General features: G+C 70.2%; 59 protein-coding genes. 4 read left to right on the top strand and 55 right to left on the bottom strand.

Annotated features, from left to right (window positions below; all coding sequences use genetic code 11):
• The first annotated feature begins 616 nt into the window (after nt 1–616).
• Complete coding sequence (locus ACWD0Y_RS25865) at nt 617–856, top strand: helix-turn-helix domain-containing protein (protein WP_450262718.1); 240 nt, start codon at nt 617–619, stop codon at nt 854–856.
• Nucleotides 857–912: 56 nt separating this feature from the next.
• Here the strand turns inward: ACWD0Y_RS25865 and ACWD0Y_RS25860 are convergent, their stop codons facing one another.
• From ACWD0Y_RS25860 to ACWD0Y_RS25755, 22 genes are all read right to left on the bottom strand, one after another.
• Entirely contained in the window at nt 913–1,074 is a 162-nt protein-coding gene (locus ACWD0Y_RS25860) for a hypothetical protein (protein ID WP_450262717.1), read from the bottom strand.
• A 68-nt stretch (nt 1,075–1,142) separates the two neighbouring features.
• Complete coding sequence (locus ACWD0Y_RS25855) at nt 1,143–1,616, bottom strand: hypothetical protein (protein ID WP_450262716.1); 474 nt, start codon at nt 1,614–1,616, stop codon at nt 1,143–1,145.
• Nucleotides 1,617–1,836: 220 nt separating this feature from the next.
• Nucleotides 1,837–2,040 carry a hypothetical protein gene (locus ACWD0Y_RS25850; RefSeq protein WP_450262715.1) on the bottom strand — a complete coding sequence of 68 codons (204 nt, stop codon included), beginning with the start codon at nt 2,038–2,040 and terminating at the stop codon, nt 1,837–1,839.
• Between the two features lie 171 nt (nt 2,041–2,211).
• Nucleotides 2,212–3,417 carry a helix-turn-helix domain-containing protein gene (locus tag ACWD0Y_RS25845; RefSeq protein WP_450262714.1) on the bottom strand — a complete coding sequence of 402 codons (1,206 nt, stop codon included), beginning with the start codon at nt 3,415–3,417 and terminating at the stop codon, nt 2,212–2,214.
• A gap of 154 nt (nt 3,418–3,571) precedes the next feature.
• Entirely contained in the window at nt 3,572–4,813 is a 1,242-nt protein-coding gene (locus ACWD0Y_RS25840) for a hypothetical protein (protein WP_450262713.1), read from the bottom strand.
• A gap of 767 nt (nt 4,814–5,580) precedes the next feature.
• Entirely contained in the window at nt 5,581–5,892 is a 312-nt protein-coding gene (locus ACWD0Y_RS25835) for a hypothetical protein (RefSeq protein ID WP_450262712.1), read from the bottom strand.
• 27 nt (nt 5,893–5,919) lie between these two features.
• Nucleotides 5,920–6,174 carry a holin gene (locus ACWD0Y_RS25830; RefSeq protein ID WP_450262711.1) on the bottom strand — a complete coding sequence of 85 codons (255 nt, stop codon included), beginning with the start codon at nt 6,172–6,174 and terminating at the stop codon, nt 5,920–5,922.
• 21 nt (nt 6,175–6,195) lie between these two features.
• Nucleotides 6,196–7,029, bottom strand: coding sequence for an N-acetylmuramoyl-L-alanine amidase (locus ACWD0Y_RS25825; RefSeq protein ID WP_450262710.1), 834 nt, complete (start codon nt 7,027–7,029; stop codon nt 6,196–6,198).
• Nucleotides 7,030–7,093: 64 nt separating this feature from the next.
• The gene (locus ACWD0Y_RS25820) at nt 7,094–7,489 is read right to left on the bottom strand and encodes a hypothetical protein (protein ID WP_450262709.1); all 396 of its coding nucleotides are present in this window, start codon (nt 7,487–7,489) and stop codon (nt 7,094–7,096) included.
• 9 nt (nt 7,490–7,498) lie between these two features.
• The gene (locus ACWD0Y_RS25815; protein WP_450262708.1) at nt 7,499–8,725 is read right to left on the bottom strand and encodes a poly-gamma-glutamate hydrolase family protein; all 1,227 of its coding nucleotides are present in this window, start codon (nt 8,723–8,725) and stop codon (nt 7,499–7,501) included.
• A 1-nt stretch (nt 8,726) separates the two neighbouring features.
• Entirely contained in the window at nt 8,727–11,504 is a 2,778-nt protein-coding gene (locus ACWD0Y_RS25810; protein WP_450262707.1) for a hypothetical protein, read from the bottom strand.
• Between the two features lie 15 nt (nt 11,505–11,519).
• Complete coding sequence (locus ACWD0Y_RS25805; protein WP_450262706.1) at nt 11,520–14,417, bottom strand: phage tail protein; 2,898 nt, start codon at nt 14,415–14,417, stop codon at nt 11,520–11,522.
• Nucleotides 14,418–14,615: 198 nt separating this feature from the next.
• Nucleotides 14,616–15,128, bottom strand: a complete 513-nt coding sequence (locus ACWD0Y_RS25800; RefSeq protein WP_450262705.1) for a DUF7426 family protein — start codon at nt 15,126–15,128, stop codon at nt 14,616–14,618.
• A complete protein-coding gene (locus tag ACWD0Y_RS25795; protein WP_450262704.1) occupies nt 15,128–15,598 on the bottom strand; it encodes a phage tail tube protein in 471 nt (156 codons plus the stop codon). Before ACWD0Y_RS25795 ends, ACWD0Y_RS25800 begins: the two co-directional genes overlap by 1 nt.
• A 12-nt stretch (nt 15,599–15,610) precedes the next feature.
• Nucleotides 15,611–16,042 (bottom strand): minor capsid protein, encoded by a 432-nt coding sequence (locus ACWD0Y_RS25790; protein WP_450262703.1) that lies wholly within the window; start codon nt 16,040–16,042, stop codon nt 15,611–15,613.
• Nucleotides 16,043–16,104: 62 nt separating this feature from the next.
• Entirely contained in the window at nt 16,105–16,455 is a 351-nt protein-coding gene (locus ACWD0Y_RS25785; RefSeq protein WP_450262702.1) for a hypothetical protein, read from the bottom strand.
• Nucleotides 16,452–16,613 carry a hypothetical protein gene (locus ACWD0Y_RS25780; protein WP_450262701.1) on the bottom strand — a complete coding sequence of 54 codons (162 nt, stop codon included), beginning with the start codon at nt 16,611–16,613 and terminating at the stop codon, nt 16,452–16,454. Before ACWD0Y_RS25780 ends, ACWD0Y_RS25785 begins: the two co-directional genes overlap by 4 nt.
• A gap of 149 nt (nt 16,614–16,762) precedes the next feature.
• Nucleotides 16,763–17,170 (bottom strand): hypothetical protein, encoded by a 408-nt coding sequence (locus ACWD0Y_RS25775; RefSeq protein WP_450262700.1) that lies wholly within the window; start codon nt 17,168–17,170, stop codon nt 16,763–16,765.
• A gap of 12 nt (nt 17,171–17,182) precedes the next feature.
• On the bottom strand, nt 17,183–17,692 hold the full coding sequence (locus tag ACWD0Y_RS25770; protein ID WP_450262699.1) for a hypothetical protein: 510 nt from the start codon (nt 17,690–17,692) through the stop codon (nt 17,183–17,185).
• Nucleotides 17,692–18,126 (bottom strand): hypothetical protein, encoded by a 435-nt coding sequence (locus tag ACWD0Y_RS25765; protein ID WP_450262698.1) that lies wholly within the window; start codon nt 18,124–18,126, stop codon nt 17,692–17,694. The genes ACWD0Y_RS25770 and ACWD0Y_RS25765 overlap by 1 nt, the downstream gene beginning before the upstream one ends.
• Before the next feature lie 68 nt (nt 18,127–18,194).
• Nucleotides 18,195–19,109, bottom strand: coding sequence for a P22 phage major capsid protein family protein (locus tag ACWD0Y_RS25760; protein WP_450262697.1), 915 nt, complete (start codon nt 19,107–19,109; stop codon nt 18,195–18,197).
• 13 nt (nt 19,110–19,122) lie between these two features.
• Nucleotides 19,123–19,929: a hypothetical protein gene (locus tag ACWD0Y_RS25755; protein WP_450262696.1), complete on the bottom strand. Its 807-nt coding sequence runs from the start codon at nt 19,927–19,929 to the stop codon at nt 19,123–19,125.
• 128 nt (nt 19,930–20,057) lie between these two features.
• Here ACWD0Y_RS25755 and ACWD0Y_RS25750 point away from each other — a divergent pair, with 128 nt between their 5' ends.
• Nucleotides 20,058–20,306, top strand: a complete 249-nt coding sequence (locus tag ACWD0Y_RS25750; RefSeq protein WP_450262694.1) for a hypothetical protein — start codon at nt 20,058–20,060, stop codon at nt 20,304–20,306.
• Here ACWD0Y_RS25750 and ACWD0Y_RS25745 read toward each other — a convergent pair.
• The 18 genes from ACWD0Y_RS25745 to ACWD0Y_RS25660 all read right to left on the bottom strand — a co-directional run bounded on the left by ACWD0Y_RS25745 (nt 20,303) and on the right by ACWD0Y_RS25660 (nt 31,359).
• Nucleotides 20,303–21,442, bottom strand: a complete 1,140-nt coding sequence (locus ACWD0Y_RS25745) for a phage minor capsid protein (protein ID WP_450262693.1) — start codon at nt 21,440–21,442, stop codon at nt 20,303–20,305. The genes ACWD0Y_RS25750 and ACWD0Y_RS25745 overlap by 4 nt on opposite strands.
• On the bottom strand, nt 21,442–22,953 hold the full coding sequence (locus ACWD0Y_RS25740; protein ID WP_450262692.1) for a phage portal protein: 1,512 nt from the start codon (nt 22,951–22,953) through the stop codon (nt 21,442–21,444). Before ACWD0Y_RS25740 ends, ACWD0Y_RS25745 begins: the two co-directional genes overlap by 1 nt.
• Nucleotides 22,940–23,143, bottom strand: a complete 204-nt coding sequence (locus ACWD0Y_RS25735; protein WP_450262690.1) for a hypothetical protein — start codon at nt 23,141–23,143, stop codon at nt 22,940–22,942. The genes ACWD0Y_RS25740 and ACWD0Y_RS25735 overlap by 14 nt, the downstream gene beginning before the upstream one ends.
• Nucleotides 23,143–23,373 (bottom strand): hypothetical protein, encoded by a 231-nt coding sequence (locus ACWD0Y_RS25730; RefSeq protein WP_450262689.1) that lies wholly within the window; start codon nt 23,371–23,373, stop codon nt 23,143–23,145. The genes ACWD0Y_RS25735 and ACWD0Y_RS25730 overlap by 1 nt, the downstream gene beginning before the upstream one ends.
• Complete coding sequence (locus tag ACWD0Y_RS25725) at nt 23,370–24,641, bottom strand: PBSX family phage terminase large subunit (RefSeq protein WP_450262688.1); 1,272 nt, start codon at nt 24,639–24,641, stop codon at nt 23,370–23,372. Before ACWD0Y_RS25725 ends, ACWD0Y_RS25730 begins: the two co-directional genes overlap by 4 nt.
• Entirely contained in the window at nt 24,641–25,162 is a 522-nt protein-coding gene (locus ACWD0Y_RS25720) for a helix-turn-helix domain-containing protein (RefSeq protein ID WP_450262687.1), read from the bottom strand. Before ACWD0Y_RS25720 ends, ACWD0Y_RS25725 begins: the two co-directional genes overlap by 1 nt.
• A gap of 66 nt (nt 25,163–25,228) precedes the next feature.
• On the bottom strand, nt 25,229–25,702 hold the full coding sequence (locus ACWD0Y_RS25715; protein ID WP_450262686.1) for a DUF4429 domain-containing protein: 474 nt from the start codon (nt 25,700–25,702) through the stop codon (nt 25,229–25,231).
• Between the two features lie 337 nt (nt 25,703–26,039).
• Nucleotides 26,040–26,585 (bottom strand): hypothetical protein, encoded by a 546-nt coding sequence (locus tag ACWD0Y_RS25710; RefSeq protein ID WP_450262685.1) that lies wholly within the window; start codon nt 26,583–26,585, stop codon nt 26,040–26,042.
• A gap of 121 nt (nt 26,586–26,706) precedes the next feature.
• Nucleotides 26,707–26,877, bottom strand: coding sequence for a hypothetical protein (locus tag ACWD0Y_RS25705; RefSeq protein WP_450262684.1), 171 nt, complete (start codon nt 26,875–26,877; stop codon nt 26,707–26,709).
• Between the two features lie 151 nt (nt 26,878–27,028).
• Nucleotides 27,029–27,616, bottom strand: coding sequence for a hypothetical protein (locus ACWD0Y_RS25700; RefSeq protein ID WP_450262683.1), 588 nt, complete (start codon nt 27,614–27,616; stop codon nt 27,029–27,031).
• A complete protein-coding gene (locus ACWD0Y_RS25695) occupies nt 27,613–28,128 on the bottom strand; it encodes a hypothetical protein (protein WP_450262682.1) in 516 nt (171 codons plus the stop codon). The genes ACWD0Y_RS25700 and ACWD0Y_RS25695 overlap by 4 nt, the downstream gene beginning before the upstream one ends.
• Nucleotides 28,125–28,688: a hypothetical protein gene (locus ACWD0Y_RS25690; RefSeq protein WP_450262681.1), complete on the bottom strand. Its 564-nt coding sequence runs from the start codon at nt 28,686–28,688 to the stop codon at nt 28,125–28,127. The genes ACWD0Y_RS25695 and ACWD0Y_RS25690 overlap by 4 nt, the downstream gene beginning before the upstream one ends.
• 8 nt (nt 28,689–28,696) lie before the next feature.
• Nucleotides 28,697–28,867: a hypothetical protein gene (locus tag ACWD0Y_RS25685; protein ID WP_450262680.1), complete on the bottom strand. Its 171-nt coding sequence runs from the start codon at nt 28,865–28,867 to the stop codon at nt 28,697–28,699.
• On the bottom strand, nt 28,867–29,889 hold the full coding sequence (locus ACWD0Y_RS25680) for a protein transporter Sec31 (protein WP_450262679.1): 1,023 nt from the start codon (nt 29,887–29,889) through the stop codon (nt 28,867–28,869). The genes ACWD0Y_RS25685 and ACWD0Y_RS25680 overlap by 1 nt, the downstream gene beginning before the upstream one ends.
• Nucleotides 29,890–30,033: 144 nt before the next feature.
• A complete protein-coding gene (locus ACWD0Y_RS25675; protein WP_450262677.1) occupies nt 30,034–30,192 on the bottom strand; it encodes a hypothetical protein in 159 nt (52 codons plus the stop codon).
• Nucleotides 30,189–30,512 (bottom strand): hypothetical protein, encoded by a 324-nt coding sequence (locus tag ACWD0Y_RS25670; RefSeq protein ID WP_450262676.1) that lies wholly within the window; start codon nt 30,510–30,512, stop codon nt 30,189–30,191. The genes ACWD0Y_RS25675 and ACWD0Y_RS25670 overlap by 4 nt, the downstream gene beginning before the upstream one ends.
• Entirely contained in the window at nt 30,512–30,820 is a 309-nt protein-coding gene (locus ACWD0Y_RS25665; protein WP_450262675.1) for a hypothetical protein, read from the bottom strand. Before ACWD0Y_RS25665 ends, ACWD0Y_RS25670 begins: the two co-directional genes overlap by 1 nt.
• Nucleotides 30,821–30,909: 89 nt before the next feature.
• Nucleotides 30,910–31,359, bottom strand: coding sequence for a hypothetical protein (locus ACWD0Y_RS25660; RefSeq protein WP_450262674.1), 450 nt, complete (start codon nt 31,357–31,359; stop codon nt 30,910–30,912).
• A gap of 152 nt (nt 31,360–31,511) precedes the next feature.
• Here ACWD0Y_RS25660 and ACWD0Y_RS25655 point away from each other — a divergent pair, with 152 nt between their 5' ends.
• Nucleotides 31,512–31,808 carry a hypothetical protein gene (locus tag ACWD0Y_RS25655; protein WP_450262673.1) on the top strand — a complete coding sequence of 99 codons (297 nt, stop codon included), beginning with the start codon at nt 31,512–31,514 and terminating at the stop codon, nt 31,806–31,808.
• Between the two features lie 57 nt (nt 31,809–31,865).
• Here ACWD0Y_RS25655 and ACWD0Y_RS25650 read toward each other — a convergent pair whose 3' ends face one another.
• Nucleotides 31,866–32,636, bottom strand: a complete 771-nt coding sequence (locus ACWD0Y_RS25650; protein WP_450262672.1) for a hypothetical protein — start codon at nt 32,634–32,636, stop codon at nt 31,866–31,868.
• Nucleotides 32,637–32,733: 97 nt separating this feature from the next.
• Between ACWD0Y_RS25650 and ACWD0Y_RS25645 the strand changes: the two genes are divergently transcribed.
• Nucleotides 32,734–33,072, top strand: a complete 339-nt coding sequence (locus tag ACWD0Y_RS25645) for a hypothetical protein (RefSeq protein ID WP_450262671.1) — start codon at nt 32,734–32,736, stop codon at nt 33,070–33,072.
• Here the strand turns inward: ACWD0Y_RS25645 and ACWD0Y_RS25640 are convergent, their stop codons facing one another.
• From ACWD0Y_RS25640 to ACWD0Y_RS25575, 14 genes are all read right to left on the bottom strand, one after another.
• On the bottom strand, nt 33,073–33,675 hold the full coding sequence (locus ACWD0Y_RS25640) for a hypothetical protein (RefSeq protein WP_450262670.1): 603 nt from the start codon (nt 33,673–33,675) through the stop codon (nt 33,073–33,075).
• Nucleotides 33,676–33,689: 14 nt separating this feature from the next.
• A complete protein-coding gene (locus ACWD0Y_RS25635; protein WP_450262669.1) occupies nt 33,690–34,124 on the bottom strand; it encodes a hypothetical protein in 435 nt (144 codons plus the stop codon).
• On the bottom strand, nt 34,121–35,233 hold the full coding sequence (locus tag ACWD0Y_RS25630) for a hypothetical protein (protein WP_450262668.1): 1,113 nt from the start codon (nt 35,231–35,233) through the stop codon (nt 34,121–34,123). Before ACWD0Y_RS25630 ends, ACWD0Y_RS25635 begins: the two co-directional genes overlap by 4 nt.
• The gene (locus ACWD0Y_RS25625) at nt 35,230–35,658 is read right to left on the bottom strand and encodes a hypothetical protein (protein ID WP_450262667.1); all 429 of its coding nucleotides are present in this window, start codon (nt 35,656–35,658) and stop codon (nt 35,230–35,232) included. The genes ACWD0Y_RS25630 and ACWD0Y_RS25625 overlap by 4 nt, the downstream gene beginning before the upstream one ends.
• Nucleotides 35,655–35,978 (bottom strand): hypothetical protein, encoded by a 324-nt coding sequence (locus ACWD0Y_RS25620; protein WP_450262666.1) that lies wholly within the window; start codon nt 35,976–35,978, stop codon nt 35,655–35,657. Before ACWD0Y_RS25620 ends, ACWD0Y_RS25625 begins: the two co-directional genes overlap by 4 nt.
• Nucleotides 35,975–36,148, bottom strand: coding sequence for a hypothetical protein (locus ACWD0Y_RS25615; protein ID WP_450262665.1), 174 nt, complete (start codon nt 36,146–36,148; stop codon nt 35,975–35,977). Before ACWD0Y_RS25615 ends, ACWD0Y_RS25620 begins: the two co-directional genes overlap by 4 nt.
• A 112-nt stretch (nt 36,149–36,260) precedes the next feature.
• Entirely contained in the window at nt 36,261–36,404 is a 144-nt protein-coding gene (locus ACWD0Y_RS25610) for a hypothetical protein (protein ID WP_450262664.1), read from the bottom strand.
• The gene (locus ACWD0Y_RS25605) at nt 36,404–36,955 is read right to left on the bottom strand and encodes a hypothetical protein (protein ID WP_450262663.1); all 552 of its coding nucleotides are present in this window, start codon (nt 36,953–36,955) and stop codon (nt 36,404–36,406) included. The genes ACWD0Y_RS25610 and ACWD0Y_RS25605 overlap by 1 nt, the downstream gene beginning before the upstream one ends.
• Nucleotides 36,956–37,329: 374 nt before the next feature.
• A complete protein-coding gene (locus ACWD0Y_RS25600; protein WP_450262662.1) occupies nt 37,330–38,856 on the bottom strand; it encodes a DnaB-like helicase N-terminal domain-containing protein in 1,527 nt (508 codons plus the stop codon).
• 13 nt (nt 38,857–38,869) lie between these two features.
• Nucleotides 38,870–39,172 (bottom strand): hypothetical protein, encoded by a 303-nt coding sequence (locus ACWD0Y_RS25595; protein ID WP_450262661.1) that lies wholly within the window; start codon nt 39,170–39,172, stop codon nt 38,870–38,872.
• A complete protein-coding gene (locus ACWD0Y_RS25590; protein WP_450262660.1) occupies nt 39,172–39,465 on the bottom strand; it encodes a hypothetical protein in 294 nt (97 codons plus the stop codon). The genes ACWD0Y_RS25595 and ACWD0Y_RS25590 overlap by 1 nt, the downstream gene beginning before the upstream one ends.
• Nucleotides 39,462–39,686, bottom strand: coding sequence for a hypothetical protein (locus ACWD0Y_RS25585; protein WP_450262659.1), 225 nt, complete (start codon nt 39,684–39,686; stop codon nt 39,462–39,464). The genes ACWD0Y_RS25590 and ACWD0Y_RS25585 overlap by 4 nt, the downstream gene beginning before the upstream one ends.
• Entirely contained in the window at nt 39,683–40,681 is a 999-nt protein-coding gene (locus ACWD0Y_RS25580; RefSeq protein WP_450262658.1) for a DNA cytosine methyltransferase, read from the bottom strand. Before ACWD0Y_RS25580 ends, ACWD0Y_RS25585 begins: the two co-directional genes overlap by 4 nt.
• A partial coding sequence (locus tag ACWD0Y_RS25575) for a hypothetical protein (RefSeq protein WP_450262657.1) occupies nt 40,678–41,126 on the bottom strand: 449 nt, incomplete at its 5' end. The genes ACWD0Y_RS25580 and ACWD0Y_RS25575, both read right to left, overlap by 4 nt.

Genomic DNA, 41,126 nt, shown 5'->3' with positions numbered 1-41,126 from the left:
CTCGGAAGGTCTCGGAAACTCTCGGAAGTTCTCGGGGGGTGGTCTACGGGATCTTACAAAGCAGATGTCGGCGGTTCGAAACCGTCCGCGCCCACAGTGAATAGCCGCAGGTAAGCGGCAGGATTGGCCCCCCGGTCATGATCGACCGGGGGGCCTTTCTCGTCTGCGACGCCACATCGACGCCACATCGCCTCAGCTTCGGTCCCGGTCCATCACTCGAAAGAGGGCTTGCCCAGCAGCATGAGAGCCGTAGAGTGCTGTCCATGGGAGGGGCAGGCCGTCTCCCCACGCGCGCCTGAGACGCGCCTCCCGCATCCTGTGGCTCTCTGGCGGGGAGGCCGAGGCCACGGGCAAGGCCCCCACCGGTTATGTCGGTGGGGGCCTTCTGGTGTCCAACGTAAACCGCCCCGCACGCTTTCGCGTGCGGGGCGGGGCGCCTTGACTGAGTCTTGGCGCCTAACGGCCACCTATGGCGGAGACGCGTACGCCACTTGGCCGCTTCGATGCCATTCCGGTGGGGGCGGGCTGGCAGCTTGGGGTACCCGCTTACTGCTTGATCATGCACTGTAGGTTTTGCCCTACATACATTCGATCATGAACCGGCGAACGTGAGCGAGTGCCGCGCTCCGTCCCACCGCCCGACTGGGTCCTCGCCCGTCGCCGCGCCATCGGGGACCAGATCCGAGCGGCGCGCCTCTACGCGAACCTGACCCAAGAGACCGTGGCAGCCAGGGCCGGGATGGACCGGGCGGCGTACAACCGGATCGAGCAGGGCCACTCAGCCGCGCTGGTCGACTCCCTGATCCTCATCGCCGACGCGATCGGTGTACCGCTCGCCGACCTCGTACGGCAGTGAAGAGACCCGGCCACCCACTTCGGGGGAAGCAGGCGGCCGGGCCGGTCTCGCGGGTCCTACTGGGCGGGCGCGCCCGATCCGGAGCACATCTCTGTGCCCGTGCCGTTCACCTGGTGGGCCGTGGTCGGCGTGCCGGGCTCCGAGCCGACGCCTGCGCCGCAGACGGGGCAGTTGCCGGCGACCTGGCCGGGGTCGAATCGGTTAGACGTGGTGCACATATCAGACCTCCTGGTGGGAGTGGTGCTGACAGAGGTGGTGCCACCCGCCCCACGTGAGGGCGGGAGTTTCAGACGGCGGCCTGCAAGTTGAACGCGCGGCCGCCGAGGGCCTGGCCGGGGCGGGCGGTGTGGTGGAACAGGCAGAAAGCCCTCGCCCCGCTGTGGAAAATCACGCCGAAACCGGGGTTCTGGCTGGCGGAGTCGTAGCCGTAGACCTGCGCGATTTCGCGGCTGCCTGCGTTGGTGATCGCGGCGGCGAGGTACTCCTGAGCGCGGGCGGGGGTGACCTTGCCGCCCTCGTACAGGTCGGGGTAGTGGACCTCGGCCGGCGCGTCCCCTTCGACCGGGATCTCGTCGCCTTCCCACTTGTCGCCGGGGGCGGCGGCCGCGGTGATGCCGAGCCACAGCTGCGCGCCCGTGGCGAAGGTGACGTGCACCCCGCGCAGGTGCTCGGCCTCGCCCTGCCATGCGTCAGCGGACTGCACGTCGGGGGCCTTGGCGAGGGCTTCGAGGGCGAACTGGTGGAATGTATCCAGGCGCATTTGTGATCATTTCCTTCCGTGGCGGCCGGCCCAGTCTAGGTGGGGCGTGAGTCGCCGCGAGGTGCGGGCGAGAAGCGGGCAGTGGGGGCTTAGCGGGACCGGCGCCCCGGAGGGCAGACCAGGTGCCGGTGCACGGTGGCGCCGGCGCCGGACGCGGCGTGGACCTCGTGTGAGGTGGACGGCTCGCCCGGCTTGATCGGCTGGTCGCAGCGTCCGCAGATCACTGGGTCGCCTTGTCGCCGTGGGTGGTGCAGGCGCGGGGGTACCACTGGGTGACGCAGTCGAGGCGCTTGATCTTGCGCGGGCCGAGGTCCACGGCCGTGGCCGGCGTGAGCGTGATGCCGCACCATACGCAGTCCATGCCGCGCTGCTGGTGCTGAGACAAAGTCTCGATGGGGGGTAGGTCCCTGACAACGGTGCTCACGATCCGCTCCCTCGGCTGCGATGGGAGCGGCACCGGCCTGTCTCTGGCGGAGTGGGGCCGGTGCCGCCTCATGCCCATCACGCTACGAAAGCGCGCGATCACAGCCCAGTGACGTAGTGCACCAGTCGGCCCGTCAATTCTGCCCCGGGTAGGACGAGTTGTCCTACCCGCCTACAAGGTCGGGTCGACCCCGAGGCGCGACGCGAGCCCCCGCAGCGGCGCGTTCCGGCGGCGCTCCGCCTCCAGCATCTCCCGCACCGTGGCCGCAGCCAGGGTCTGGAAACGGATCCACTCCGGCTGCTGCTCCTCCACCTCCAGCAGATCGGCCAGGGCCCCGTCGAGGTCGCCGGTCTGGTAGCGGGCCTGCGCGACGTCGACGCGGTGAGACGCGGCGTGCACGGGCCGGGTGATCGCGCCCAAGTCCACCCGCTTCGCCAGCTCCAGGGCCTTGCCCGGCTTGCTCTCCTGCCCGGCCAGAGCCACGTTCACCTGCTGGGTCCGCACGTCCGTCACAGAGAACGCACTGCCGTATATCCGCTGCGGACCACTGCGCACGGCGGCAGACTCGGCGAACGTGAGGAGCTGCTCGGCTTCGTCGCGCTGGTCCCGCCGCGCCGCCGGCGTCGCAGCAGCGATCAACAGATTGCCGTACACCGCCCACTGCGACGGCGACGACCGGCGGAAGCTGGGCTCCAGAGCGTCCGCCTTCTTCTCCGCGACGGCCTGCGCCTGCTCCCACCGGCCCTGCCGCAGCAGCACCCACGACAGGGTGGAGACGCCCATGCCAGACATGAGCGGATCGGACGCCTTCTCCGCCGCGGCGAGCTGCTTCTCCACCGCAGCGAAAGCCCAGTCACTGTGACCGGCCTGCGTCGCCAGCGACGCCGCGAGCTGGTAGGCGAGGGCGAGCTGCTGCCACACCGGCTCTTCGTCGTGCTGGCGGGTGACGGCCTGCCCGTCGCGGAGGAGGAGCGGCAGCACGCTGGACAGCTCGGAGTAGCCGCCCCGCCAGTACATGCTCGTGGCCGCTTTCACGTCCGCTGCCCATGCCTCCGGGTCCGGCGGGTCCTCCACGTCATCGTCGGCGAGGACGCCGGGGAGGGCGCCGACGTCCTGGATCGCGTCGCGCAGGGCGAGGAGGCCGCCGTCGTCCGATAGCTCTTGGGTCACGGTGGGCTGTCCTACCAGGCGCTCCAGCTGCACGTCGAGGGCGCGCGCGAGCGCCCTCAGCGTGTTGATGCGCGCGGACTGCCGGATGCCCTGCTCCAGCTTGCGGACGGTGTCCACGCTGACGCCGGCGCGCTGGGCAAGCTGCTCCTGGGTGACGTCGCGGAACTCCCGCAAACTGCGGATGCGGTCGCCGATGGTCGTGTTCATGTGTACCCCCGCCAGAGGATTGGGTGTCCACGCTACGCCCGGTGCGAGGCGGGCGGCAGGGGGTCTGCTGGGCCTACTGCGTCTGAGTGATCCCACCCCAGACGCACGGAAGCGCCCCCTGCCCTCCCCGGAGGGAGAACAGGGGGCGTGGTGGTCAGGCTGTTGTGCTGTCCGCGATCAGTCCGAGGGTGGCCAACGCGGTAATCAGCGACGCGAGCGCGGCATTCCCGCCCTTGGCGCCGCTCACGGTCGGCTTGGTCGTAGCCGCGGCTCCATAGAACCCGAGAGTGCTGCCGAGGTGCCGCAGCATGAGGGACACGATCACCGAGTCGTCCGTCGTCCACTCGTTAGGGGCCGACCGCCGCCAGTTCGTGTCCCGCGCGGCGTTGCCGGGGCCCGTCTCCACGGTGCCGTTCGCCAGGATGCGCCAGCGATCGAAGGTGTCGCTGGCGACCCCGCCCCCGAACGCTGTGCTGGTCGCCCCAGCGGCGTTGCTGGTGACCGTCCCGGTCAAGGTCCCGCCCGACAGCGGCAGAAGGGCCGTGAGCGGGCTGGCCCAGGTGCCGGGCGTGCCGGCCGCCGTGCACAGCCACCACGCGCCCGCCGCGTCCTGGACGGTGTCTCCTGCCGCCCACGTGCCCGTGGCAGGCGGGCCGGACGCCGTGCGCCGGCCGACGAAGCGCAGCGCGGCGAGCCCGCCACTCGCGATGTCCACCGGGGCGGTGAAGTGCGCGCCGGCCAGGAAGGCGCTGCCCTGCTCGATGGCCGCGACCCTGGTGAGGCAGTCGTTGAGGTACCCGTCGATCGTATTGACGGTGCCGTTGAGTGTGGTGAGGTCCAGGGCGGTGGCGAACTTGTTGTCGGCCCACGCCCGGTCGCCGTGCGGGTCGGTCGCCGTGGTGTGCGTGGATACCGCCGCCGTGGTGTACGCCTGCGCATCCGTCTGGAGCGAAGCCAGCCACTCCGTCTCGGTGCCCAAGAAGCCATTGCTCACTGCGACCTGATACGCGCTCGGTCCCGCGGGGCCGAGCGGCCCCGGCACGAGCACGTACTGGCCCCCATCAGCGCCCGCGTCGATCAGATCGGATAGGTCGACCGTCCCGAGCGCGGCCGGCAGCGAAATGTGCCAGGAGTCGTGGCCCGAGCCGACGTGATACGTCCACCCCGTCGGGTCGAAACCGACCGCGTCCGTCGCCACCAGGGCCACCGACCACTCACCATCAGCATCCGGGGTGACTACCACGGGCTCGTCGCCCTTCACGACTACATCGTGAGTAGTGGAGACGATCCGCATGGGGACCGGGCGGATGCGCAGCGGCAGCGGAACGCCGTTGCCGTCGGCGCGGGTCTGATGGCCGGTGAGGGTGACCGTCTGAACACCAGGTGGGAACGGCATGCGGGTCTCCTACGAGCGTCGTCGGTCGGTCGGCAGACCGAGCACGGTCGGTGTGGGGTTCGGCTCTTCCGGCGGCGGAGGGGCCCCGTCGCGGCGGCAGACCCGCGCGTCCGGGTCGTACGAGGGTGTCTGCCAGGAGTAGCCGTCCTCGCAGGCCTGACCAGTCGGACCGGCGGGGCCGCGCTCGCCCTGTTCGCCGCGGTCGCCCTGCTCGCCCTTTTCTCCCTGCTCGCCTTGTGGGCCCTTCGGTCCCTCCGGTCCCTCTGGTCCCTGCGGGCCGACCGGACCAGTGGGACCGACCGGACCCTCGGCACCGGTCTGGCCGTCGGAGCCGGGCTGGCCGGGTGTGCCGTCCGAACCGCTCGCCCCATCGTCGCCCGCAGAGCCGTCCGCCCCATCACGTCCCGGCTTGCCTGGTGGACCGGTGTCGCCCTTCGGCCCGGGGATGGGCACCGGCACCTCGGCACGGTCCGGCAAATCCTCCACGGCGGCCGCTGGATCCGGAACCGCCGGCGTCCCACCACGCGCCTGAATCTGCGCGCGCAGAATCCTTACGTCACCCGCCAAGGTCGACACCGCGTCGCCTCTGCGGTCCGCCTCGGCGGCAACTCGCTGCGTACGCCGAGCCTCCGCGTCGACACGGCGAGACTCGGTATCGAGCCTCAGCCAGACAAGGACGATCGCTCCAGCCAGGACGGCGAGTACACCGGTCACGGCGAGCGAACGCCAACGACGGGCCAGGATGCCCTCGGTGCGGTGCCTACGGGTCACAGCGAGGGCCCTCCTAGGTTGGCGATCTGTCGGTCACGGGTGGCGATCTCTGCCTGCAACGTGGCGATCTGTGCCTGCAAGGCGGCCTTGTCGGCACGCTCGCCCGCCAGTTCGGCGTAGGCCGCGGTGAGTTTCTCGCGCAGGTCCGCGCGTTCCTCTTGCAGCTCGTTCACGAGCCCGCCGTAGCCGGTGAGGACCACACCTTGATGGGCGGCTCGATTCTCGCCACGCTTCCCGATCCAGGCGCCCCCGGCCGCTGCGAGCCCGACGACGATCACGCCGATCGCGCTGAGCGTCGCAGCGTCCACGCGAGTGTCCTCCTGTGCTGTGGTCGATCAGATGGAGGTCGGGCCGCGCGGGGTCGTCGGGGTGGCGACGGTCTCGGTGATGCCGGGGCCGACGGTGCCGCCGCTGGTGACGATCGCGGTGAGCAGCGCGAGGACGGCGGCGAGCCCGCCGACGGACAGCGCCGCGCCCCACTCGACGTCGAGCAGCCCGAGCCCGTCGGCGCTGATGACGCCGAGCACGGCCTGCGCGAAGGTCCGGATCATGCGCTCGAACGTGGCCTTCCAGAATGCTGCTGTGGTCATATTCGGTTCCGTTTCTGTGAGTCAGGCGGTGACGGTGAAGCCGCGGCGGGCGCCGAGCTTCTTCAGGGACTCGGTGCCGGGTACGCCGTCGGCGTCCTTGCCCGAGTAGCCGAGGCGGCGCTGCCACGCGGCGTACGCGGTGATCGTGGCCGTGCCGTAGTGCCCATCCGCGACCTCGCGGGACAGCAGGCCCTCGGCGACGAGCGCGGTCTCCACGGTCTTCACGCCGTAGTAGCTGATGGGCGTCCCGCGCTTCGGCGGGTCCGACTTCGCCGCGGCCACGAGCCGGGACAGGTCCACGCTCGGCTTCTTGACACCGGGCGGCGGCGGGGGAGTCGGCTCGTCGCTGTCGGCCGGGCGGGGCGCACCGCGCTTGACCCAGTCGTACAGGGCGTCGCCCGGGCACGTCGTCGGGTGCCCGTCACGGTGCCCGCCGATCCATGCGCCGGCGCCGCGCTCGCGCAGGTACTCGCGGGCATCGACCAGGCCGTGGAGCATCGCCTCCGGCGGCTCGTCGAGGCCGCCGCCCTTCTTCGCGAGGAGCGCGCAGATCGCGTAGTCCTGGCTGTTCAGCGGCCCGGTGCCGTTGGCGCCGGAGCGCTTGCGGGCCCCGCGGCCCTCGTACACGGCCCCGTGTTCGCAGACGAGGAGGTTGTACGCAATGTCGACGTACCCCTCAGCCTTGTTGGCGAGGTGGGCGGCACGGATGCTGCGCACGTAGTCGTCGCACTTGTCGTGCGGGCGGCTCGTGTACTCGGTGCCGAGGTAGTGGTACTTGACGCCCCGGGCGCTGGTGAGAGCGGACGCGGGGGATGCGGCGGGCGCGCCCCACTGGGAGCGCGGAACGAACTTCATGGACCCCTCCAGGGCATGAGAAAAGCCCCGGCCGGAAGGCTCGGGGCTCGGGGGAATGGGCGAGTTACTCGACGATGAATGAAATGTGCAGGCGCAGGTTGCGGCTGGTGGCAATGTCACCCGTCGCGGTACGCAGCGTGCATTTGCCGTCCGTCCCGATCACAAAGCCGCCCGACACGATCCCGTCGTCCCAGAACCCATTGATCGTCCCCTGAGTGGGCCGCCAGCCGTCCGGGGCGGTGCAGATCTCGGTGTCCACGAGATTGCCGGAGGTGAGGGTAAGGGCGGCCCCGGTCCGCTGGATGTACATGTCCAGCACAATCACGTTGCCTGACCGGGAGCCCCGAAAATCCGTGAGGGCAAAACCCGAAGCCACGGTGAGGCCCGTGGCGGTGACGGTCGGGGTGTCGGTGCGTAGCCGTCCGGCGGTGATCCGCATTCCGGCAAGCCATTGCGTCATGCGGGCCTCCTACAGGGCGACGATGGTGGGCTGAGCAAGCCGGACGTCCGTGCCGGCCAGGTGCGACTTCGCGATCCCGTTCACGGACCGGATGACACGCATGGTCTGCGGGCTGCCCCGCAGCGTGAACTCCCCCCAGGACGCGACCACCGGCAGCGCGCCCGTGTACGCGCTGGACAGGATCATCCGCGTACCGATCTGCCCAGCTGCGCTCAACGACGTATCGGTGGTCGTCAGCTGCCAGTCCAACGGCTCGGCGCTGCCTGCGGCCCAGGCCTTCGCGCGCAGGGTCGTCCCGGCCGCTTGGAGCCGGACGGCGATCCGACCACCCACGGTGTGGGTCAGGGAAGTGGTGTGCTGGACCAGGAGCGACTCGGTACCCGCGACCCGTTTGCGGAGGGTCAGGATGACCGTCTGCGTGGGACTGAACTCCAGCCGCGCGAGGTAGCAGTTGCTGGTGTCGGCCGCCCGGGCGACGAGGGCGAGGAACTGCCCGCCGCCCGCCGCGAGAGAGCCGGTGGCGACAGTCGCCGACACGTCCACGTCCGCCGACGGGGCCGGCAGAAACGTCCACCGGCTGCTGTTGACGCTGCCCATGGACACGAGGCCCCGGCCGAGGTAGGCGGCCCGGATCGCGGACGCGTACCGGTAGAACTCCTCGGTGCGCGCCCCCGACTCCCGGACCGTCCGCGTGTTCTGCCCGTCGGGGAAGAAGGCGTCGCGCTGCGCGCGGGACAGCTCCAGCTGCACACCGGCGCCGGTGGACGTCTCGTTGCAGATGTTCGCAGGGTCCGTGCCCGCGATCTCACTGGGCGCCGTCACGACCGTGAAGCCGACCGCGCGCAGGGCAGTGGTCACGCTGGCGACGAGAGCGCTGTCCAGGCCGCCGATTGCGGTCTCAGGCACACCCACCGTGCCGACGTATCCGTGGAAGGACAGGCAGCGCCGGACCCCGGCGACGAGTGCGACGCCCTGCGGCTCGTCGAAATTGGTCGACGTGATGTGCAGGTCCACATTGCCGCTGCTCTTCAGACCAGCGAACTCGTAGAACGCCATGCGCGTGCCGCCCGCCGACACCTCGCGGGCCATCTCTCCGGAGCCGCCTTCAATCCCGCCGCCGTGGATCGCTATGGCCGCCCACGTGGCACCGGTCGGGGTGATCGCGGTGCGGGAGTAGTCGACGCCCTCGTCCTCGGCGGCCGCGAGTTCGGCGTAGGTGGCGTACAGGTCGGCCACGTCACCCTCCCTGTACTGAGTAGTCGGCAGCGGATCCGCCGCTTGTGGTCCATGCCTGGCCGGAGGTGGCGGTGCCCCATCCGCTGGTGACGGACCGCTCGAAGCGGTCGCCGAGCTGGCCGGTGATGTCCGTGACCGTCATGGTCTCCCCACCCACACGGACCGTGAGCGGCAGGTCGGTCAGGTCAGCAGTCCACTCGGGCTCGGCCGTGGAGGCCACGACGAGGGTGGTGGCCGAAGAGGAGATCGCGGTGGCCAGTTCGGAGCCGTCGGTGTCCGCCCGGCCGAGCACCGGATCACCGACCACGCCGATCGTCCACGGCCCACCCGGCGAGCAGTTGAATGTGATCTCCCACGTGCGTACGCCGATCTCCTCGGCGTAACCCTCGACGATCAGGTCGAGGACGTCCGCGCCCACCCAGAGCGGGGGGTTGAGGATGCGCAGGAGGTCACCCTCGCGCAGCCGCAGCACATCCGCGACGAGGTGCGGGACCTTGTGCAGCAGGATCCGCACCGACGGGACCCGCACCCCATCGACGGTGCCCAGGTACAGACGCCACCCGGCGATCTGCTCCGGCTGGTCATCGGAGTACAGATTCAGGGTGACGCTCTCGTCGTAGCGTCCGGCACCGTCCGGCGGATCCTGTACGGACAGCGGCCCGTCATCGAGGACCACCCGGCCGGATGAGCCGCCTGTGCGGGTGACCGTGACGTCGTTGCGCAGGTCCGTGTCGTCCTCGACGGGCTCCAGCGGCGGCGCCACCTCGCCCGCTGTGTAGTCCAGTACGAGGGCCGGAGTCTGGTTGTAGAGGCTGGCCCGGTCCTGGTAGCGCAGGCCGAGCCGCTCGCGGTCCTCGTAGAGGATCCCGCCGTCCGCCTCAGCGCTCTCCTCCAGCAGGCTCAGAATGGTCGCCGACCGCTGCGGGCCCATCCGCTCGGCACCGACGGTCGTGTCCCCGTCGTGGATGACGAGCGGGAGGCTCTCCTCGAGGGCCAGCCGCCGCAGCCGGTTGATCGTGGTCTCCCCAGCGAAACCGGAGTCGGCGGTCTCGTACGTGGTGACGCCGGCGGCGGGCGGGGTGACCGTGCCCGTGACGCCGTTCCAGGCGGCAATGTGCCCGATCGACATGCCGTCCAGGGCAGCACCCCAGGTTGCTGAGACTGCTGTGGCCCGGCCCGGGGCGCCGGTGTAGGACCTCCGCGCGTACCAGTAGCTGTTGGCGACCACGTCGCGCCAGGCGGCGGCCACGTACGTCTGATCGCCAGAGACCGCAGTGAAGATCTGAAGGCGATTCCAGACGCCTCCTGCAAAATCCGCGATCGCTTCGGCATCCGTGAAATCCCCGAACGCGATCATCGCGTCGTCGATATCACGGATTTCCACCCGGACCGCCGACACACTGACCGAGACCACGACCGAGCCCATGCCGGCGGCCCCGGTCCCGGCCACCTTCACCCGCAGGACCTGCTCCAGCGTGGGCGGCAGAGTCGGCAGGTTGTAGACGGCCTCGACATGCCACCCGGCCGTAGCGAGCGTCCTGGGAATCTGGCCCGCGATGGTCGCGCCGGCCTTCACGGCAGGCAGGGCCTTCGAGCCATACAGCGTGTCGTTCGCCGCGAATTCGACACCGCTCACCTTGAGAGGCGTCACGCCAGCGATGGGTGAGTAGGACTGTGTGGCGTCGCGGTCTTCCTCCATCGGCCAGTACGCCGCCGGGCCCCCGGCCGGGACACGTCGCCGGAGCGTCGACTCCAGAGCCTTGGTGCCCTGCCCGTAGCGGCGGAGGATCCCCGCGGCTTCGACGGGCACCCACGCGGCCTGCCCCGAGACCGCCCACTTCGGCGGCCAGGACGAGATCTCCCCCATGAAGCGGGCCTCGCGGGTCGTGATCTCGGCGGCGCCGGACAGCGTCCAGGTTTTGCCGGTGCTGTCTGCGAAGCTCGTGGTGCCCGGGGCCAAGGCGCGGAAATCTGGGTTCGCTACGACGGTCCCGCCGATGCCCGACCGGACCTCGGCGCGGTGCACCCGCCCGGCCGGGGGCAGCCACGGCGGAGTGACCGTGAACGTGGACGGGGCCAGCTCCAGCGGCGCCGACGAGTTGAAAACGCTCGTCACGACGACACCGGTCACATCCGCGCCGACCTGCGTCCACGGCCCAGCGAGAGACGCGGCCCAGTACAGGCGGACCGTGTGGCCGCCGCTGCCGTTGTCGACGTCCAGAGTGGCGCGTAGCGCAGCCCGGCGCGGCAGTGCGGGCAGAGCGCGGCCGCCAGCCACCGACACTGCGCCGTCGGCAGACCAGCGGAGCCACAGGTTCCCGGATTCGACGTACAGCATCCACGACCGCTGAGCGCCGTCCGTCCGCCACTTCCCCGCGAGGATCTGTGTTTTGACCTCGCCCAGGTCGGCGGAGACCTCGACGCGCACGTCCAGGTCCCCGGTGATGTCGAGGGCCGCTGCGTCCGGGGTGGACGCGATGTCGGCGGCCTGGCCGGTGAGCGCGAGATACGACTCCGTGCCGGGCACCGAGACCCGCACCGGGCTGTTGCGGCCGATCAGCCCGTAGTACGGCGACAAGGGGTTCCGCGGGCTGTACTTGCCGTCCAGGTTGTTGAGCGTCAGCGAGCAGGACGCTGGGTCCGTGCGCACCCCCTGGTCCGGCCGGCCCCGGCTGTGCGTGATGACGTCGGACAGCCGGACGTCCCCGGTGACGTCAGTCCACACCCCGCCCACCTGGAGCTCTATCTTCGTGCCGAGCGGGGTCTCGGGGAACGCCACGGCTACCTCCTTTCCTCAGCGGCCGAATGCGGTCTGAACAGAACCGCGGCCGTCCGTCTTGACGATGGTGCGGATGAGCCGCTTGACCTCCTCGGGCCCGGACAGCTCGATGCGGACAGTGGTCACGCCCTGTCCGGACCGGTGTCCGGACAGGCCCCCACCAGCAGAAATACCGCTCTGCCCGGGGCGGGGCGCGGACACGAGTCCGGACATCGTCTTGTCCACGGCGGACTGTCCGGACCGGATTCCCGCCACGATCCCGGCGGGGATGTGACGCCCTACCTGATTGGCCATCACCCGCGACGGGCTCTTGATCCCGAGGGCCTTGCGGATCGCCTTGGACATGCCTTGGGCGATCGAGAGCATCTGCTTTTCGATCGCCGACTGTTGCGACTTGAGACCACTGATCAGACCCTTCGCGGCCTGAATGCCAGTCCCGTACATGGAATTGCCCGCGACCGACCCGGCCTGCTCGGCTGCGGTCTTCAGCAGCTGCTGCTGGGCGTTGATCTGCCGGATCGTGCCCTTGTCCGCCGTGGCGAGTGCCTGCGCCGCCGCGGACCCGCCCGCGACGCCGGCCTGCGCGATTTGCGCGATCAGGTCGGCCGAGACGCCCTTCTTCTTCAGGGCCGCCAGGTTCTTCGCGAACGTCTGCGCCTGGCCGACGTCGCCGATGAGCCCGGAGAGGATGCTCTGCCCAGTGACTGGCCCCCCGGAGTCGTTCTGCGTGATGTTGGCCCCGGACAGCACCCCCTCGCGGACGTCCTTGGCCAGCTTGTCCCGCGCCTTGATCAGATCCGCGTACGCCTTGCTGGCCGTCTTCATCCGCGCGGCGAGCGTGGTCTCCTTCCCAGCGAGCCGGAGCAGGGCACGGGTGTCCGTGTTGATCCGGCTGAGCGCGGTGGAGCGGCGCTTGCCGGGAGCGAGCCGGTCGCGCACGATGTCCGCGAGCTTCTGCGACGCGGACCGCACCTGCTTGGAGGAGCCGGTCATGCCCGCGATGAGGCCGCGGGCGATCCACCGGCCCTGCTCCGTGGTCACCTTCGAGGGCGACGCGATCCCGAGGGCCTTGGCGATCGGCCCCGGGATCATGGAGCGGGCCCACGACATCAGCTGGCCCCGGATCCATCCGCCCATGGACTGGATGCCGCGCCAGAGGCCGGTCACGACGTCCATGCCCTTGTTGTAGAGCAGCGATCCGAGGCTGCCGATACCGGCCGCGATACGGCCGGGCATGCCCCGCACCCACGTGATGAAGCTGGCGACCTTGGTGGCCGCAGCGTCACGGAAGCGCTGGAAACCGAGGTTCGCGGCCGTGCGGAGCTGGGCGCCCAGATTGCTGACCGCGTTGTACGCGCGTTTCGGGAGGCCGACCAGCCACGCGACGAGCTGGAGCATTTTCTTGACGGCCCAGTCCTTTGCCTGGCCGAACCAGGTTGCGATCTTCCCGGGGAGTGACTTGAGCCATGCGACGGCGATCAGGATGCCCTTGACGGCAGCCGTGACGATCACCTTGGTCTGTGCCCAGGCCTTGTCCCACAGCTGCTGGAACCACGTGGTCTTGGTCGCGATCAGGACGACGATCGCTATCAGGGCGACGATCGCCAGGATGATCCAGGTGATCGGGTTCGCCAGGAGCGCCGTGTTCATCAGCCACGTCGCGGCGGCCCAGATCTTCGTCGCCGTGGCCACCAGGCCGCCCCAGAGCGCCCACAGCTTCATGGCGATGACGATGGCGGCGATGCCCATCGCCAATCCGTTCATCACCTCGGGGGGCAGGGCGTTGACGATCTCCGCCAGCTTGAGGGCGAGCATCGTCGTGATGCCGATCAGCGGGCCGAACGCGATCAAAACGCTGAGAGCGGCCCGGGCCAGGGTGCCGAGGAGCGTTCCACCCTCACGGGCCAGAGCCAGGAACTGATCGAACCCAGCACTGCCCTTGAGGGAGGATGCCCAGGTGGCGAACGCCCCGGTCATGGACACCAGACCGCCGGTCACCCCGGCGCTCGCCGGGAGGAACGCCTGAAGCAGGGACCCGAAGCCTCGGGCCAGATTCCCGATGATGGTGAGGAAGTCGGTCAGCGCCGGGCCCGAAGCCGCCGCCATATCGTCGGCCCATTCCTTGAACCCCGCCGACTTCACGCCGGCCGCGACCTTGTCGAGGAGGTTCCCGAACGAGGTTGCCGCAGCATCGACGAACGGCGTCAGCATCGGAAGCAGCCCGCGCAGAGTCTCCATGCCCTTGGTGAAAACGGGCATCGTGCTGCCCGCGAGGCTCGCGGACCACTCCTCATGCGCGGTCTTCAGCCGCGCTTGCGCCAGCGCAGCCTCCGCCGTGGCGGCCGGCATACCCTTGGTCTGCTGCTGGTACGCCGCCTCCGCGTCCTTCGTCTTCAGTCGAGACGCCTGGTACGCCTTCTCGGCCTTCGTGGCGAGGTCGGAGCCCTCCTTCTTCAGCTTCGCGGCCAGGGCGGCCTTGCGTGCCTCTTCCTCCTGCGCCTTGGCCAGGGAGTCCGCCGCCGTGGCCGACTCCTTCATCAGTTCCAGCTGGGGGCCAGCAGCGAGGCTGAATGCTTTGACCGCCAGGCCCGCAGCGGCGGCACCCGCAGCGAGGCCCCCCAGCGCCGCCGTCGCCGCAGCAACAGCAGGTATCCCCGCAGCGACGCCGGCTGCTGCCGGGCCGACCTTGCGGAGTTCCGTCACTGCTGTGCGGGCACCGCGCCCGATGCGCGCACCGAGGGTCTGCCCCATCGCGTCCGACTGCTCCACGACGTTGTTGTGCATGTCGCGGAGCGAGCCGTCGGCCATGCGCGTGAACCCGGCCAGCCTGATCTGTGCTTCCTGGAGGCCGTGCCGCCAACCGGAGTCATCGGCCCGGATGCCAGCCACGAGCTCGCCGAGGTTAAGCGCCACGTCGCACCCCCTTCGGTTTCGGTTCGGGAGGTGCGAAGTGCCGTTGCAGGCGGCATTCGGCCGAGAGGAGGCCGAGGATGCGAACTTTTAGCCAGCGCCAGGTGCGCTCATGGAGGAGGCCACCGCCGACGTCCAGGCCGTAGACCTGGTGGAGGTCGGTCTCGATCAGGGGCCACTGCTCCAGGAGCGCGGGCCACGTCAGCCCTTCGCGGCCTTGCTCTTGCGGGGCTTGGCCGGGCGGGTACTCGTACCACTCGTAGAGGCCCGTCGCGGGGTCTTGCTCTCCACAGCCGATGAGGCCCCGGCTCGGCGCTGCTGCCGGTTCTGCGCCGGGGCCACCTTTTCCGGGTCACCACCCGCCGCCCAGTAGCGTTCGGCGGTCTCGGCGTCGGCCACGACCCAGAACACGGCCGTGAGCGCGGTGTGCTTGAGCCAGGCCCAGTCGACCTCGGCGCACAGCGCGTCGTACGCGGAGCCGAGAGCAGCCCGGTACAGGTCCAGCTCCTGTGCGTCGTCGAGGGCCTCGGTGTCGATCTCCTCGCCCGTCTCGACCATGCGCGTCGCGCTGGTCATCAGGCGCTGGATGCGCAGGCCCTGGTCGGCGGTCGGGGCTTCGATCCGGTACGTACGAGTAACGCCGTCCTTGCCCGGGACGGGCAGTTCCAGAGCGTCGTCGAGCAGCTGGTCTACAGCTGCGAACTGGCGGGCCATCAGGCGGCCATCGGGTTCGGGATCTCGGTGAGCGGGCCCGTGCCGGTCCAGGTCACCTGCACCTGGTCCAGGTCACTGGACTCGCCGCCCTGCGGCTCCCAGTTCGGCAGTCCGAAGCCCTCGTACGCCTCCGGCAGGCCGTTGCGGTCCATCCACCGCATGTGGACCTGGTGGGCCTCGCCGTACGCAAGCCACGCCGCGCGGATCTTCTCGTGCACCGGGCTGTACGCCGTGGAGTCCGGGGTGGCCTTGCGGTTGAAGGTGGCCTCGACCTCCCAGGACTGGGCGGTCTTCGTGCTCTCCGTCCAGCCGTCGGTGTCGTACGTGGTGGATTCCTCGTGATTCGGCTCGGCCGTCCACGAAAATTCGGTGATGGCCGGGCAGAGCTGCCAGTCCGGCACGGCAACGGTGCCCATGTTGATCTCCAGCCGCCAGCGGCGGGCAAGGACGGTTTCGGTCGGCGTCGACATGACGCGGTCCTCCTACTCGTACAGGTGGGATGAGGGGCGCGTCGTGCGCGCGTAGTAGTTGGCGGCCAGCTCCAGGCGCCCGTGCTCGTCCTGGCCCATGAGTGCCTGCGACCGGCGCCAGATCAGGCCCACATGGACACCGCCGAGGACCAGGCCCCGGTGGTTGTGGAGCAGATCGAAGACGCCGTCCGCGAGGCCGGTGACATCGGTCGGATCGGGGCCGGCGCGCATGCGGATCTGGATGCCGGTGATGGCGTCGGGCAGGTCGGTGTCCTCGACCGGGTACGTCGTCAGGCACAGGACCCGGTCCGGGGCGTCGGGCATGACCGTGAGGAAGATCCCGGTCTCCTCCGCCGTGTAGATGCCGCCCGGCCGGTAGACACCGAGACCGGAGTCGGCGATGAGCGCGGCGAGGCCGTCGAGGAGGTTGCTGGTGTAGCCCACGGGCACCTCCGGACATGCGAAAGCCCCGCACAGTGGCGGGGCTTGGGGTGGGGTGGGGTGGGTTAGCCGCGGAGCCAGCGGCGCAGGCCGACGGCCATCAGCTCCAGCATCACCGTGCGCTCCGTGTTCATCGGCTGCTCCAGGTACTTGGCCTGGCGCCCGGGGAGGTGCTTCCAGTCCATCTCTTCGTGCTGGCGGACCGCGTACACCGTGTCGAAGGTGATGTTGCCGTTCAGCCCGTCCACGTTGACCTGGCCGGAGCGCTCCAGCGTGCCTTCCTCCAGCGGGACAAGCTTCTTGGCCTCACCGAGGGTGTGCTCCAGCGCCCGCTGAAGCCCCTCGGAGGCAAGGCGGCGGCCGCGGCTTCCCCACAGCCTGCCGCCCTGCCAGGACATGCGCGCGTACTGCGTCACTGCAATGCCACCTCCAGATGATCGGGTGTGGGCAGTCCGCCGCCGTCCAGCGACTCCGCCGTGATGACCACCGTCTTGCGGCCATCCGGCAGCGTGACGCGGGACTTGGCGGGCGCCACGGTGGTGGACGGGGCGTAGAGGGTGGACCCGGACGTCACCTCGTCACCTCCCGGGCTCCGCACGAGACGGGTTTTCCGTCGCAGTAGACCGCGCACCGCGACAGGCGGCCCGTACACCGCCCCAGTGGGGCCGACGCCGAGGTACGGCTCCACCGTGACCGTGTGACGCCACAGGAACGCGGGCGCCCTCACCAGCTCCACACCGCCCGGCAGAGGCCGAGAGCGTCGAGGATCTCGGCGGCCTCGGCACACAGCTCGGTGTCCTCGTCGGACGCCGCTGGTGCGGAATCCCGGGAGAAGCTGAGGTCACCCGCCTTGACGGACGTCCACGGGCTGGCCGCCAGGTCCCCGCCCGTGCCGTCCGCCGCCGCGTCCCGCTTCGCCCACACACTGACCTGCGTCGACGCCGCATCCCGGAACGCGACCCGCACATCCGTGTCGGATGGGTAGCCGGCCGCGTCCGTGTCGTACAGCGCGGCCCGCATCGCCCGGTCAACGAACCGCGACGCCCGCGCCAGCAGCCGGGCCGCGTTCGCCGGGGCGGGCTGCCCGGTGAACGCCTCGTACTCCACCGGTGTTGCGTAGACCCTGGCCACCGGGCACCCCCCTTACGCGCTGGAGCCGATGATGACGATGTCGTACGTGACGCTGGTGCCCGCACCCGAGTTGGCGACCTTCAGCAGGTCGCCGGTGCCGGCCGTCACCGCGTATGCCGTAGCGTCCGCAGCCCCGGCCATCGCGCCGACGGAGGCCCCGGGGCGGAGGGTCAGGGTGCCGGTGGCGCCCAGGAGCGCCGCCCACGGGGTGGTCGCCGCTGCGCCGATGACCACGTTGTTCGTGTTCGTGTCCGCGGCGGCGATGTACATGCCCTTGATCCTCACGAACGTGATCGCGGCCCCGAAGGCGTCCAGCAGGACGCCCGCAAGGTCGAGATCCTCGGACGCGGACGCGGCGAGGGTGCGCCGGTCGTGGAACGCGCGGTCGGCCTTGCCCGCGCCGGTCCCGTTGCCGAGGCTGACGGCCCGCCGGAAGTTCAGCGGGTCACTGGCCGTTGTCAGGTCCAGGGCCTTGGTCTGCTGCACGCTCGCTGCGAGCGACAGCATGCTCGACATAGGCATCAGGCGTCCCCGTACTTGTCGATCAGCTGCTCCTTGGTGAGCCCCTCAATGTCCGACTGGGCCTCGGGGTCCGTCTCGATGAGCCGCGCGTAGTCCTGCCACTCGGCCTTGGACGCGGCCTTGGCCGGGGGTCGGCCACCACCCGGGCCGGACACGACACCGTCCTCCGTGGTCGTCAGCGTCGCCGCGTCCGGCTCACTGGCGGCTGGCGCTTCCTTCCTGATCTCCTCGTTGGTGACCAGCTCGACGTCGGACAGGTCGTGCACGCCGGGCGCGGCCAGGGTCGGGCGGGACAGGACACCGTCGTTGACGACTGGCGGGAGATCCTGGCCGTCCTGGACGCGGTGCCAGTTCGGCAGTGCCTCCAGTCGGGGCTGCGGGTCGTCGAAGTGGGCGAGGTCGCCTGTGTTCTCGTTGCGGTAGCTGACGCTCATGGGCGTATCTCTCCTTACTGAGGTTCACCGGGCGCCCGCCCGCTGGTGTGACGGGCGGGCGCGGAGGGTCAGACGACGTCGGCGCCCTTGATGAGCACGGCGCGGTTGGCGTCGAGGGTCTTCGTGCCGTACAGGCAGTCGACGGAGACGACCATCTGCTTCTTGTCCATGTCGTAGTCGTAGACGACGCGGAGACCGAAGCCCTTGTAGTTCGCGATCGCTGCGTCCCGGGCGCCCATCGGGAGCTCCAGCGGCCGGAATGCGAGTGCGAACGCGGACTTGTGGAAGGCCAGGCCCTCCTCCGTGGTGGAGTTGCCGGACGTCTGGGCGGGCTTGGCGATGTTCTGCGTCATGTACGGGTCGAACCCGAACACGCGCCGGCCCAGGGATGCCTCGGTGAGGCCCTCCGTCGAGCCGCGCTTGTCCGCCTCGTGGAACAGCGGGTCGCCCAGCCAGTTGGCGGCGATCGTCGGTCCCACCGCGGCCCGGCGCTCGGACGGGGGGACCTTCCGCGTGTCCAGCACTCGGCCGGCGTCGATGAGGACCCGCGGGTCACTCCACGCGAACTGGTTGTCTCCAGCGACGACGCCGACCTCCTGCACGATGTCCGTGCGCAGGGCGAGGAGGTCACGGTCGATCTTCTGGGAGATCGCCTCCATCGCCGGGGTGAGGAGCTGCTCGTCGAAGTCCTGGACCTTGAGCGTCATGTCCTCGGACGTGACCGCGAAGGACACGTCAGCGAAGTGGTTGAGGCTCATGTTGACCGAGTTCTCCGTGGCGTCCTGCACCGTGATGCCGGTCGCGCGGTTGTACTCGGTCGCCACGAACGTCGTGGGCTTGCGGATGGTGATTGCGTCGCCCTGCTTGCGGGCGAACTCGGCCTCGTAGTCGCGGTGCACGAGGGACGCCATGACGGTCGTCTCGTACAGGTTCGCCAGGGCCTGCTGCGCAATGACCTGCGCGGTCAGGAAGGTGTTTGCCATGCGTGTTCACTCCTTACCCGGTGCGGCGCTTGCGGCGCGCTGCCCGGATGTCGTCGATGCTCTGGGGACCGGATGTGTCCGGCTCACCGGTCCCGCCGGTGAACTCGCCGGATGCAGAAGCCGTGGACGCCTGGCCCGCGGCCTTGAGCTTGGGGTTGTCGGCGACGGCCTGCTTGATGGCGTCGCCGACCTTCTTCGTGAAGTCGGCCGAGGCGGGGTCGAGCTTGGCGAGCTTCGCCATGAACGACCGGGAGTCGGTGAGACTGCCGGGGTCGGCACCGTGCGTGGACGCGCCCTTGAACACGGCCAGCTCGGTCGCGGTCTCGCGGTGCGCCGCAGTGGCACGCTCGATCTCCGCGGTGAGCTTCGCGGGGTCCGGCGGGGCGGCGTCCTTGTCGTCGTCCTTGACCAGGCCGAGCGCCTTGCCCAGCTCCTGGACCAAGGCGGACTTGGCCTCCTCGGCCGCCTGCTGCTTCGCTGTGGTGCGGGCCTTGCCCGCGTCCTTGCGCGCGTCTTCCAGTTCCTTGGTGAGCCGGGCGACCTGCGCGGCCGGATCCTCGCCTTTGCCGCCCTTCGGCGGGGCAGGCTTGCGCGCCCCCTCGGTGGCATCGCCGCTGGCGGATGCGTCGTCGGTGGTGCTGCTGCCCGCGTCGTCTTCGCCGCTGGCCTCGCCGTCCTCGGTGCTGTTACCTGCGTCGCCGCTGGAATCGGAGCCGTCGCCGTCCCCTCCGTCGGCGTACAGGTACGGGGCGAAAGGGCCGGTGGAGTAGGGGTGAGCCCATCCGGCGCGGTGGCCGCGGGCGAGGGTGCGCTGGTGCATGTCGTGCCCTCCTGGGGCGCGTCGGGGCCGACTCCTGGCCGGCCTGGGGTGTGGCTGGCCCCGCACCTGGCGGGACGTCTTTCCGTAACCAGCCCGCTCCTGGCGGGAGGTCGGCTTAAGGTGCCGCCATGTCGATTCAGATCCGCTTCATCAGCGACCAACACGACGACTACACGTACGAAGACGGAGAGGGCCGCGAGTACCGCTACGTAGTCGCAGACAACGGCTCACTGGTCATCTTCGAGAAGGAGGTGGGTGGGCACATCACGAGGGACGCCGACCCGATCGCGGTTTATGGGCCTGCTGCTTGGTTCAGCGTGTCTGGTGATCTTCGGAAGAAGACAGACACCGCTCCGTCCCGCGGTTTCGCCTTCTAGCGCGCGGCGCCGGTCTGCTCACGGGCAGGCTTGCGACGCAGGTCGTCATGCGCGGCAACGTGCTCGCGCATGGCGGCCTGCCACTTGCGGACGTATACCCCAGCGCGGTGGCGCGCCTGCTCATCCATCGCGACCGCCTGCGCACGTTTCCAGCGGCGGATGTGCCGCTCGATCTCCCGCTGGCGCTGCGTGTCCGCGTACGTCGTGCCCGGTGTCGCGTGGTGCGGCGGCCGCGTCGTCACCCCAGGCAGGTACGCGCTGAGGCTGTGACGGCAGTTCGGGTGAAAGAGGCCGGCCGCGCGCGCTTCCAGCAGCGACCCGGCGATGTGCACCGCGACCGTGTGGGTCGGGGCAAGGAGCCGAGTCGGCTGGATCGCGTGTTCTGCCCGGATCGTCTGCGGCCCCGGCTGCGGGCCAAGGGTGAGGACCTCGCCCTCCCACGGGGCGCACAGCTCGCACTCCAGCGGCGCATCGGACACGATCACCAGGCCCACACGGATCTCGGCCAGGGCGTCGATGTGGCCCTCGATGGCCGCGCGCGCGGTCACGGAGCGCACGGCCATCTCTGCGTACGTTGCCATGTCCCAGTTCCGGTCGGCCTTGTCGACGAAGCCGGTGATGCCCTGGCTCGCGAACTTATCCAGAGCCCGCTGCGACGCCTGCCTGCGGGTCATGGACCCGAGGAGGACCCCGCCGGACACCCGGCCGACGATCGACCGGTAGGTGTCGACGACCGCCCGCGTGATGCGCTGGTACAGCGGCCGCGTGTCCTCGGCCAGGCTCGCCGCGAGCCGGTCAACGGCCGGAGCATTCGGCAGGACACTGCGGGCCACCAGCTCGCGCCCGATGTCCAGGCCGCCCACCTCGGCGACGGCCGCCTGCCGGCCGCGGTTGTACGCGGTGATGAGCGCCTCGGCCACGGCCCCGTCGGTGTCCGTCTGGAGCGCATCAGTGATCCGCTCGACGGCCTGGCGCAGGTCACCGACGGAAGCGAGCTTCAACCGCGCCCAGTGCGGTGAGTCGATGCCCGCCTCCAGGGCCTTCGCGAGTTTCTCCAGCAGTGCGGTCTCGGCGTCTTCGTACAGGCGCCGTACCTCACGGGTGAGGTCCTCGGCCATCGCTGGAGAGACAGGCATCAGGCCAGCGCCCCCATCTGCATCGGGTCCGGCATCCGCTTGCCGGTCTCGGTCAGGATGCGTTCGGTCTCCGCAGCCTGCGCGGCAGCGTCCCATTCGGGGTGGAGCGCTGCCACCATCGTCTGTACGGATATTGCGCCCGCGCGGGAGAGGGTCTCCAGGGTGTTCGCCAGCGTCAGCGGGTCCTCGACAACGGAGTCTCCAAACTCGACGGTGGGCCGCTGCACGGTGACCTGCGTACCGAACACCCGCTGATCACAGGCGAGGAGAGCTGCGAGGGCGTCGCTGAGTGCCGGCCGCCAGCGCAGGACTTTTTTGCCGCGGGTCGTCATCGACTGGCGCTCCTTGGCCGTGACCTCGGTGGCCGTGATCGCGACGTCGCCGCCGCGCCCGAAGGTCTGCGGCGAGTAGCCCGCGGACCGCAGGATCGTGTCGATCCAGTGGTCACAGGTGTCCTGGTGCTCCTTCACGCGGATCGCGAACTGCACGATCGTCAGCGGATTGGAGTCACCGGGACGCGTCAGCATGTCGAGCCCGGAGTAGATCTCCTGGTCCGGGCTCCACGATGCTCCGCGGCCGGGCCCGGTGGTCTGAAGCATGGAGTTCGGGAGCATGAGCCTGCCTTTGGCGAGGCGTACGTCCCGCATCCACGAGGAGTACGTCTCGTCGAGGCTGTCCATGAACGACTCGGTGGCCTCGAGGTCGGAGCGGCCGAGGTCGGCCAAGGCGGGGATGCCCCTCCACTTGCGGGCGTTGGCGTTCGGCACGTACGAGACGTCGAGGCGCTTGTAGTCGGTGGGGATGGCGCTCCGGTCGTTGACGAGCGGCGCGAATCCCGCGGTGGCCGGGTGGTCCTCAAGGGGCACCATCATGCCGAGCTTGTTCGGTGTGCCCTGGTAGAGGCCGTGGAGGATGACGCCGGGCTCGTGCCGCTCCAGCCAGCGCAGCACGATGCCGTTGTCCTCGGCGAGCTTGCGCCAGAACGTGACGGCCGAGAGCTGCCCCCACCGGAACTCAGGGACAGCCCGGTCGGCGTGGACCGCATCGAGCCACGGGCGGTCCCGTAGCGTCGGGTCGTACACCGGCCGCAGGTACACCCCGCCGAGCGCAGCGCCGACCTCGGCCGCAGTCTGGAGCGAGGCGAGCATCCCGTCATCGGACAGCTCATCGAGCCGATTCTGGGTGGCGGTGTCCGCGGCCTTGAAGGTCGGCGCCTCGGAGAACAGGAGCGCCGCCGAGCCGCCGCAGATGTCGCCTGCCAGGGGGACGTGCAGCTTGGTGCGCTGCTCGCCGGGGGCGGTCGGGGAGCCCCACCACCAACGGGCGATGCGGCTGACGACGCCGGTGCCGTACTGGACGGGCTTGGGGTCGGGGCCAGCGCTGCCGCCGCCGTAGAGGGCGGTGAGCCGGTCGGGGTCGCCGCCGTACCAGGCGTCCCAGGTGTTCATGGCGTCGAGCGCGGGCTTGAGGTGCGGGGGCGGCCAGACGATGTTGCGGTCAGGCAGGGGCATCGGGCTCCTCCTGATCGTCCTCGCTGGGGTTCTCTAGGTGATCGGCGGCTGCCCTAAGGAATCCGGCCATTTCTCGGCGGAACGCGGTCTCATCCATCCGTCCGTCTCTCAGCGGAACCCGGATGCTGCCCCAGCACGCCTCCGTATCGCCTGCGCGGACGAGCACGGGCAGCTTGATCGTGGCAGGCATCAGCCCTCGTCTCCTTCCCTCTGCTGCATGCGTGCACGGATGTCGTCAGCGGCGCAGGTGAGCATCCCCAGGGCCTCCCAGGCGTTGAGGCCCGGCGTCCGGTAGTTGTAGATCGCCACGTCGCCGTCTTCGTCGAGGGCCTTCACGGACACCACGTAGTCGACGAGGACACAGCCCTCAGGAAGGATGTCGGACAGACGGGCATCGCCGGTGTCCTGCCGACCGGTCACGCGGCTACCTCCAGCATCGTCGGGATGTGCGGCCGCCACAGAGCCTCCGTCGTCCGCACCCCGTACCGCAGGGCGTCACAGGAGTGGTCGTCCCGCTTGACCGGGGCGTCCTCGCCTTTCGCCGCTTTCTTGTCGTCCCAGCTGTAGCCGGGCAATTCGTCGATCAAGCCGACACAGGAACGGTGGATCCTCAGCCGGTCGGCAGAGAGCAGGCTCGCCACGCCGCGAATGCCGTCGAGGACTGTGTTGTCCGCCGGCATGACGCCGCTGACGCCGTCGCGGTGCAGCTGCTCGATGAAGCTAGCGGCGGACGGGTCGACGATCGTCCACTCCGGAGTGATGCCGAGGACGTTCGATCCGGGGTGCGGCACGCTGGTCAGCCACCGGCGACGCGCCTGGGAGTACTCCGAGTCGGTCATCTGCCGGCGGGTGGCCCGGGAGTCGTGCCGGTACTCGCTGACGACGTACAGCCGTTGGTCGGAGCCAAGGCCGATGAGCAGGTCAGCGAAGGGGTTGACGGTGCCGTAGTCGATCGCGTCGCACAACCAGCGGGTGATGGTGGGCAGCTCGGTGACGACGTGGCGTTCGGTGTCGAACATCTCGTAGATGGCGCCCTCGGACTGGACCCAGTGGCCGAGGATGAACCGCCGGTACCAGAGCCCGACGTACTCGGCCTTCAGCGAGGAGACGTACGCCGGGTCGAGGGCGGGGTTGTCGTCGAGGGTGAACTGCCAGCTGTTCAGGTTCAGGTCGGCGCTCCGGCTGATGAACTCCTTGCGGAGCCAGTGGCCGGGGTTGTCCGGGTTGGTTGTCGCCATGAGCCGTGCGCCGGGCACGGACAGGCGACCGAGGAGCTGGTTCCAGAAGCCGCGCGGGATCAGCGTCGCCTCATCCACGTACGCCAGGCACGCGGTCATGCCGCGCAGGCGGCCTTCTGCGCGGGAGTCGGCGGCGCCGATCAGGTGCACGGTCCGGCCGAGGATCACTGCGGTGGTCGCGCCGCGGGTGTGGTGTACGAGGGCTGCGACCGGGCCGAACAAGGTTTCGTCCTGGAGCGGGTCAAGGACGTTGCGCTCGATGGTCTGGAGCGACCGGCCCACGATCACGACGAGCCCAGATGAGGGGGCCGCGGCGATCGCGATGAGGAAGGCCACCAGGGACGCGATGGTCTTCCCGGACCGGATCGCCCCGTGCCAGATGTTGATGCGCGCTGTGGCGTTGGCGATCGAGCGGATCTGCTTGCGCGACAGAGGCAGGGAGTCGAGCATCAGCCCTCCCCGGCGTCGTCCTCCTGCGCGTCGGCCAGGCGACGGATCCCGTCCGCGAGACTGGTGAGCATGGAGCGGGCGGCGTCGGTACCCGGGTCCCCGTCGAGCGCTTCGAGCCGGGCAGCGGAGGACGTCGCCGTGCTGATGCCGGTGATCAGCGCCTTGCGGTCCTGCGCGGGCAGCCGGCCGACGGTGTACTCAACGGGCGCGCCCACGGACACCTCGACGAGCCGGTATCCGCCGACTTTCTTGAGGTAGGCAATCTCGTCCTCGGCGATGTCGTAGAGGCCTGCGACGATCGCGGCGCGGCGGGCCTTGGAGTCGGTAACGCGGGCCTGGGTGGCGACGGCGGTTGCGGTGCGGTCGAAGTCGAGGCCGAGTTTCTCAGCGATGACGCTGATCGTGCGGGGGCTGCGGTCAAGCTCGCGGGCGATCTCGTTGCGGCCGAGCCCTTCGCTGTGGAGGCGGCGGACGTCGGCGCGGGTCTGGTCGGTGACCGGGCGGGGCTTCTTGACGGTCATGGTCACCTCCGGGCATGCGAAAGCCCGGCCGCAATGGGGGCACGGCCGGGCTACGTGGGTGGTGGGTTACTGGCCGAGCAGCCGGGCTTTCTGCTGCTCGAACTCCTGCTGCGTGAGGAGTCCTTGCTGGACCAGGCTGCCGAGCTTGGCCAGCTCGTCGGCGACCGATCCGGCCGGCGCCGCCGCGGGGGCCGCCTGCTGCGGTGCGTGCCGCTGCGCGATCGCCGCGTCGATGGCGGCCCGGAGTTCCTCGAAGGCGGGCATCTGCTTTACGTGGAACGTGACGCTGTTCTCGTCGCGCATGGCGTCACCGGACTGCCGGCCGAACTGGGAGCGCCGTTCGCTGCCGCCGCTGATCGTGAACTGGATGAACCCGGCGGAGAACCCGGCTTTCTTCCACTGGACGGCGTTGATCGAGTGGAGCGGGATGCGCTTCTCGCCGACACCGACGAGGGCGCGGGCGGCGAGGCCCTTGCGTTCGATGAGGACGGTGTGGCCGTCGAAGGTGATGGTGCCGTTGTTGCCCTTGGCGCTGAGCATGTGCCCCCCTGTGTGCTGGAGAGGGCATCGTGGCACGGGCGGGACGGGTGGGGCAGGGGGTTGGGGAAATGCGTCAGCCCCGCGCGGTGGCGGGGCTGTTGTTTCCGGGCATGCCAGATCTGCGGCTCATTCTGCGCGCGGGGAGCTGATTTTGCAACTAGGCGCAGAACCCGGTGACGGGTTCCGGCTTGCAGTCAGGGGTGGGCAACGGAGACGTTGCGGGTGCAGGTGGAGGGGGAGCCGAGGTTGATGCTGCGGGTGTTGAGGAGAGCGGAGGCAGCGCGCGAAAGCCCCGCCGAACCCAACCGGCGGGGCCTCACAGGGGTTGGGCGTGACCTCATCCCGCCTGCACGTCGGTGATCTCCACGGAGATCTTCTTGCTCGCCGAAGCCGTACTGATCAGAGACGGCGTGAAGTTCAGACTCGTCCCGTCCGAGAGCTCGGCCGTCGCGATGACCGGCCCCGACTGGTCACCGCGGATCTCATAGGTGATGTCGTATACCGCGTCCGGGTCGATGTCATCGATGCCCACGTAGGTCAGGTCCGGCTCGACTGTCACGTTGCAGCCGGCCGACCCGAAGCACTGCCGCTTGGTGGTGCGCAGCTTGATCGCGAAACTGTCGGCGTCCACTTCGGCGTAAGTCGGCTCCAGGTCCGGTTCTTCTGCGGCGTCGGCTACGGCGTCCGTGTCCGGGGTGCTCGACTCGGCGGCGGAGGTGGTCGGCTTGCTGCTGTCGTCTGTGGACTGCACGACGACGACCCCAGTGGCGACGACCGCAGCGATGACGGCAGCAGCTGCGCCGATGATGATCGCGTTGGTGCGGTTCTTCTTCGGTGTCGGCGGCGGGGACTCGGGCATCGGTGGTGGAGTGGTGTGGCTCATGGTTCCCCCCTGAGGTTCTGTGACGCGGAATGCTACCGGTGACCGCTGGGTGGTGGTGGGGAGAACGCGGAGGCCCCGCCACGACGGGGGATTCGTGGCGGGGCCTGGCATCAGTGTGCCCTTACTCGGGGCTCTGGCCGTTCTGTTCGCGGCAGGCGGCGTCAGAGATTTCGTTGTGCTGCTGGCGCTGCTCCGGGGTCCAGTCGGCGACCCGGTCCGGGAGGCTGCGCACGGTCTCGCGCAGTGCCTCGGTCGCCGGGCCTGCTGATGATGAGCGTCGTCCGAATGCCATGATGCGGTTCCTGTCTCTGTGATGGGGATGGGACCGGGGCGGCCGATGTCTTGGCGGATGGCGGCCGCCCCGGGTAGAACGGCGGTAGATGGGCCGGTAGATCGAGGTAGCTGCGGTGGTAGATCCGCAGGTAGACCGGGGTGGTAGACGCTTACGCGGCCCTCTCCTCGGCGGCGGCCGGGGAGGGCTTCGGGAGGTCGTCACGGTGCACCCCGTACGCCACCCGGCCGGCTACCTTCACGGACTTCCTGACGGGCACTCCGAGGAGCGGCAGGCGGGTGCGCAGGGTGGCGATGCTCCAGTCCTCCCCCTGGCCGTGCTTCTGGAGGTGCTCCAGGAGGACGGCGAGGTGCACGCCGGGGCGGTCGCCGATGAGGTCGCGGATGAGGGCGTGCAGCTGCTCGCGCTGCGCCACGGTGGACTCGGCCGGGCCCGGGGCCTCCGGAGGGATGGCGCGGATCGCGGCCCAGCACCAGACGGGGACGAGGGCGCACAGGAGGGCGGGCCAGTGCCGGATCACGCGCCAGGTGGCGTAGGCCCCGGCGACGAGCAGAACGATGCGCAGGACACAGCCGAGGACGGCGGCGATCCCTTCGAGGTCCTCGCGGCGGCCGGCGCGTACCCAGGCGGTGGCGCGGTCGGTGAGGCCGCGGATGAGGAGCTGCTGCCCGGCTGCGAGGGTGCGCGTACGGCGCTGCACCGCGGTGCCCTCGTTCGCGGGCCGGTGGCTGCTGGTCACAGCGAGGCGTTCCCTTCGAGGAGGTTTCGGCCGGACAAACCGAGGCTGTTGACCAGGTCGGGGAGCCCGGTGAGCATCCCGGCGACGCCCGCGGTGGCGCAGAGGATCATCCCGGCGGCGAGGAAGCCCAGCAGGCGCCCCTTGTCGTCCTTGCTCGCGGCCTTGTAGGAGACGACGAGGAGGACGGTGATCAGGAAGACGACGACGCCGCCCTCGGGGGTGAGTTGCCCCATGGACCCGGTGGCCAGGGGGGCACCGGAGTCTGTGCCGGTCGTCCCGGTGATGACCTTTCCGCCGCCTCCGTTCGCGGTCTGGCGGGTGCATCCGGAGAGCCAGCCCATGAGGCCGCCGACACACACGGTGCCGAGCGCTCCGGTAACGAAGCCCTGGACCATGGGGAAGAGGTCTTTCAGCGTGCGGCCGCCGGTCCACCATTTCCGCAGGTAGATGGCCATGATGGCGACGGCGACGGTGCATCCGGCGAGGGTGGCGCCGGTCTGTGCGGTGGTCATGACGGGTGCACTCCGGTGATCCAGGTGACGGGGTCGTACAGGTCGATGGCGCCGGCCACGCCGACGAGGGAGATGGCCAGCAGGAGCAGGCGGCGGAGGGTGCCGCCGCCGCGGGTGATGCGCAGCACTGCCACGGTGAGCGGGGTGAGAGCGAGGGCGTATCCGGAGCCCTGTCCCCAGGCGTCGCGGGCTTCGCTGACGGTGTAGGCCCAGGTGGTCGCGGCGCTGTACCCGGTGAAGGGGATGGGCAGCAGGGCCAGGGCGAGTGCCCCGGCGATCTGCCAGGGCCGGCCGAGGCCGAGCAGCCACGCGGTGAGGCGTTCCCGCCGGGTCGGCTCCGGGTCGGGTTCGTAGTAGGCGGGCTGCACGGTGACGTAGACGTGCACCGGCTGGGGCGGGGGATCCGGGGCGGCCACGGGTACGGCCGGGGGCGCCGGTGGCGGGGCGGGCGGCGGTGGGGCGGTGCGCCAGGGCGGGATGTCGTCGGGGCCGGGCGGCCCGATGGGCAGCGGGGCGCCCGCCGGAATGATCTGGCTGGGGGTGATGGGCTTGTTCGGCATCGCAGTCCCTACGGCAGGAGAGTGACGGCCGTGACGGCGTACGCCGCGGCGGTGATGGTCAGGGCGGCGATCCGGACCGCGCGGAGCATCCATGGGCGGTCGAGGGCCGGCCAGAGGGTGACGAGCGCGAGTACGGCGAGCATCGCGAGCAGGAGGAAGGCGAGCAGGGCGAGACGCATCAGGCGCTCCTGCGCGCGAGCTCGCGGCTACGGATGCGGCGGACGTTGTCCGGATCGACGTTCGGTCCGTGGATCTTCTGGACGTAGGACAGGACGGCCGTCTTGTCCTCAATACCGGAGGACAGTGCTGTCCGGATGGTGTCCGTGACGGTTTGCCCGGGCGGAGCGATCGGGCGCAGCGTGGCGTCTGACCTGCTGTCCGGCGTGTCCGGACCGCCGCCCTTCGCGCTGTCCACGAGGGTGCGGACTGCGTCCTCGTCGGCCTCGATGCCGAGTTCGTCGAGCCGGTCGAGGACGTCGTCGACGGACGCGTCCGGGGTGGTGGACAGGACAGCGCGGACAGCGGACCGGACAGTCCCGGCCGCACGCCCAGACGGCGCGGGCGCGGGTACAGCAGGCTCCTCGGCGGCCGCGGGCGGGGTGAGGGCCGCGGCGTGCTGCTCGGTCCGGTCCAGCTGTCGCTGGCGGGCGGCCAGGGCGATACGGGCGGTCATCTGCTCCTCGCGCTTGAGGAACCACTTCTGCGTGAGCGGCGACATGGGGCGCGCCTGGTGGGCCAGAGTGACCGTCCACATGCCCTTGGCGACGGCGGAGATGACCGCGCCGGCCACGCCGACGGGGAGGGAGTCCTCGACGCGGCCGTGCGCGCAGACGGCGCCCATCTCGATGAGGAGGGCGATGTTCCCGGCGATGCGCGGGCGTCGGGCGCGGGCGGGGTCGTAGCGGGCGTGCCACTCCAGGGCCATGCAGGAGATCCAGGCGAGGCCGAACGCAACGGCGCCGAGGTAGGCGATGGGGGCGACCACGGCGCGGGCAAGGAAGTCTCCGATGGACGCGGTGGACCAGATGACGCTGATCGCGACCATGGCGCCTGCCGCGGTGAGGACGCCGCTCAGGACGATGTGGTCCCAGTCGCGGGGCGGGACGGGGACGACGACTTGGTACTCGTCGTCGACCAGCTCGGGGATGCCGTCGACGGTGTGGAGGACCTGCCTCGTGCGGGTCTCTACGCGGGTCTTCACGGTGCGCTCCAGGGCGAAGGGGGGCCGGGCCGCAGGAGGGGGCGGCCCGGCCGGTCGGGGTGAGTCAGCCGACGATGTGGCGGGTGATGATCACGGCGAGGATCACGACGTGCGCGAGCGTCGCCAGGAGGTAGAAGGCGCGCATCAGCGGCCACCCCCTGCGAAGCCGGTGCCGTGGCAGTCCTGGCAGGTCTGCCAGTGCTGGCGGGTGACGCCGTCGCTGCTGGTGTCGACGGTCTTGCCGCCGGCGCCGGTGCAGGTGCCGCACGCACGCGGGGGCGGGGTGGGCTGGCCGGTGCTCACAGGCGCACCGCCCCGAGGGCGACGTGCAGGCGGGCGGCGTACTCCGCGCGGGTGCCGGTCATCGGGATGCCCCGGACGGCGGTGAGGACTGCGACGATGTCCCGCCCGACAACCGGGCTGGTGTTGTAGTCGCCGTGGTGGTCCCAGACGGCGATCTGGATCTCCACGTGCCGGGTGCGCGGGTTCATGGCGGCGCGGCGGTTCATGGCGTCCAGCCGGTCAGTGACGGCGCGCAGGATGGTTTTGATCCTGTCGGCGTCGGCGTCCTTGATACCGGTCAGGGCGAGCTGGGGCGCGGCGTCGCGCTGGGCGGTGGTCATCACAGGCCCTTCGCGGCGGCACGGAGACGGAGGGCGTACTCGCCAGCCGTCTCGCGCGGGCGGGCCTGGGGCATGACCGTGTACATGCGGGTAAGGGCCTCGGCGGCGACGATCCCGGGGAGCCCGGCGAGGACCTGCGCGATCGCGGTGTTGATCGCGGAGGTGAGCAGCCAGCCGTCCATGACGATGAACGGGGTGTCTTCGAGCGCGGATGCGGTGGCGGTGCTGAGCTGCTGTGCCCATGTGGGCTCGGACAGGATGCGGGCCAGCGCTTCGTCAAGGGGGGTGGGGTGGGTACTCTCGGTCACGGTCATCTCCTGGTCACGTCAGGTTGGTGACTGGCCCCGGCCGTATGGCGTTGCGAGCGCCGGCCGGGGCCGCTCTGTGGTTGGGGTGGTTACTGCGCCGCGCGGGCGGCCTGCCGGCGCTGCTCGTAGGTCATGCATGTGGCGCAGGTGAGGGGGGCGTTCACGACGCGGTACCGGGTACCGCGGTTCGTGCTGCCGCCGGTCCGGCACAGCGGGAACGCGTCGCCTTCGGGCTCGCCCGGCGCAAGGGTGTGGACCTTGCCGCCAGCAACCGGCATGCAGTGCTCGAAGGCCACTTCTTCGGCGGCCGGTTCCGGGGTGTTCTCGACCGCCTTCTCCTCCGGGGCGTCCACCTTGAGCAGCAAGACCCTGCGGCCGTCGTGGTAGGTGATCCGCGCTCCGGTGCTGCCCGCGAACATCTCCCGGACGTGGCGCTTGCCGTCCGTCTGGGCGTGGGTCATCTCCGCCGATCCCTCTTTCAGGGAGATGAGTGTGGTGACGCCGTTCTCGGTGCGCTTGTAGAGCTTGGTGGCGGCCATCTCGTCCTCCTGTGACGTGGATACGCTCGGGGCTTCGGAGATCGCGGTGGGCGGCCTCACAAGGAACAAGCTAGACCCTAGGGTCTAGGAATGCAAGACCCTAGGGTCTATTCTGTTGTGCAGAGCCGCTCCCGAGCGGAAAGGGAGTGCGAGTGACGGATCAACCCGAGGAGGTGCGGAGGCTGGTGGAAGCCATCGAGGCGCTAGAGGCCATCGAGGACGACGCGGAAGCCGCGCGCGCGGCAACAGTGGTCCTGGACGAGTGGCCGAACTATCACGCGCAGCTCCGGGAGCTCCGTCAGCGGCGCGTCCTGGCGCTCAAGCAGCAGGGCAAGACGTGGAAGCAGATCGCGGACGAGGCGCTCGGCGGCGTGCACCCGACCCGCGCGCAGCAGATCGCCACCGGTAAGCGCGGCACCAAGCGGCCGAAGGCTGACGAGGCCGAGTAGGCGTACGCATGCGTGAGCCCCCGACCTCGACGAGGCGGGGGCCCACTGCTGTCCGGGCTACGCCGCTACGCCCTGCTCGCTCCAGATCCGACCGCACCGGACGCAGTGCGCGAGCGGGGATGCGCCGGCCCCGCCGCGGACTTCGATGCGGCCGCCGCACGGTACGAGGTTGCGGAGCTCGGGGCACGGCTTCGTGATGGGTGCGAGCTGGGCGGCGATGTCGAGGGCCTTCTCCACCCGGTCGGCTGCGCTGCGGGCGACGGAGGCTATGTACCCGGCCTGCTGGGGGGTCAGGCGGTGGAACGGGCCGGGTGCTCCCTGTACGCGGCCGAGGAGCCAGAGCGCGGCCAGGGGTGCGGTGGGCCGCGGCCCGGCCCACTTCCAGCGGCGGGGGTCGTGGGCGTCCTGCATCGCGAGGACAGCGGTCCGCGCGCGGTCGGCTTCCATGATCCGGCGGCCCTTCGAGGAGTCCGGCCACTGAGGGTTGGGCGCAGGGCCGCGCATCGGCTCGCGCTGGACGCCGGCGGCGGTCGCATCCGCGCACTCCAGGAGGTCCGCGTGGACGGCCTGCATGGTGTCGAAGATCGCGATGCGGACCGGCGTGGGGCGTTCCCCGATCTGGGAGGGGTCGCGCTCCAGGAGGCGGCGGTCGAGGGCGGCCTGGCGGTCGGCTTCGGCTTGCTGTTCGTCGATGCGGTCGAGGGCGGCGAGGTACCCGCGGAGTCCCACTCCGAAGCTGGCCACTTTGGCGGGGGCGCCGAGTGCGTCGCGGAGGTCGGTCCAGTGGCGGATCACGGTGGTGAGGTGGGCCTGCTCGGTGGTGGTCATCGTGCGCTCCGGTGAGCTGGTGAGGTGTGAGTAACTCCGATGGGTGAATCGCTGTGATCACCGGTGGCCATTGGTGGTTGTGGGTCGTTGCGTCGGCATGACAACCAACCAAGAGACCGCGATGTTGAACACGAACGAGGCGGCCAAGCTGCTCGGAGTCCGACCGGATGCGGTTCATGCAATGAAGGCGGCCGGTCGGCTGTCGGTTGTGGGGAAGGGGCCGAACGGCTGCAACCTGTTCGCGGCGGCAGATGTCCAGGCGACCAAGAGGGAGCGGGAGTTGCGTGCTCGTCGGTCGGTTCCAGCTCAGGAGCAGCTGCCGCACGATCCCCCTTCCTCTTGCCCGGAGTGCGCGTTGTGGCGTGAGCGGGCGCTGGCTGCAGAGAGCCGTGAGAAGCGGGTGCGCGCCTCTTTGGACACCGCTTTGGGGATGTAGTCACTTCCACTTGTTCAGCCGTTGATTGGTGTGGATCACGCGGGTGTGCTGGCGGATCCGCGTGTACTTCTGCTCGGTGCTGTGGCCGTCCCACAGGGCCCGCGGGTCATCAGCGGGCACGTGCTCGACGTCCTTGAACAGTTCGGCGTCACCGGGCGCGATGTGCCACGACATCTGCCAGCCCCCGGCCGTGATGTAGACGATCTGCCACCCGGGCTCCTCCACGTCGGGGGCCGGCACGATGACGGAGGGGTGGAGGGCGGCGAGCCAGGCGACGAGATGGGCGCGCTCGCGGTACGCCCCGTCGCGCTGCTCGGCGTAGGTGGCGGCCTGGTCGGTCCAGTGCTGCACGGTGTCGGTGGGCGCGGTGGCCTGGTCGGGCTTGCCGTCGGGGCAGGCGCGGCCGGTGGCGGCGGCGAGCTGCTCGGCGAGGAGTTGCAGGGCTTTCTCGGCGGTGGATCCGTCGGCGATCCGGACCGCGGTGGCCATGCCGGTGAGCATGCCGGAGATGAACAGCTGGGCTGTGGAGCCGTCGGGGGTGGTGGCGGTGGGCTTGAGTTCGTCGCCGATGGCTTTGAGGTGGATGCGGGTGCGCTGGTCCATGGGGTGTGACTCCTTCAGTGGTTGCGGGTGGGTGGGCCGTACGGGGACTGCCACGCGGGCCGGTCCCGGGTGCGGCGGCCGGCAGCCTCGAACTGCTCGGCCATGGGCCGGGCCTGTTGGAGGGCCTCAGCGAACGCGGCGAGGCCCTGGCTGACGCGGGTCATGGTCGTGAGGAGTTGCTCACGCTGTTCCGGGGTGGGCTGGAGGATGCGGACCAACCGGCCGGGTTCGGGGGTGATCTCGATGTGGGTGATGCCGTCGACGGGCCCCCACTCGCCTTCCTGCTCGTCGTAGAGCTCAACACGCGTCGGGGTGGGCCGGTCGTTGCTGACCCGGGTGCAGCCGCAGGCGTACGGGCTGTTGGGATCCAACGAGGTCTGACCGCAGATCTCTTGGCCGTGGTCGGCCCACCGGTGCTCGCAGTTGAGGCAGGTGTCGGTGTTGCTCACGTGGTCGGCTCCTTGGGCTGGTTGGTGGGAGGGAGGATTGCGTCGTGTAGTTCGGCGAGGCGTCTGTCCCACCAGCGGGACATGGGCGTGCCGATCGGTGGGGGCCCGGCCTTCACCCACTGCTCGTACAGGGCGGTGACGCGGGTGACGTCCTGCTCGGCGGACTGGTGGAGGGCGGCGTACACGCGGGCGGTCTTCTCAAGCTCGGTCGCTGCCGGACTGGACTCATTGAGGGTTCGGAGGATGAAGCGGCCTGCCTCACGCGTCGGGCCCGGTGCCCCTTCGCGGAACCACAGGCCGGCCACCTCCCGCACCCGCTCGATAGCGGCCTGGGCCTCCTCGGCGCGCTGCTGCTGCTCGCGCCACTGGTCGGCGCTGGGCGAGCAGTCGCCTCGGCCGCAGTGAGGGCAGTAACCGGCGCCGATCGTCTTCAGCGCGGCCAGCTCGGCGGTGAGCTCCTCGACGAGGGTGTCGCGGACGGCGAGGACAACGTCGGTGAGGGCGGTTGGGGTGAGGGTGCGGCAGTCCTCGATCGCCGCCGCGTACCGGTCGCGGAGGCTGTCCGGGTCGCTGTCCGTCGTGTCCGGATCGCTGTCCAGCGAGGGAGTTCCGGGTGTGATGCCTTGGCAGGTGTCGCAGACCTGGAGGGGCGGACAGTCGCAGGACGGGGTGTCCGGGGTTGTCCGGACAGTGTCCGAGGCGGGCTCCTGGGGCTCGTTGAGGGCGGTGCGGAGTTCGGTGGCGGCGCTGCCGTAGGTGCGGAGGACGGCCCACTGGGTGGCGAGGCTGCGGACGCGGTCGATGGCGGCCTCGGCCCGCTCGGCGCGCTGCTTCTCCTGCCGCCACTGCCGGTTGCGGAGGCTGATCTGCGCCCACAGGTTCTGCACCTGGGTGGGGTCGCCGCCGAGCTCGCGCAGGCCACCGCGCAGGGTGTCCAGGTCGCCCTGGAGCAGGTCGGCATGCAGCTTGGCGCTGCGCTGCCGCTTCAGGGCCTTCTCGGTGTCCTTGGCGCACGAGCGGGCGAACTGCTTGGCGGCTTCCAGCTCGGCGTACAGGGCGTCGAGTGCGTCGCTGGTGATCGTGTCCGTGGTGTGGCGGGGCTCGGTCATGCTGCGTCCGTCCTGGTGCAGGTGGTCGTGTCGTGGGTGGTGCCGTGGGATTCCCAGGCGCGGAGGCAGCACGCCCTGTCGAGGTCGTTCCAGCCGAGGACGATGCCGTCGCGGGTGGCGCGGCTGTGGGTGCAGGTGCGGTCGTGGCCTTGGCCGGGTGCGGCGGCCCAGGAGGCGCAGCAGGCGACGAGCGTGGGCGGGTTGGGGTGCTGGGGTGGGTTGGGGCGTGCGAGGCGCTCAGCGCGGGCCTGAGCTTCACGGTGGGCTATCCCTTCACGGGCGGCCATCTCAATGAGGGCGGCGGAGACGATGACGCAGATGACCGCGGCCCCGTACTCCTGCCGCCATGCGCAGGCTCCTGCGGTGAGGGATGTGAGGGCGGCGCCGGCCACGAGGACACGTTCGGTACGACTGCGGCGGGTCATCGACGCCTCCCGAGTCCGCTCTCGCGGCGCGCCTGGCGGATGGCTTCCTGCATGGCGGTTGTGTCGGGCTGGATCGTGATCTCGACGGTGCTCGGCTCGGGCTCGACGGTCGCTTCGTCCCAGGAGAACGAGCAGCGCTCGCACTCGCGGTGGAGGCGCGGGTTCGGCTCGTAGCCGATGGATTCGGCGAGGTCACCGTGGAGGCACTGGCCGTAGCCGCGGTACGTGGTGAAGGCGCCCCCGTGGCCGCACTTGGTGCAGGTGACCTCGGGGCCGCTGTACGGCGGGTGGACGGGCTGCTCGGGTCGGGTGGGGCTCATCGGTTCCTCCTGGCGGCTCGGGTGCGGGCGCGGCGGGTCTTGCGGTTCGGGCGCGGCGGATCGGGTGCGTCGTCGTCGACGAGCTGCTCGATGGTGCGGAGTTCGGTCTCCCACCGGGTGCCGGGGCGGCCGGCCTTCTCGCCGCGCGGGCTACTGGACGGGGCGCTCACTGGGTCGGCTCCTTGCTGCGCTTCCACGGGGTGTAGGGCGGGATGTGGGCCCAGTGGGCGAGGGGGAGGCCGGTGGTGACGATGACGAGGACGACGAACAGCACGACGGCGGTCACAGGACGCCGCCGGTGACGATGACGGTCTCGGTGCCGGTCTCGGTGGGCGTGATGACGGGCGCCGTGGGCTGGGGGCCGTAGATGTCGATGAACGCCTGCTCGCGCTCGCGCTCGTCGGCGGCCTGGCTGGTGTCGGTCATCAGCTGCCGTCCTCGCCGGTCTCGGGCAGCGGATACCCGGCCCGCTCCAGGTCTTCGACGAGGACGTCGCGCCCCTCGCTGCTCCGTGCCCACTCGGAGACCAGCCGGAGCACCTCGTCCCGGGCCTGTTCGGCCTGCTGCCGGAACTGGTGCGGGGTCGGCCTGCTGCGGCGCTGCACCGTGACGGTGTACGCGTCGCCGGTCGTGCCGTCGACCATCTCCATCTCGACGTAATTCGAGGCTCCATGGCCGTCGAGGCAGCCGCGCATCCCGGCGGCGAAGATGCGGACCATCTCGGTGGCCTCGGCGAGTTCGAGGGTGGCGACGCCGTCCTTGATGGTGAGGGCGCGCATCATCGTTCCGTCCACGAGGATCTCGGCGGCGAGTTCGCCAAGGGAGTCGAGGGCGATGTCCGCAGCGAGTCCGAACGCGGGCTTCCGTCCGGGGCGGCGCCAGGCAGGCCACGTCTCGCGGAGCCGAGTCTCGATGATGTCGCGGGCCTGGGTGCGGCGCTTCTCGCGCTGAGCTTCAGTGAGCTCCTGCTCGGTCATGGCGGTCTTCCTCTCGTGTCGCGCGGGGTGTCGTGGAACCGGATGCGCGGTCAGGCGGCGGTGTCGGGGTGGCTGCCGGTGATGGGGTTTTGGGTGCGACCCCCTCCCTCTACGTAGTAGAGGGGGGTCGCGTGAAGCTCTGCGTGAAGCGAGCGTGAAGCTGTGACCTGCGGGTTCCTTGATCAACGTGAAGCGCGTGAAGTTTTGCGTGAAGCGGCGCGTGAAGCTGGGGTGCGTGAAGCGGCGTGAAGGGTCGCGTGAAGCTGTGACCTGCACGGTTCTTGATCAACGTGAAGCGCGTGAAGCGTTCGTGAAGCCCGATTTCCTTGATCAACGTGAAGCGCGTGAACAGGTGCGTGAAGCTCCCACGGTCCTTACGCGTCGTCATCGATAAGCACCCCTTGCTCATCAAAAGCGGCGAAGTACGCAACAGGCGCAGTACGGGACAGACCGGTCTTCCGCATCACCGCGAGGCCCTGCTCCACGTACTGGTCCAGCCGACGCCGGGCCTTCTCGATCTCCGACGTGGTGGGCTTGGACTTCGGGTTCGGGTACAGGTTCACGGCGAGCGCGGCCGGGGTGAGCCCGGCACTGCCGGCCGCCTTCAGCAGGCCGAGGATGTCGACCTGGTGCCACACCTCGGTACGGCCCCGCGGGTGGTCGTGCTTGAGCTTCCAGGGCCCGCACTCACCGGCCGGCTGCTTGAGGTGGCGGAGGCTGACGATGGGCTCGCCCGCGGATCCCCAGAGGCTGATGACGGATCCAGCTCCGGCGGTGATCCAGGTGGAGCCGTACAGCTCGTCCAGGGAGGTGGCTTCCTTCCCGCCGTCCTTCCCGCCTCCCTGCTTGCGGTGGTGGTGGAGGCCGATGACTTCGATGCCCTCGACAAGGGTGCGCTGGATAGCCTGGTTGATGGCCTGGCCGCCTTCCTCGGAGGCGAGTTCGCCAGCCATGTCCTTGAGGGAGTCGAGACAGACGGCGTCGGCGTTCGCGGCCTGGCACAGGCGCAGGAGGATGCCGGGGTCCTTGATGAAGTCGGCGGGGGGCGGGCCGGGCCAGAACACGAGGCGTTCGTCGAGGAGTTCGCGGTCGTCGGGGGTGACCATGCGGGCCATGGAGCGGGCGGCCTGCTGGGGGCGGTCGGAGGCAAGGTAGAGGATGCGGTTGAAGCGGCGGACGGGGAGGCCGAGGACGCCGTGGTGGTGGACGCCGATGGCGGCGAGGATTACCTGCTGGGCGACGGTGGTCTTGCCGACGCCGGAGGGCCCGGCGATCAGGAGGGCCTCGCCCTCGGCCCAGATGACGTTCTCTCCGGCGCCCCACAGGGCGGGCACGGTGTCGGGCCGGTCGAGGATGAAGCTGCCGCCGGGCAGGAGCCGTTGGGCGAAGGGGTCGCCGGTGTTGGTGGTGCTCCGGTCGCGGATGTAGGCGGTGATCTTCTCGTCGAGCTCATCGGGCTCGGCGCCGGACAGGACGGACGCGCGCAGGGCGATGGCGAACTCGTCGATGCGGCGAAGCCGGGCCTTCTCGCGGACGATGCCGGCGAAGTATTCAGCGCTGCCGCCGCCGGCGTCTCCGGCGACGTCGAAGATGTACGGGCCGCCGCCGACGGTGCGGAGCTGGCCGAGCTTGTCGATGGCGGCGCGCAGTGCGACCGGGGTGGTCGGGTTGCGTTCGCTGATCTGGTGGCCGATGACGTCCCACAGGAGGCGGTGGGCGGGGTGGGTGAAGTCGTCGGTGGTGATGATCTCGGCGGCTTCGCGGTATTCGCGTGGGGGGTCGTAGGGGTCGTGGATGCAGTTGGCCAGCAGGGCGCGTTCGGCCGCGATGTCGGCGGCGGGTGTGCGGTTGAGGCCGTCCAGGTCCGCCTGGTCGCGCGGCATGTGGCGGACGTTCTCCACGGGGGCTCCTTGCTCAGAAAAGGGTGGTGGGCTGCTGGGGCGGGCAGCGGTGTTCGGTGACGTGCTGGTGGGGGCAGTCCGTGCGGTGCCAGGAGGTGATCCAGGTGAGGCGGCGGGCGCCGAACCGGTTCGTGATGAGGCACCAGATGAGGCGGTTGGGCTCTCGAGCAGCGGCCTGTTCCTCGAGCGTCAGGGCGGTGAGGTCTGCGGTGACGGTGAGGGCGGCGCGGTCGCCGACGAGCTGGCGGAGGATGGGCGCGCGGCAGGAAGGGCAGCGGGAGTCGTCGCCGTCCTTCCTGCTCGCGCGCCCGGCCATCAGGCGACCGAGTCGAGGGTTCCGGCGGCGGTGCGCTGGCGGTGCATGGTGCTGGCCTGCTGCCGCAGCTTCTCGTCGGTGAACTCGTCGGCGGCGATCTCGATGTCGACGACGCGGACCTTGACGACGTCGTCCTTCTCCTCGTCGGGGCCCTGCTCGGTGCGCTCGACGGAGGAGATCTCGACGATGGCCATGACGTTGGTGCCGAGGTTGTTGAACAGCTCGCGGGCGTGGGGGCGGATGGCTTTCTCGACGTCGGCGAGGACCTTGGAGTCGAACTTGATGGTGGTCATGCGGCTTGTGCTCCTTCGGTGGTGGCCGGGCAGGTGGCCCGGTGGTCGGTGCGGATACGGCCGACGAACGTGGCGACCTTGGTGGGCCCGGTGATGGGTCCCTCGGTGGTGTGGCAGGACAGGCACTCGTAGCGGGCGCGGGGCGGGCGGACGTATGTGCCGTCGTGGCGGGTCTGGCCGCAGTCGACGAACAGGGCCGCGGTGATGCGGGCGGTGCTCACGCTGCGGCGCTGGCACGGGCAGCGAGGAGCCTGATGGCGGCCTCGGCCTGCTGGGGGACGACGCCGTTGCCGAGGGCGTGCAGCATTTGGTTGCGGGTGAGCCCGGGGACGTCGGTGACGTGGCCGGCGGGCAGGCCCATGAGCCACTCGACGAACTGCGGGTTCAGGCGATTCCGAGCGTCAGTTGCCCAGGGGGCTCGTCGCCCGGCAGTGTGCTCCCACCGCCGGATCGCAGGGGCGAAGCGGCCCCAAGCAGCGTCGGGTTGCCCCGCCCGTAGGTCGGGCTCACCCGGTCCCCGTCCGACGCGGTCGGCGTGGGCAGCAGGTGCCGTGCCGCATCGAGGAGCGTCGGCCCGTACCCCTCCCTGTACGGCGTCCCGTCCGGCCGGAAGTTCGCCGTGGTCCCGGGGAACGACGCCGTCGGCGTGGGGAGCAGCGTCACCGTGGTCCGCAGGTCCATGCCCCCGTCCCCATGGAGCCCCGCCCCGTTCGTGTCCGAGGTGCGGGGCGTCGGAAGCAGTGGCGAGGATGAAGAGGCGGTTGCGCTGGTGGGGAGCGCCGACCTCCGACGCGCGAACAGTGCACCACTCCGCATCGAACCCGAGGGCGGCAAGGTCGGCGAGGACGGTGTCGAATCCGAGTCGAAGGTGGCCTGCGACGTTCTCAAAGATCGCGACTCGGGGTCGAAGAACCCCAAGGGCACGGGCAATCCACGGCCAGATGTGGCGCTCATCGCCGGTTCCTTTCCGTTGGCCGGCGGAGCTGAAGGGCTGGCAGGGGTAGCCGCCGCAGACGATGTCGACGGGCTCGACGTCCTCCCACAGGGTTGTGGTGAGGTCGCCGAGGTTCGGGGTGTCCGGCCAGTGGTGGGCGAGGATCGCGGAGGCGCCGGGGTCGATGTCGGAGACCCATGCGGTGGTGCCGCCGAACACGGCTTCTACGGCCATGTCCAGGCCGCGGTATCCGGAGCAGAGGGAGCCGATGCGGATCGTCATTGGGCTGCCGCCACAATCTCGGGCCACGCGCAGCCGTCCAGCGCCTGCGCCTGGCGCTCCGGGACGGTGGCGAGCGGGTAGCCGAGCCAGTGCAGCCCGGCCGCCAGGGCGGCGTATGCGTCGGCCTGGTCGTACCGGCCGACGCCCTCGGTGTGGTGCCCGAACCGGTCGGCAACGGCCGATCGCATCTCGCCCTTGGTGGCCCGGCCGGACCCGGTCGCGAACAGCTTGAGCGAGGAGGGCGGGACGATGCCGTACGGGATGCCTCGGCGGTAGCAGTCGAGGCGGATCGCGCACCGGAGGCCGGCGAGTTCCTCGTGTCCGCCGAGCCCGGCGTGGCCGTACGACGGGCCCTCCATGACCACCATGTCGGCGGCCTTGATGAAGCTGCCGATGGTGAGGAGGAGGTGGTGGAGCCGGGCGTCGCCGCGGAGCTTGGTGCGGA

It is taken from the genome of Streptomyces altiplanensis (assembly GCF_053591575.1).
Note: the sequence above shows the minus strand (reverse complement) of the source record. Positions and strands in the feature narration are given on the sequence as shown.

Coding starts and splice junctions, on each gene's coding strand:
- ACWD0Y_RS25690 (WP_450262681.1), bottom strand. CDS start 28,688: ATGCCGAACAAGCCCATCACCCCCAGCCAGATCATTCCGGCGGGCGCC.
- ACWD0Y_RS25580 (WP_450262658.1), bottom strand. CDS start 40,681: ATGACGATCCGCATCGGCTCCCTCTGCTCCGGATACCGCGGCCTGGAC.
- ACWD0Y_RS25820 (WP_450262709.1), bottom strand. CDS start 7,489: ATGACGCAATGGCTTGCCGGAATGCGGATCACCGCCGGACGGCTACGC.
- ACWD0Y_RS25800 (WP_450262705.1), bottom strand. CDS start 15,128: ATGGCCCGCCAGTTCGCAGCTGTAGACCAGCTGCTCGACGACGCTCTG.
- ACWD0Y_RS25755 (WP_450262696.1), bottom strand. CDS start 19,929: ATGCACCAGCGCACCCTCGCCCGCGGCCACCGCGCCGGATGGGCTCAC.
- ACWD0Y_RS25860 (WP_450262717.1), bottom strand. CDS start 1,074: ATGTGCACCACGTCTAACCGATTCGACCCCGGCCAGGTCGCCGGCAAC.
- ACWD0Y_RS25715 (WP_450262686.1), bottom strand. CDS start 25,702: ATGCTCAGCGCCAAGGGCAACAACGGCACCATCACCTTCGACGGCCAC.
- ACWD0Y_RS25685 (WP_450262680.1), bottom strand. CDS start 28,867: ATGCGTCTCGCCCTGCTCGCCTTCCTCCTGCTCGCGATGCTCGCCGTA.
- ACWD0Y_RS25845 (WP_450262714.1), bottom strand. CDS start 3,417: ATGAACACGACCATCGGCGACCGCATCCGCAGTTTGCGGGAGTTCCGC.
- ACWD0Y_RS25750 (WP_450262694.1), top strand. CDS start 20,058: ATGTCGATTCAGATCCGCTTCATCAGCGACCAACACGACGACTACACG.
- ACWD0Y_RS25745 (WP_450262693.1), bottom strand. CDS start 21,442: ATGCCTGTCTCTCCAGCGATGGCCGAGGACCTCACCCGTGAGGTACGG.
- ACWD0Y_RS25770 (WP_450262699.1), bottom strand. CDS start 17,692: ATGCCTATGTCGAGCATGCTGTCGCTCGCAGCGAGCGTGCAGCAGACC.
- ACWD0Y_RS25630 (WP_450262668.1), bottom strand. CDS start 35,233: ATGACCGAGCCCCGCCACACCACGGACACGATCACCAGCGACGCACTC.
- ACWD0Y_RS25645 (WP_450262671.1), top strand. CDS start 32,734: ATGACAACCAACCAAGAGACCGCGATGTTGAACACGAACGAGGCGGCC.
- ACWD0Y_RS25590 (WP_450262660.1), bottom strand. CDS start 39,465: ATGACCACCATCAAGTTCGACTCCAAGGTCCTCGCCGACGTCGAGAAA.
- ACWD0Y_RS25610 (WP_450262664.1), bottom strand. CDS start 36,404: ATGACCGACACCAGCCAGGCCGCCGACGAGCGCGAGCGCGAGCAGGCG.
- ACWD0Y_RS25650 (WP_450262672.1), bottom strand. CDS start 32,636: ATGACCACCACCGAGCAGGCCCACCTCACCACCGTGATCCGCCACTGG.
- ACWD0Y_RS25795 (WP_450262704.1), bottom strand. CDS start 15,598: ATGTCGACGCCGACCGAAACCGTCCTTGCCCGCCGCTGGCGGCTGGAG.
- ACWD0Y_RS25760 (WP_450262697.1), bottom strand. CDS start 19,109: ATGGCAAACACCTTCCTGACCGCGCAGGTCATTGCGCAGCAGGCCCTG.
- ACWD0Y_RS25765 (WP_450262698.1), bottom strand. CDS start 18,126: ATGAGCGTCAGCTACCGCAACGAGAACACAGGCGACCTCGCCCACTTC.
- ACWD0Y_RS25595 (WP_450262661.1), bottom strand. CDS start 39,172: ATGGCCGGGCGCGCGAGCAGGAAGGACGGCGACGACTCCCGCTGCCCT.
- ACWD0Y_RS25670 (WP_450262676.1), bottom strand. CDS start 30,512: ATGACCACCGCCCAGCGCGACGCCGCGCCCCAGCTCGCCCTGACCGGT.
- ACWD0Y_RS25740 (WP_450262692.1), bottom strand. CDS start 22,953: ATGCCCCTGCCTGACCGCAACATCGTCTGGCCGCCCCCGCACCTCAAG.
- ACWD0Y_RS25625 (WP_450262667.1), bottom strand. CDS start 35,658: ATGACCCGCCGCAGTCGTACCGAACGTGTCCTCGTGGCCGGCGCCGCC.
- ACWD0Y_RS25720 (WP_450262687.1), bottom strand. CDS start 25,162: ATGACCGTCAAGAAGCCCCGCCCGGTCACCGACCAGACCCGCGCCGAC.
- ACWD0Y_RS25725 (WP_450262688.1), bottom strand. CDS start 24,641: ATGCTCGACTCCCTGCCTCTGTCGCGCAAGCAGATCCGCTCGATCGCC.
- ACWD0Y_RS25840 (WP_450262713.1), bottom strand. CDS start 4,813: ATGCCGTTCCCACCTGGTGTTCAGACGGTCACCCTCACCGGCCATCAG.
- ACWD0Y_RS25620 (WP_450262666.1), bottom strand. CDS start 35,978: ATGAGCCCCACCCGACCCGAGCAGCCCGTCCACCCGCCGTACAGCGGC.
- ACWD0Y_RS25695 (WP_450262682.1), bottom strand. CDS start 28,128: ATGACCACCGCACAGACCGGCGCCACCCTCGCCGGATGCACCGTCGCC.
- ACWD0Y_RS25710 (WP_450262685.1), bottom strand. CDS start 26,585: ATGAGCCACACCACTCCACCACCGATGCCCGAGTCCCCGCCGCCGACA.
- ACWD0Y_RS25640 (WP_450262670.1), bottom strand. CDS start 33,675: ATGGACCAGCGCACCCGCATCCACCTCAAAGCCATCGGCGACGAACTC.
- ACWD0Y_RS25855 (WP_450262716.1), bottom strand. CDS start 1,616: ATGCGCCTGGATACATTCCACCAGTTCGCCCTCGAAGCCCTCGCCAAG.
- ACWD0Y_RS25830 (WP_450262711.1), bottom strand. CDS start 6,174: ATGACCACAGCAGCATTCTGGAAGGCCACGTTCGAGCGCATGATCCGG.
- ACWD0Y_RS25660 (WP_450262674.1), bottom strand. CDS start 31,359: ATGGCCGCCACCAAGCTCTACAAGCGCACCGAGAACGGCGTCACCACA.
- ACWD0Y_RS25825 (WP_450262710.1), bottom strand. CDS start 7,029: ATGAAGTTCGTTCCGCGCTCCCAGTGGGGCGCGCCCGCCGCATCCCCC.
- ACWD0Y_RS25705 (WP_450262684.1), bottom strand. CDS start 26,877: ATGGCATTCGGACGACGCTCATCATCAGCAGGCCCGGCGACCGAGGCA.
- ACWD0Y_RS25605 (WP_450262663.1), bottom strand. CDS start 36,955: ATGACCGAGCAGGAGCTCACTGAAGCTCAGCGCGAGAAGCGCCGCACC.
- ACWD0Y_RS25735 (WP_450262690.1), bottom strand. CDS start 23,143: ATGCCTGCCACGATCAAGCTGCCCGTGCTCGTCCGCGCAGGCGATACG.